Source organism: Bordetella sp. 02P26C-1, assembly GCF_009763255.1.
Taxonomy (GTDB): Bacteria; Pseudomonadota; Gammaproteobacteria; order Burkholderiales; family Burkholderiaceae_B; genus Bordetella_A.
The window spans coordinates 1-57,671 of the sequence record NZ_WSJB01000002.1; the positions used below are offsets into that span (position 1 = coordinate 1).

At 59.9% G+C, this 57,671-nt stretch carries 50 protein-coding genes (1 of these 50 running past the window's edge); 11 read left to right on the forward strand and 39 right to left on the reverse strand.

The window, feature by feature from the left end; all coding sequences use genetic code 11:
* The 4 genes from GOQ28_RS01035 to fliD all read right to left on the reverse strand — a co-directional run.
* The coding region (locus tag GOQ28_RS01035) for a hypothetical protein (RefSeq protein WP_160355078.1) at positions 1-234 on the reverse strand (234 nt) is incomplete at its 3' end.
* The gene (locus GOQ28_RS01040) at positions 231-596 is read right to left on the reverse strand and encodes a flagellar protein FliT (RefSeq protein ID WP_160355079.1); all 366 of its coding nucleotides are present in this window, start codon (positions 594-596) and stop codon (positions 231-233) included. The genes GOQ28_RS01035 and GOQ28_RS01040, both read right to left, overlap by 4 nt.
* Before the next feature lie 105 nt (positions 597-701).
* Positions 702-1,112, reverse strand: a complete 411-nt coding sequence (gene fliS, locus GOQ28_RS01045) for a flagellar export chaperone FliS (protein WP_160355080.1) — start codon at positions 1,110-1,112, stop codon at positions 702-704.
* Complete coding sequence (gene fliD / locus GOQ28_RS01050) at positions 1,109-2,473, reverse strand: flagellar filament capping protein FliD (RefSeq protein ID WP_160355081.1); 1,365 nt, start codon at positions 2,471-2,473, stop codon at positions 1,109-1,111. Before fliD ends, fliS begins: the two co-directional genes overlap by 4 nt.
* Before the next feature lie 269 nt (positions 2,474-2,742).
* On the opposite strand from fliD, the gene GOQ28_RS01055 reads away from it, so the two are divergent.
* From GOQ28_RS01055 to GOQ28_RS01075, 5 genes are all read left to right on the forward strand, one after another.
* Positions 2,743-3,498 (forward strand): RNA polymerase sigma factor FliA, encoded by a 756-nt coding sequence (locus GOQ28_RS01055; RefSeq protein ID WP_160355082.1) that lies wholly within the window; start codon positions 2,743-2,745, stop codon positions 3,496-3,498.
* A gap of 117 nt (positions 3,499-3,615) precedes the next feature.
* A complete protein-coding gene (locus tag GOQ28_RS01060; protein WP_160355083.1) occupies positions 3,616-4,731 on the forward strand; it encodes a FliC/FljB family flagellin in 1,116 nt (371 codons plus the stop codon).
* Between the two features lie 226 nt (positions 4,732-4,957).
* Positions 4,958-5,224 carry a helix-turn-helix domain-containing protein gene (locus GOQ28_RS01065; RefSeq protein WP_160355084.1) on the forward strand — a complete coding sequence of 89 codons (267 nt, stop codon included), beginning with the start codon at positions 4,958-4,960 and terminating at the stop codon, positions 5,222-5,224.
* Positions 5,221-6,528: a HipA domain-containing protein gene (locus tag GOQ28_RS01070; RefSeq protein WP_336603714.1), complete on the forward strand. Its 1,308-nt coding sequence runs from the start codon at positions 5,221-5,223 to the stop codon at positions 6,526-6,528. The genes GOQ28_RS01065 and GOQ28_RS01070 overlap by 4 nt, the downstream gene beginning before the upstream one ends.
* Before the next feature lie 64 nt (positions 6,529-6,592).
* Positions 6,593-7,087, forward strand: a complete 495-nt coding sequence (locus GOQ28_RS01075) for a MarR family winged helix-turn-helix transcriptional regulator (RefSeq protein ID WP_160355086.1) — start codon at positions 6,593-6,595, stop codon at positions 7,085-7,087.
* Between the two features lie 26 nt (positions 7,088-7,113).
* Here the strand turns inward: GOQ28_RS01075 and GOQ28_RS01080 are convergent, their stop codons facing one another.
* The 19 genes from GOQ28_RS01080 to GOQ28_RS01170 form a co-directional block, all read right to left on the reverse strand.
* Positions 7,114-8,715, reverse strand: coding sequence for a gamma-glutamyltransferase family protein (locus GOQ28_RS01080; RefSeq protein WP_160355087.1), 1,602 nt, complete (start codon positions 8,713-8,715; stop codon positions 7,114-7,116).
* Positions 8,716-8,740: 25 nt separating this feature from the next.
* Positions 8,741-9,751 (reverse strand): Bug family tripartite tricarboxylate transporter substrate binding protein, encoded by a 1,011-nt coding sequence (locus tag GOQ28_RS01085; RefSeq protein WP_236844176.1) that lies wholly within the window; start codon positions 9,749-9,751, stop codon positions 8,741-8,743.
* 230 nt (positions 9,752-9,981) lie between these two features.
* Positions 9,982-12,204 carry a hypothetical protein gene (locus tag GOQ28_RS01090; RefSeq protein WP_160355088.1) on the reverse strand — a complete coding sequence of 741 codons (2,223 nt, stop codon included), beginning with the start codon at positions 12,202-12,204 and terminating at the stop codon, positions 9,982-9,984.
* A gap of 133 nt (positions 12,205-12,337) precedes the next feature.
* Positions 12,338-14,365 (reverse strand): hypothetical protein, encoded by a 2,028-nt coding sequence (locus tag GOQ28_RS01095; RefSeq protein ID WP_160355089.1) that lies wholly within the window; start codon positions 14,363-14,365, stop codon positions 12,338-12,340.
* A gap of 349 nt (positions 14,366-14,714) precedes the next feature.
* Entirely contained in the window at positions 14,715-16,955 is a 2,241-nt protein-coding gene (locus GOQ28_RS01100) for a hypothetical protein (RefSeq protein ID WP_160355090.1), read from the reverse strand.
* Between the two features lie 208 nt (positions 16,956-17,163).
* Positions 17,164-18,060 carry a lipid A hydroxylase LpxO gene (lpxO, locus tag GOQ28_RS01105; protein WP_160355091.1) on the reverse strand — a complete coding sequence of 299 codons (897 nt, stop codon included), beginning with the start codon at positions 18,058-18,060 and terminating at the stop codon, positions 17,164-17,166.
* Between the two features lie 200 nt (positions 18,061-18,260).
* Entirely contained in the window at positions 18,261-18,512 is a 252-nt protein-coding gene (locus GOQ28_RS01110) for a hypothetical protein (RefSeq protein ID WP_160355092.1), read from the reverse strand.
* 150 nt (positions 18,513-18,662) lie between these two features.
* The gene (locus tag GOQ28_RS01115) at positions 18,663-19,883 is read right to left on the reverse strand and encodes an MFS transporter (RefSeq protein WP_160355093.1); all 1,221 of its coding nucleotides are present in this window, start codon (positions 19,881-19,883) and stop codon (positions 18,663-18,665) included.
* Complete coding sequence (locus GOQ28_RS01120) at positions 19,880-20,638, reverse strand: GntR family transcriptional regulator (RefSeq protein ID WP_160355094.1); 759 nt, start codon at positions 20,636-20,638, stop codon at positions 19,880-19,882. The genes GOQ28_RS01115 and GOQ28_RS01120 overlap by 4 nt, the downstream gene beginning before the upstream one ends.
* Positions 20,635-21,825: a CaiB/BaiF CoA transferase family protein gene (locus GOQ28_RS01125; protein WP_160355095.1), complete on the reverse strand. Its 1,191-nt coding sequence runs from the start codon at positions 21,823-21,825 to the stop codon at positions 20,635-20,637. The genes GOQ28_RS01120 and GOQ28_RS01125 overlap by 4 nt, the downstream gene beginning before the upstream one ends.
* The gene (locus tag GOQ28_RS01130; RefSeq protein ID WP_160348410.1) at positions 21,822-22,976 is read right to left on the reverse strand and encodes an acyl-CoA dehydrogenase family protein; all 1,155 of its coding nucleotides are present in this window, start codon (positions 22,974-22,976) and stop codon (positions 21,822-21,824) included. Before GOQ28_RS01130 ends, GOQ28_RS01125 begins: the two co-directional genes overlap by 4 nt.
* A gap of 27 nt (positions 22,977-23,003) precedes the next feature.
* The gene (locus GOQ28_RS01135) at positions 23,004-24,401 is read right to left on the reverse strand and encodes an MmgE/PrpD family protein (RefSeq protein ID WP_160355096.1); all 1,398 of its coding nucleotides are present in this window, start codon (positions 24,399-24,401) and stop codon (positions 23,004-23,006) included.
* Between the two features lie 17 nt (positions 24,402-24,418).
* Positions 24,419-25,690: a TRAP transporter large permease gene (locus tag GOQ28_RS01140; RefSeq protein ID WP_160348408.1), complete on the reverse strand. Its 1,272-nt coding sequence runs from the start codon at positions 25,688-25,690 to the stop codon at positions 24,419-24,421.
* Complete coding sequence (locus GOQ28_RS01145) at positions 25,687-26,319, reverse strand: TRAP transporter small permease (RefSeq protein WP_160355097.1); 633 nt, start codon at positions 26,317-26,319, stop codon at positions 25,687-25,689. Before GOQ28_RS01145 ends, GOQ28_RS01140 begins: the two co-directional genes overlap by 4 nt.
* Positions 26,306-27,310 (reverse strand): TRAP transporter substrate-binding protein DctP, encoded by a 1,005-nt coding sequence (gene dctP, locus GOQ28_RS01150; protein ID WP_160355098.1) that lies wholly within the window; start codon positions 27,308-27,310, stop codon positions 26,306-26,308. The genes GOQ28_RS01145 and dctP (GOQ28_RS01150) overlap by 14 nt, the downstream gene beginning before the upstream one ends.
* Positions 27,311-27,327: 17 nt before the next feature.
* The gene (locus GOQ28_RS01155; RefSeq protein WP_160355099.1) at positions 27,328-28,920 is read right to left on the reverse strand and encodes an amidase; all 1,593 of its coding nucleotides are present in this window, start codon (positions 28,918-28,920) and stop codon (positions 27,328-27,330) included.
* Positions 28,917-29,912, reverse strand: a complete 996-nt coding sequence (gene dctP / locus GOQ28_RS01160; protein WP_160355100.1) for a TRAP transporter substrate-binding protein DctP — start codon at positions 29,910-29,912, stop codon at positions 28,917-28,919. The genes GOQ28_RS01155 and dctP (GOQ28_RS01160) overlap by 4 nt, the downstream gene beginning before the upstream one ends.
* 67 nt (positions 29,913-29,979) lie before the next feature.
* Complete coding sequence (locus tag GOQ28_RS01165; RefSeq protein ID WP_160348403.1) at positions 29,980-30,483, reverse strand: MaoC family dehydratase; 504 nt, start codon at positions 30,481-30,483, stop codon at positions 29,980-29,982.
* Between the two features lie 239 nt (positions 30,484-30,722).
* Entirely contained in the window at positions 30,723-31,559 is an 837-nt protein-coding gene (locus GOQ28_RS01170) for an IclR family transcriptional regulator (protein WP_160348402.1), read from the reverse strand.
* Positions 31,560-31,667: 108 nt separating this feature from the next.
* Here GOQ28_RS01170 and GOQ28_RS01175 point away from each other — a divergent pair, with 108 nt between their 5' ends.
* Positions 31,668-32,633 (forward strand): Bug family tripartite tricarboxylate transporter substrate binding protein, encoded by a 966-nt coding sequence (locus GOQ28_RS01175; RefSeq protein ID WP_160355101.1) that lies wholly within the window; start codon positions 31,668-31,670, stop codon positions 32,631-32,633.
* A gap of 204 nt (positions 32,634-32,837) precedes the next feature.
* On the opposite strand, the gene GOQ28_RS01180 is transcribed toward GOQ28_RS01175, so the two are convergent.
* The gene (locus GOQ28_RS01180; RefSeq protein ID WP_160355102.1) at positions 32,838-33,641 is read right to left on the reverse strand and encodes a tyrosine-protein phosphatase; all 804 of its coding nucleotides are present in this window, start codon (positions 33,639-33,641) and stop codon (positions 32,838-32,840) included.
* Between the two features lie 107 nt (positions 33,642-33,748).
* Between GOQ28_RS01180 and GOQ28_RS01185 the strand changes: the two genes are divergently transcribed.
* A complete protein-coding gene (locus GOQ28_RS01185) occupies positions 33,749-34,132 on the forward strand; it encodes a copper resistance protein NlpE (protein ID WP_202109586.1) in 384 nt (127 codons plus the stop codon).
* A gap of 54 nt (positions 34,133-34,186) precedes the next feature.
* Here GOQ28_RS01185 and GOQ28_RS01190 read toward each other — a convergent pair whose 3' ends face one another.
* Together GOQ28_RS01190 and GOQ28_RS01195 are read right to left on the reverse strand one after the other, a co-directional pair.
* On the reverse strand, positions 34,187-34,954 hold the full coding sequence (locus GOQ28_RS01190) for a class II aldolase/adducin family protein (RefSeq protein WP_160355104.1): 768 nt from the start codon (positions 34,952-34,954) through the stop codon (positions 34,187-34,189).
* 21 nt (positions 34,955-34,975) lie between these two features.
* Positions 34,976-35,956, reverse strand: a complete 981-nt coding sequence (locus GOQ28_RS01195; RefSeq protein ID WP_336603715.1) for a Bug family tripartite tricarboxylate transporter substrate binding protein — start codon at positions 35,954-35,956, stop codon at positions 34,976-34,978.
* A 227-nt stretch (positions 35,957-36,183) separates the two neighbouring features.
* Here GOQ28_RS01195 and GOQ28_RS01200 point away from each other — a divergent pair, with 227 nt between their 5' ends.
* Entirely contained in the window at positions 36,184-37,182 is a 999-nt protein-coding gene (locus GOQ28_RS01200; RefSeq protein ID WP_160355105.1) for a Bug family tripartite tricarboxylate transporter substrate binding protein, read from the forward strand.
* Positions 37,183-37,188: 6 nt separating this feature from the next.
* Here GOQ28_RS01200 and GOQ28_RS01205 read toward each other — a convergent pair whose 3' ends face one another.
* From GOQ28_RS01205 to GOQ28_RS01260, 12 genes are all read right to left on the reverse strand, one after another.
* A complete protein-coding gene (locus tag GOQ28_RS01205; protein ID WP_160355106.1) occupies positions 37,189-38,619 on the reverse strand; it encodes an aldehyde dehydrogenase family protein in 1,431 nt (476 codons plus the stop codon).
* Between the two features lie 111 nt (positions 38,620-38,730).
* Positions 38,731-40,323: an acetolactate synthase large subunit gene (locus tag GOQ28_RS01210; RefSeq protein ID WP_160355107.1), complete on the reverse strand. Its 1,593-nt coding sequence runs from the start codon at positions 40,321-40,323 to the stop codon at positions 38,731-38,733.
* A complete protein-coding gene (locus GOQ28_RS01215; protein ID WP_160355108.1) occupies positions 40,320-41,318 on the reverse strand; it encodes a Bug family tripartite tricarboxylate transporter substrate binding protein in 999 nt (332 codons plus the stop codon). The genes GOQ28_RS01210 and GOQ28_RS01215 overlap by 4 nt, the downstream gene beginning before the upstream one ends.
* Positions 41,319-41,385: 67 nt before the next feature.
* Positions 41,386-42,726, reverse strand: a complete 1,341-nt coding sequence (locus GOQ28_RS01220; protein WP_160355109.1) for an aromatic ring-hydroxylating oxygenase subunit alpha — start codon at positions 42,724-42,726, stop codon at positions 41,386-41,388.
* Between the two features lie 188 nt (positions 42,727-42,914).
* The gene (locus GOQ28_RS01225) at positions 42,915-43,913 is read right to left on the reverse strand and encodes a 2-hydroxyacid dehydrogenase (protein WP_160355110.1); all 999 of its coding nucleotides are present in this window, start codon (positions 43,911-43,913) and stop codon (positions 42,915-42,917) included.
* A gap of 40 nt (positions 43,914-43,953) precedes the next feature.
* Positions 43,954-44,163: a hypothetical protein gene (locus GOQ28_RS01230; protein WP_160348392.1), complete on the reverse strand. Its 210-nt coding sequence runs from the start codon at positions 44,161-44,163 to the stop codon at positions 43,954-43,956.
* 37 nt (positions 44,164-44,200) lie between these two features.
* Positions 44,201-44,527, reverse strand: a complete 327-nt coding sequence (locus GOQ28_RS01235; protein WP_160348391.1) for a 2Fe-2S iron-sulfur cluster-binding protein — start codon at positions 44,525-44,527, stop codon at positions 44,201-44,203.
* A 45-nt stretch (positions 44,528-44,572) separates the two neighbouring features.
* Positions 44,573-45,748: an NAD(P)/FAD-dependent oxidoreductase gene (locus GOQ28_RS01240; RefSeq protein ID WP_160355111.1), complete on the reverse strand. Its 1,176-nt coding sequence runs from the start codon at positions 45,746-45,748 to the stop codon at positions 44,573-44,575.
* A gap of 27 nt (positions 45,749-45,775) precedes the next feature.
* Positions 45,776-46,354 carry a 3-phenylpropionate/cinnamic acid dioxygenase subunit beta gene (locus GOQ28_RS01245; protein ID WP_160355112.1) on the reverse strand — a complete coding sequence of 193 codons (579 nt, stop codon included), beginning with the start codon at positions 46,352-46,354 and terminating at the stop codon, positions 45,776-45,778.
* Positions 46,355-46,456: 102 nt separating this feature from the next.
* Complete coding sequence (locus GOQ28_RS01250; protein WP_202109587.1) at positions 46,457-47,200, reverse strand: FadR/GntR family transcriptional regulator; 744 nt, start codon at positions 47,198-47,200, stop codon at positions 46,457-46,459.
* 460 nt (positions 47,201-47,660) lie between these two features.
* Positions 47,661-48,236, reverse strand: a complete 576-nt coding sequence (locus tag GOQ28_RS01255) for a YceI family protein (RefSeq protein WP_202109588.1) — start codon at positions 48,234-48,236, stop codon at positions 47,661-47,663.
* A 2-nt stretch (positions 48,237-48,238) separates the two neighbouring features.
* Complete coding sequence (locus GOQ28_RS01260; RefSeq protein WP_160355114.1) at positions 48,239-49,129, reverse strand: spermidine synthase; 891 nt, start codon at positions 49,127-49,129, stop codon at positions 48,239-48,241.
* A gap of 220 nt (positions 49,130-49,349) precedes the next feature.
* Here GOQ28_RS01260 and GOQ28_RS01265 point away from each other — a divergent pair, with 220 nt between their 5' ends.
* Positions 49,350-51,977, forward strand: a complete 2,628-nt coding sequence (locus tag GOQ28_RS01265; protein ID WP_160355115.1) for an ankyrin repeat domain-containing protein — start codon at positions 49,350-49,352, stop codon at positions 51,975-51,977.
* A gap of 286 nt (positions 51,978-52,263) precedes the next feature.
* On the forward strand, positions 52,264-54,843 hold the full coding sequence (locus tag GOQ28_RS01270) for an ankyrin repeat domain-containing protein (protein ID WP_160355116.1): 2,580 nt from the start codon (positions 52,264-52,266) through the stop codon (positions 54,841-54,843).
* Positions 54,844-54,905: 62 nt separating this feature from the next.
* Here the strand turns inward: GOQ28_RS01270 and GOQ28_RS01275 are convergent, their stop codons facing one another.
* Positions 54,906-56,912: a hypothetical protein gene (locus tag GOQ28_RS01275; RefSeq protein ID WP_160355117.1), complete on the reverse strand. Its 2,007-nt coding sequence runs from the start codon at positions 56,910-56,912 to the stop codon at positions 54,906-54,908.
* A gap of 323 nt (positions 56,913-57,235) precedes the next feature.
* On the opposite strand from GOQ28_RS01275, the gene GOQ28_RS01280 reads away from it, so the two are divergent.
* On the forward strand, positions 57,236-57,671 hold the 5' portion of the coding sequence (locus GOQ28_RS01280; RefSeq protein ID WP_160355118.1) for an ankyrin repeat domain-containing protein. The gene runs 2,084 nt beyond the window's last position; only the first 436 of its 2,520 coding nucleotides appear in the window; it begins with the start codon at positions 57,236-57,238; its stop codon lies off the right edge, out of view.

Here is a 57,671-nt window from a genome sequence, read left to right on the forward strand (position 1 = left end):
GGCCAGATGGCGCGCGGGGGCGTTGGCTTGCCCCGGCTGCTTGGCCGCGATTGTTTGCGCAAAGCCGAGCTTCGCGGTGCTGGATTCGGTGGCAGGTACCGTAGACGCGGCCGCCGCGGGCGATACCGCGCGCCCGCGCCCGGCCTTCGCCAGCTGCGTATGTGCGGCTAGGGGAATGCCGAGCGCGGACTCAATACGCTGCACGAGCAAGGTATTGAGGCCGGATAGCTTCACTGCAACATGCTTCCGGAGGGCGTGCCGTAAGCGCGCAGCATGCACTTTTGCTTATTCAGTTGCACCAGCATTTGGCCCAGTCGAGCCAGCCCGGGCATAGCCAGGTCGCGCACCGCGGCATCATTGTTCAGTATCTGCCGCAATAATTGCGCGCGGTCCTCCCGGTTTTGCAGACTTGCGAGCTGTGCGGCCGGGATGCCGCGCAACGTTTCCACGGTGCTGCAATAGGCTTGACCCAGTTCTATCAGATGGTCCCAATCCTGGTCTTGCGCTGCGATGCGCATCGCACCCGTGATGGTGACGATCTGTTGATAGATCGCGATGACGGAGCTTTCAGATAGGGAAGCGGAAGTGGTTGGCATAGGGGTCTGGGTGGGAGTCTCGTGGGCCTGACTTGGTTGTTGCTTGTTAATAGTCGGCCTTCGTATTGATTATGTCGACGCTTTGATGCGTGCCCGATGCTGGGATTATGCCTGCAGTTGGCCCGTCGCCGCGTTCCAGGCGCTAGACAGATCATCCAGCATCGCGAGCACGGTATTGAGATGCTCCGCGTTGGCTTGGACATTCGCCAACAACAGGTGATGGGCCATGAGGTCATAGCTGAGGATAAGGCTCTTGGCGACTTCGCCTTGCGACTCATCCACGCTTGCCTTCAAGCCGTGCAGAATGATGTCCAGCGCTTTTGAGATGGCTGCGCCGCGCTCGGGCACTTGGCCCGCTTCGAGGTGAAACTGAGCCTTGGTGACGGAGGAGCGAGCAGCATCGAACAGCATGCTGATCAATTTCACGGGCGAGGCGCTACGTACAGATGTTTCCAACCCTACCGTGGCATACGAGTGGGCTAGCCGGCGAGAGCCGCGTAGCGGTGTCGTCATCATGATTTTTGTGATCCCAGTAGAGATAGTTGTTGGGTAAGATACGAGCTTGTCGTGTTCATCTGAGCCACCATGGCGTCCATGGCGGCGAATTGCTTGCGATAGATCTCGACTTGCGCGTCAATGCGTGCTTGCGCGCTCGTGTATTGACGATCCAGATCTTTGCGCTGTTTGGATGCCCCCTCCGATGCCGTCACCAGCAGGCCCACCTTGGCGTCGGTGAACGCTTCGGTGATCGCCATCGCCTTAGCTGCCACCCCTGAGTCACCACGGAACAAGGCTTGAACGTCAACGGGCTTTTCAGTGAGCGCTTTGCTGAGTACGGCATCATCGATCTTCAGCTGCCCGGATATCGGATCGGTACGAATCCCGATCTGTGACAGCATGCTAAAGGCGCCGGAACCGGATGTGGTGTTCAGGATGTCGCCCATGCGAGTTTGGATCTTGCGGGCAAGCGAGTCGCCGGTGAGCGCGCTCATGGTCTGGTTCTCGACGTCGAACGCGGTGACTTGTTTGACCTTCTTCAGCACTTCGTTATAGCGGTCAACGAAGGTTTTGATCGCGTCTTTCACGCCCTGAGAGTCGCCGGATACGCTCAATGAATTGCCAGCTTCGCTGGTTCCTTTTAGCGTGAGCGTTACTCCGTCGAGGACGTTGGTTACGGTATTGCTTTGCGAAGAAATCGAAACGCCGTTGATTTCCAGCAAGGCGTTGCTAGCTGCGGATTCCGTGACGGTGGAGTCTTCCGAACCGAACTTCATCAACGTGTCGAGTTCGGTGTTGCCGCTGACCGAGATACTTGTCACGGCGGCGTCAGTGCCCGTCTTAGTGGTGGAAAGAATCAGCTGATAGGGCGCGTCGGAGCCGTTATTCAGGATCGTAGCGCGTACACCTAAATCTTCCTGCCCATTGATGGCCCCGACAATGTCGTTCAACGACGTGCCCGTAGTGGCAAGGTCGATTTCCTTGGTCTGCCCATTGATGGTGAAGCTGATCTTGCCGCCGGAGCCTATGCCTTCCGTACGGCTGGCCTGACCCGTCATCGCCAGCGATTGCGTCGTGGCCAGCGTGTTGACCTTGATGCGGTAGTCGCCGGCCAAGGCACCGGTCGTGGCCGTGGCCGTGAAGTCCGAACCGACGACGGTCGCCTTCATGCTGTCAAAGGCGTCCTCGAGCAATGCCTTGGCTGCGGTGCTCACGTTAGTGAGTTCGTTCTTGAGCTGGCCATAGGCGGAGATCCGGGCGTCGACGTTCTTTTGCCGCGTGGTGATCGCGGTCAGTTTTGACTCCTCGCTGGTACGCAAATTGTCCAGCAGCTCCGCCAGAGGCAGATTCGAGCCCACGCCGATCGATGAAATAGCCATGAAGTTCTCCTAACAGTTGGAATTTTCTCGCGGGCGTATCAAGCATGATCGACGCGAAAGCAGTCAATTACCCTGCCAATTCAAAGATTCATATCGCGCCAGGCGCCACCTCCTATTTACGGCACCGGCTCAAGATTATTTAGCCCCGGTTTTTCGACTGGACGCCAGTAAACGCGCGAATTGCCGACTAAACAGGCCTTATCTCTGCCAGAAGCCGATCCGACGCCCGCCGGATAATGCTCGTCGGTATACACGAGCCTCATCCACGCATGACATCGCCCACCGAAGCTCTTATCCAAGAGCACGCGCCTCTTGTTCGTCGGCTGGCCCTGAAGTTGGCGGCGAAATTGCCCGCCAATGTCGAGCTCGACGATCTGATCCAGTCTGGCATGATCGGGCTACTCGATGCCGCGAAGAAATATCAGAAAGGGCGGGGCGCACAGTTCACCAGCTACGCGATTACCCGCATCAACGGGGCGATGCTCGATGAGCTGCGCCGGCAGGACTGGCTGCCACGCAGCGCGCGCGCGCGTTCGCGCCAGATCGAATCGGCTATGCAGTCACTCGAACAGGAACTGGGGCGCAGCGCGACCGATCAGGAGATAGCCGAACACTTGGGTATCAGCACCGAGGACTTTCATAGTCTGCTTGATGACGCCCAAGGTATCCAGCTTGTGCATTACGAGGACCTGACAGGGGATCGCGGCGAATCCAGCGCGGCGAATGGCGGCATGCTCGATAGCCTGGTCAGCGAAGACGCCACGCCGTTGGATGCGTTGCTAAGCGGTGAGTTCAAGCATTGCCTGGTTCAAGCCATTGCGAGCCTGCCGGAAAAAGAAAAGCTGGTGCTGCATCTTGCCTATGAGCAAGATCTCAACTTTGCCGAGATCAGCGAGGTCTTGAACCTGAGCCGAGGACGCATCTCTCAAATAAAGACGCAAGCCGTTTTGCGCCTGCGGGCCGCGTTGAACGAGATGCATTGGACGGCGATGCCAGAAGAGACAGCACTTTCGTTGGTTTGCTGAACGCATAAAAAAGTTTAACTGCCGACCTAAACATTTCCAGGCTCCCGACGATAACCTCCTTGAAGCCTGATTATTGAGGCTTTCGGATGTAGTCCAAAATTTTTTCTGGAGCCCACCATGGCCGTTATCAATACCAACATTCTGGCGCTGAACTCGCAGACCAACCTGAACCGCTCGGCTTCGGCCTTGGGCAGCGCCATCGAGCGCCTGTCGTCGGGCCTGCGCATCAACAGCGCCAAGGACGACGCTGCTGGTCAAGCGATTGCAAACCGCTTCACCGCCAACATCAAGGGTCTGACGCAAGCTGCTCGTAACGCAAACGACGGCGTGTCGATTGCTCAGACGACCGAAGGCTCGCTGAACGAAATCAACAGCAACTTGCAACGCATCCGTGAACTGACGGTGCAAGCTCAAAACGGTTCGAACTCGGCCGAAGATCAGGCTTCGATCCAGAACGAAATCCAAGAGCGTATGGACGAAATTGATCGCGTTTCGAAGGAAACGCAGTTCAACGGCAAGTACGTTCTGGGTGACGATGCTACCTCCCTGACGATCCAAGTCGGCGCGCACGACAATCAGAAGATTGATATCGAGCTCAAGCGTATCGACACGACGACATTGGAGTTGAAGGGCTTCAACGTCAGCGGCGTGAGCGGCGCGATTACTCAGCTCAAGGAAACGTCGGGCACGAGCGGTGGCGTGGTCACCAAAGATGTTGAGATTGACACGAGCGCCGGTAGCGATGTGCCCGAAGGTCTGACGCTGCACAGCTACAACAACGGTGCAAACTATGCGCTGCGCGACGCCAACGGCAACATGTACAAAATCGACGCTGCCGATATCGAACTCGATGCGGACGCAGCCGAATATGGCAAAGTTACCATCGACTTCGACGCTGACGGGTGGGCCGCCGCCAAAGCTGACTACGCCACCGATGTCGAGGCTGGCTTGGCTGGTACCGCTAATCCTCTCGCCGCGCTGGACAAGGCTTTGCAAACCGTCGACGATCTGCGCAGCCACCTGGGCGCGATCCAGAACCGTTTCGAATCGACGATCGCTAACCTGAACAACACCGTCAACAACTTGTCCGCAGCTCGTTCGCGTATCGAAGACGCCGACTACGCAGTCGAAGTCTCCAACATGACGCGCGCTCAGATCCTGCAACAAGCTGGTACCTCGGTTCTGGCTCAAGCCAACCAAGTGCCGCAAGGCGTTCTGTCGCTGCTGCGTTAATCCCACGCGGTATGGAGGGCGCTTGGCGTCCTTCGATGGAATGATGAGAACCGCCATTTCCTTCGGGGATGGCGGTTTTCTTTTGCTTTTCTGTATTGGAAAATCCTTATGATTCTGCGGATTATATGCACATAGATCCAGCGGATTCCGTAATCCTCACGGTCACGAGGATTCTGTTGCCATATTCCTCCCAATCAAGCAAAATCCTCACAAACGTGAGGACGCCATGCAAATTACCATCCACAACGCCGCCGCCATCGGCGCCGTCGTCCGCGCCACCCGCAAGGCGCAAAAAATCCGCCAGGACGACGCCGCCGGCAGTATAGGCGTCAGCGAAAACTTTCTCGGCAAAGTCGAGCGCGGCAGCGACTCGGTCCAATGGGGCAAGCTTTTCCAGGTCCTCGAAGGCCTGGGCGTGCGTGTCATCGTGGACGTGCCCGACTCCGTGGCCACCGACCTGGCCCGCGCGATCAGCACCGGGAAACAACCGTGACGGCGCGATCGCTGATCGCCTCGATCGACCAGAACGAGGTCGGTACCCTGGAGGAAGTCAACGGCCTCTGGTCTTTTCGTTATGCCCGCGCATGGCTCGATGATCCGCGTCACTTCCCCTTAAGCCCGCACCTGCCTCTGTCGCTCGACCCCCTCATCGATGGCGCCTCCGTGCGCCCGGTGCAGTGGTACTTCGATAACCTGCTACCCGAGGAAGGCCAGCGCATCCTCCTCGCGCAGGACGCGCGGCTGCAGGCGGCCGATGCATTTGGACTGCTGGCCTGGTACGGGGCGGAATCCGCGGGATCGCTGACCTTGTTGCCGCCCGGGCGCACGCTGGATGCACCCGTACCCTTGCGCCCGCTACCGGATGATGCCCTGCACATCCGCATCCGCCATCTTCCGAAAGTCCCCTTGACCCAAGGCGCCGTCAAACGCATGTCACTCGCGGGTGCACAACACAAGCTGGCGGTGGTCCTGCGTGACGACGCGTTATACGAACCAGCGGGTGCCACGCCATCGACGCATATCCTCAAGCCCGACCACCCCGACGAAGACTATGCGCATTCGGTCATTAACGAATGGTTCGTCATGCGCCTGGCCCGTCGCCTCGGCCTCATCGTGCCCGATGTGCACCGGCGCTACGTGCCGTCGCCGGTGTATCTGATAGATCGATTCGATCGAGTCGCCGACGCACACGGCTGGCACCGGCGACATGCGATCGACGCGTGCCAACTGCTGGGCTTGGATCGCAGCTTCAAGTATTCCGAAGGGCGCATGGAGAACCTCGCCGCTTTGGCCGCCGCATGCAGAAGCCCCGCCGTCGCGCGCGCCCGGCTCTATGGATGGCTGGTGTTCAATGTGCTGGTCGGCAATGCCGACGCCCATCTCAAGAACCTGAGCTTTCTCGTCTCGCACGATGGGGTGCAGCTGGCGCCGTTTTACGATCTGCTCAGCGTCGCGGCCTACGATACGCCGGCATTCGACAAGACCGGCTGGCCCAACACGACGCAGCTGGCATGGCCCCTGCTGGATGTCCGGCAGTTTGCACAAGTAGACCGAAAATTATTGTTGGAAGCCGGAGCGGCTTTGCATCTGAATCGAGGCACCGCGCAACGCATCATGGATAGCCTGCTGCGCAAGGTGCTGCCCGAGAGCGAGGCCCTCTACGCGGAAACGCAAGCCGAGAATACCCGCCTCATCGCGGCGCAGCCCGACCTCGCGGCGACGATGGCAGGCGAGTCTCGTTGCTTGAGGGCAATCATTCACTCCGTCATTAAAACCATGGTGCAGCGCTTGGCGTGATCGCATCGCGAGGCCACAAGCCATTCCCTGTATCATTTCCCCGTCAATCAATGTTGGAGACACCATGGCGGCATCTCGCACCAAGAAACCGGAAGACCCCGAGATCGATCCGACCCAGTTGCTGGCCTATCGTGTGCTGACGCTGAGTCAGCTGCTGAATCGTGGCATCGAAGTGATTCTGGAATCGGACCTGGGCCTATCCGTGCGTCAGTGGCGCGTGGTGCTGTGCATCGCCACACGCGGGCCGCAATCGGTACAAGACATCGCCGATTTTTGCCGATATGACAAAAGCCAAGTCAGCCGCGCGGTGGCCGAGCTGCTCGAAAAGAAGCTCGTGGCCACCGGCGTCAGCCCTACCGACGGGCGCCGCGTTCTGGTACGCCTGACCGCGGCAGGCCGGGAGAAGTTCAAGCGCGGCATGCCGCTTAGTCTGGCGCGGCAAGAGCGCCTTGCCAGTTGCCTGAGCCGAAATCAGTTGCAGACCTTCGACAAAGCCCTGCAAACGCTGATTCAGCAGGCCGAGGTGATGCTGCAAGAAGCGCACGATCAGCGGGGCTGAGCCCGCTCATCGTACGCCGGCGTCAATCACCAGCCACCGGCGTGACCGTCCTTGCGGTGGTCCGACGCGCCCAGGTAGCCATCCACCAAACGGGCAATCGCCTGCGATCCGCCGAACTCGTCAGAGAAGCGGGGCGCCACTTCGATTTTGTGGCCCTTTTCGCGCAGGGCGGCAACCACATCGCTCGGGAAGTTCCATTCCACCAGCACAGTGACGTTGTCTTCCAGAATGCGCCAGCGCGGCGCATCGATCACGGCTTGTGGGTTTTGGCCGTGCGCGATGCGCGCCGTCACCTGCATGTGACCTTGCGCCTGCAAGGATCCGCCCATCACGCCAAAACTCATCAGCGGCTTGCCATCGCGCATCAAGAAGCCGGGGATGATGGTGTGGAACGGACGCTTGCGCGGGCCGACCTGGTTAGGATGACCAGGCAGCAGATTAAAGCCCCAGCCCCGATTATGCAGCGCGATACCCGTGTCGGGCACGACCAGTCCCGAGCCGAAGCCTTTGAAGTTGGACTGAATGAAGGACACCATCATGCCGCTGGCATCGGCCGTGGTCAGATAGGTGGTACCGCCTTTTAATGGCAGCCCGGGACCGGGATAGCGGGCTTGCGCCGGGTCGATTTCTTGCGCCCGCGAGGCCAGATACGCCGGATTCAACAGCGCCTGGGCATCGACTTCATTCATATAGCGGGGATCGGCGACATAACGATGCATGTCCGCCAACGCCAGCTTCATGGCTTCGATCTGCGCATGGAAGTACTCCGTGGAATCGACCGGCAGACCCGGTGCGCCGAAGGCGTCGAGCATGCCCAGCGCCATCAGCGCGCCAATGCCTTGGCCGTTGGGGCCGATTTCGTGTAGCTCGATGTCCTGATAACGCTGCGAGATCGGCTGTACCCAATCGACCTCATGCGCTTCCAGATCGGCACGGGTGAGGGCGCCGCCTGTTGCCTGGGCATAGGCCGCTATGCGGTCCGCCAAAGCGCCACGGTAGAACGACTCGCCTTCGCTGCGGGCGATTTCCTCCAGGGTAGCGGCCTGGCCGGGGCAAATGAAACGCTGGCCCGGGGCGGGCGCATGGCCGCCGGGCGCAAAGGCCTCGACGAATCCGGGGATGTGTTTGATATCGGCGATCTGGGTTTCCCATTGCCGGCTGGCGATCGGTGTCACGATATAGCCATCCCGCGCATAGCGGATCGCGGCTTTGAACAGATCCGCGAATGGCAGCTTGCCAAATCGCTTGGATAGCGCCACCCAGCCCGAGACAGCGCCAGGCACCGTCACCGAATCCCAGCCGCGCGACGGCATCTGTTCGTATTTCGAAAAATACTCCGGCGTCCAAGCCTGCGGCGAGCGCCCGGAAGCATTCAGGCCGTGCAGTTGTTCGCCATCCCAAATAATGGCGAACAAATCCCCACCGATACCGTTCATGCACGGAGCGACCACTGTCATCGCGATGCCAGCGGCCACGGCCGCATCGACCGCGTTGCCGCCGGCAGCCAGGGCCTGCAGCGCTGCCTGGGTGGCCAGGGGCTGTTCCGTGCACGCGACGTTTTCAGCCAGTACCGGCATGCGTTGCGAGGTATAGGGAAAGGCCCACTGCGAGCCGTCAAATGAAGCCATGCTGATTCCTGAAGTAAATATCGGCTTAGTTGGATGCGGTTCCCAGCTTTTTCGCGAGATTCGGCCACAGGGCGAATTCTTTCGCGAGTTGCGGGCGAAGTTCTTCGGGGGAGGTGAAGCGGGCCACTATGCCGCTGTTCTGCAAGGTGGCGATCACCTCGTCGTTGGCGACAGCTTGACGCACGGCGTCGGTCAACACATTGAGGTTCGCGGGCGGGGTATTGGCCGGCGCCAGCAGCACGAAAGCGTTGTCGGCCTTCAGGTCATAGCCGAGCTCAGCCATGGTGGGGACGTCGGGCAACTGCGGCACGCGGTTGCTGGCCGCGGTGGCCAGGGGCACCAGCTTGCCGGCGCGAACATGGGGTAGCACCGACGAAACGCTGTCGAACATCATGCTGGTTTCACCGGTGATCAATCCGGGTATCGCTTCGGAACTGCCTTTGTAGGGGACATGCGATGCCGACACGCCAGCGCCGTCCAGAAACACTGCTGACTCGATATGGGACAACGATCCGGCTCCCTGCGACGCGTAGTGATAGTGGCCGGGACGGCTTTTCAGCAGTTCCACCAGTTCTTTGACGGACTTCACGCCCAGCGACGCCGGGACGACCAGCATATGCGGTGCGTCGGCCATGCCGGCCACGGCCGAGAAATCGCGTTCGATATCCGGCAGGTCCTTATAGGTCACGCTGGCAATCGCCACGCCCGCCAGCGGGACCAGGCCGATGGTGTAGCCATCGGGCGCGGCATTCGCCAGATTCTTGTAGCCGATGGTCGTCGCCGCGCCGGGCTTGTTCTCGACGATGACTTGCTGATTCAGCGTCTGCGACATGTGTCGCGCAATCGCACGCGCCGAGGTGTCCCCCGCACCGCCGGGCGGGGCGGGGACGATCAGTTTTACGGGCTTGGCCGGAAAATCGGCCTGGGCGCCTAGCGCCTGGGCCATAGCCGGCGCCATACCGGCCGCCAGTCCAAAGCCCACCACACATTGAAGCAGTTTACGCAAAACAGGGGTAACGCCGGTCAGACTCGTCATCGATCGCTCCTGGGCAAAGGGCCCGGCGGCTGCAGGACTCGCGCCGCTTCTATGGTGGTCCGTGGAGCGGATCATATCGATGAGATAGTTGCTACGTCAACTAGATTGACGGCGCGGTGGCACGTTCTTTTTCAGCACGTCGTCGTGTGGTGGCGCCGACCGGCAGGCGGCATTTCTGCTGCCACAGACGCACAATCAGCACCGATCCGTGCGGGGACGGGCGACGCCCGTCAGGGTTTGAGTATGTTTCCTTGCAGCGCGTCACGCGCGGCCGTGAGCCCGAGTGCGGCAAGATTGTTTAGCCTTGTCAAATTGGTGGCGTTAAAGGGGTTGGTTGCTAGTTCGAATACCACCGGATACGGATCCAGGCCCGCTTTCAACAGGAATTGCAACTTCGCGCTGACGTCGTGGCGAGGCGGGTTACCACTCAATTCCATTAAGGCATTCTTGCCCGCCTCCGGATGCTGACTCAGTAGCCGTCTTGTTGCTTCCTCCAGCCCCAAGTGGGCGGTCAGCAGCAGCGTCGCGGTGATGTTGGCACCGCGTAACATCAGGCAATCTTGAGCCAGTGCACGGACATAGGGCTCGGTGAGTGCCTTGTACGCCCGCAGCTGTGCATCATAAACTTTGTAGGGCATCCATGACATCAGCCGCGCGGCGGCTTCGTATCGTTTGGTTTGTAGCGCGATGAAAAACGCACGACAGATATCCGCGCCGATTTCATGCAACCGTTTCGCGCGCTCGGCGTCGTGCCTGAGGGCGGACTCCAGCAGCGCCCATGATCCGCAGGTCAGGTTGGGTATGAATTTCGCGGCCAGATCCCATTGGTCCTTCAGCGTCAACGCGAACAACACTTGGTTCTGAAGCGAGTGTCTTTCAGGATCGTAGGTAAGTAGATCGGTTTCAGACTCGTCTGGGTATCTGATGGCTTCACTTGCCTGAATCAAACCCTTGGCCTGCCCCCAGTCCGGTTCCGCTACACTCACTGTCGCTATGAGTGCGTCGGCGGCGTCCAGGCCGCATGTAATAAGCATCGCGGCCACACGTGGCCGCTCTAAGTCGACCAGAGTCTTGAGAGCCCTCACCGCCATACCCGTATTTTTCGGATCGTGAATGAGCATGCTTAGTTCATCGGCAGCGCTTTCATTCGCAGCGTTAATCATCCGTCTGACGATGTCGTCGCCGCTCGACTGACTGACCCTCTGGATTAGCTTCCGAAAGCCTTGGCGCTGGTCATCGTCAAGCAAGTTGGGATCGGCTCCAGCGAGAACCAGGAGTCGCACCGCTTTGGCGTTGCTCAATCTGCGTGCGGGATCGGAGTCGTTCTGCAGCCGTTCCAGTAGTGCGGCGGTAGGTACGCCGGCTGCCACGAGTTTTTGTGCCAGTGCCAGATTGCCGTGATGGACCACGGTTTCCAGCGCATGTTCGGGCACTACGCCAAGTTTCTGGAGTTCTTTTATCGTGTGAACAGAGCACTGCGCGATATCGCGCAGGCTCAGCGGGGTACTAGGATTCCATTGACGCAATTTCCGTACAGCCGTAGACATACCGCGCTGGTCGAACCAAAACAGCGCTTCTCTTTCCCACCTTGGGGGCAATTTGGAATCTTCTCGACCTTTGCTAAGTGAAGCGAGGGCATAAGTCCTAGCCGAATCAGGTCCGTACCACCCGGGTTGGTTCGTGATCAGCTTCGTCAGTACGCTTGCGTAGTCCACGCCACTTTGCAGCAAGAACTGCACGGTGCTTGAATCCAGCCTCTCGGCTGCTAGCATCAGCTGTTCGGACCAGTTGTGGCCCACGAGCGCCATCAACTCTACCGCCCGGTGCATACGCTGAGCGATCGCATATTGAAACATCAATGCATTGTCAATTCCCCGACTGCCTAGAAAGGTAACCGCTTCGTGCACATGCGCGCGGGACTGCATGGGTAGGTTGTATAGCCGGGCCATGGCATAGGATGGTTTTGCATCGGCCGCGATCAGTCGTTCACTGATCCGCTCATGGCTTGCTTGCATGACGCAATGCGCGAGCATTTCAGACAGGTCATCCTTGGCCCCGCCGCTTAACAAATTATCGATCAAGTCGACACTGATTCGCGAGGGCGCCTCCACGGCATATCGAAGCGGAGTTCTCCCATAAATATCTCTGTGATTGACTAAGCTCGTTGCCCAGCCATTAGTGGGATCGAGCAAAAAACACGCGATGGCCATGTGTCCGCCGGCGATCGCCTTATGCAGGCAGTTTTCTTTGTGATCGAAGCGAAGTGCGGGAATACTGGACGATGCTCCTGCCGCGAAGTGCTGGAATCGTTCTGTCGCCCCTTTGGCAATCAAGTCGGCTGCCTGGTTTTCCTGGGCTTTCTGAGTGGTCAGGTTGTTAGGGGGCGAAGCCTGCTGGTCTTTCAGTGCCGGCCGAAAATTAGCAGGTTTCTTTACAAAGCGGCGGGGGATCATTGCGAGTTTCCAAAGAAGCGGGCGTAAAGCCTTGCGGGGCTCCAATACAACACGCCCACCACGCGACGTTTGGGGCCTTCGAAAGAATAGGACGAATGCCATTCGCCCGGTCAGCGAAATATCGGCGCCAGTATCAGGGCTTGAATATTTTTTGCTTTAACGCGTTACGCGCGGCCATCAGCCCGAGCGCATCCAAGTTGCGCAACCGGGTCATGTTCGCGATGTCCTCCCGGTCCCGAGCCAGTTCCTCGACCAGAGGGCTCGGGTCTAAGCCGGCGTCCAGCAGGAACTGCAGCGTCGCGCTCTCGGCGGGGCTGGATGCTCCACGGCTCAGCACCTCCAGGATGGTTATCCCGGCTTCTGGATGTTGTTGCAACAAATGTTTTGCGGTTTTTTCATCTTTCAGTCGGACTGCGTCCTGCAGCCTCAAGGTGAGATCGATGCCGCGCAGCATCAGGACGTCTTCAGCCAGTGCGATGTCATTAGGAAGCGTCAGCGCATGCAATGCTCGCAGTCTTGCGTTATCCAGGCTAAAGGGCGCATATGCCATGACTCTGGCGGCGGCTTCGTATCGCTTGGTTTTGATCGCGATGATGAACGCGCCAATGATATCTGCCCCGGCATAGTGCAACCGTTTCATGCGCTCAGCGTCCTGCCTCAGCACGCACTCCAAGATTGCCCACGATCCGTCTGTCAGTCGCGGTATGAATTTTCTGACCACGTCCCATTTGTCCTGCAGCGTTAACTCCAACAAGACCTTGTTTTGAAAAGCGTGTCGGCCGAACTCGTCATATCGGTCAAAGCCGTCGCCTTGGCCCCGGTTGTTGACCTCATCGGGATAGGTATTGGCGTTAGCCGCCCGAACCAGGCTGTCAGCCAACGTCCAGTCTGGTTCCGTGACGCTGACGGTCTCTTTAAGCGCTTCGGCGGCGTTCAGTCCGCAGTTGATAATTGTCGCGGCCGCCCGCGGTCTTCCCAGCTCGACCAAAGCTTTGAGCATCGCTAATGCCTCGGGCACATTCTCCGGCTTGTCCAGTATCATGGCGAGTTCGTCGAATATGGCCGCACCGGCCCGTTTCTCCCAGGGGAACAAGGCCAGCGATATACCTACGTCTGATGGCTTCATCCGACGCACACGCTCCCTGATCTGCCGATATTCCTGGTAAGCCCCCGGATCCGCGACGCGGCGCGTAAGTAGCTGAGGATCGGCGCCAGCGAGAACCAGTAAGCGTGCTGCCGCGACGTTGTACCGCCTCGCTTTCGGGTTAACGTCGGCCGGCAGCTTGTCCATTGTAGGTGCGGTGGGTACCCCGGCTGCCACAAGTCTTCTCGCCTGGACTAGATGCCCGGTACGAATCAACTCCTCCAGAGAGTCCTTAGGTACCACATGCTGTTCTAGGAGCTCATCAATCGTGGCGACAGAACACCGCGCGATTTCGCGCAGGCTCAGTGAGAGATATGGCGCCCACTGTCCCAATTTACTCACCGCCGTGGACATGCCGCGCCGGTCGAACCAGAACAGTGCTTCTTTTTCCCACGTGGGGGGAAGCTTCAGGTTGCGTCGCTCGACGTGAATGAACGCCAGCGTTATGAAGGTCTTTGAGCCGGAATTATTTGGCACAGAACCGTCTGTTATCAGTTTGGTTATTACCCCTGAGTAGTCCATCCCACTCCGGAGCATGAACTGCACGGTACCTTCGTCACGTTCCCAGGCTGCTCGCGTAAACTGTCCGGACCAGTCATGGCCGAGAAGCGTCATTAGCGCTACTGCGCGATGCAGCCGGTGCTCTATTGCGTATTTAAATATCGGTGCGTTGTCGAATCCCTGGCTTCTGAGAAAGGACATCGCCTCGTGCGCATGCTCGCGGCAATGTATGGGTTGGTTGTAGAGCCAGGCCATGGCGTAGGATGGGTGCGCGTTGGCCGCGATCAATCGTTTGCTGATCGGTTCGTGATCCTTGCGCATGACGCAATGCGCCAGCATTTCAGAAAGATTATCTTCGGCCCCGGCATTGAGCAGGGCATCGACCAACTCAGGACCGAGTGCCCACGGCGTCTCTACCGCACACCGCAGCGGCGTTCTGCCCGCAATATCTCGATGATTGACCAAACGCTGCGCCCAGCCATTTACGGGATCGAGCAGAAAGGACACGATGTCCATGCTTCGGCATGCGATGGCCTTATGCAGGCAATTGTCTTGCCGATTGAAACGAAGGGCCGGGAGATCGGCCGATATCCCGGCCGCGAAACTCCGAAATTGTTTCGCCGCCCGTCGGCCAATCAAGTCGGCTGCCTGAGTTGCCAGGGGGTTCGTTGTCGCATCATTGCGTAGCGCCAGTAAAAGCTGGCAATCAGCAGAATTCTTTGTTGTAGATCGGGCGGGTATCATTCGCAGTCTCCGAAAAAGCCGGCGTAAAGCCTTGCGGGACTCCAATACAACATACCCACCACGCGGCGCTTGCAGCGTTCGGTGGAATAGGACGAATGCACTTCGCCTGGGCAGAGACTGATCAGTGCTTGGCGATTTTTCGTTTCAAGCCGTCAAGCGCGTGCGGGAGTCCGAGCGCGGCCAGGGTCTGCAATCTGCTGATGTTGGGCGGGTTTTTCCGGTCCCGAGATAATTCAGTGACGATAGGTTTATAGTCCAGGCCCACTTTCAGCAGGAATTGCAACGTTGCTCGCTTGCCATCGTTTGGTAAGCCCCGGGTGAGCTCCTCTAAGATGTATGTCCCTGCCTCCGGACGCTGTCGCAGAAGTTGTGCCGCGGTCATCTCGTCTCCGCGACTGATGACGTCCTTCAGTATCGAGGTAATTTGAATGCCGCTGACCATAAAGGCGTCTTGAACCAGTGCTTTGAGATCGCTATCGAGTGTGGACCTCAATATCCGCTGTTGCATTTCGTTGGCCTTGTGCGAGGCCCATGACATGAGTGTCGCTGCGGCTTCGTAGCGCGCCGTCATTAGCGCGAGGACGAATGCGCTACAGCTGTCTGCCCCGGCATTGTCCAGCTGCTTCGCGCGCACAGCGTCGCCCCTGAGGACGCAGTCCAAGACAGCCCACGATCCGTCGGTGAGTCGAGGCACCATCTTCTGGACCAGGTCCCATTGGTCCGCGAGTGTTAACTCTAACAGCACCTGGTTTTGAAGCGTGTTTCGACCCAAGGCGTCGTCTCGGCCGAGGTTGGCGTGTCGGTAGGCGACTGTGAACTCGTCTGTATAGCAAATGGCGGCAGCAGCCTCGATCAAGCTCTCTGCCATCGACCAGTCGGGTGGCGTTGCGCTCACTGCTGCCTTGAGCGCTTGGCCGGCATTCAAGCCGCATTTAAGAAGTGCAGCGGCCTCCAAGGGCCGATTCAATTCGATCAGAGTCCTCAGGCGCGCTAAGGCGTGGCTTGTATTTGTCGGCTCGTTAAGAAGCGCGGCTAGTACGTCGAGTTTTTTTACCGGAGCATTGAAGTTTGAGGGGAATTCGGCAATCCATGCTTGCCCTCTGGTGAGATCCGACTTACCCACGGACTGCGCCAGCCTCTGATATTCGAAGAGATAATCTTTGTTGAGGCGTTCGGGATCGACTCCGGCGAGAATCAGCAAACGGGCTGCGATGACATTGGGCCAATTCAAATGCGCATAGGGATGCACGGCTTGCAGTTTTTCTAATAGCGCCGCCGTGGGCGCGCCGGCTGCAACCAGTTTTCTGGCCTGGACAACATTCCCGTCACGAATCAGCGTTTCCAGGGCGTCATCGGGAAGCGCGTTTACTGATATGAGCGCTTTAATCGTCTCAACCGAGCACTGCGCGATATCGCGCAGGCGCAGCATTGGAGCAAGAGGCTCGCGTTTTGCCAATTCCTGCAGCGCCCCAGGCATGCTGCACTTGGCGAACCACAACAGCGCCTGTTTTTCCCCCGTCGGCGGCTTAGCCATTTCTTTTCGCGCGTTGATAAGACAATCGACAGCCCGGTTACTGGGCGTGTCAGGATGGGGTTGGCCATGGCAGGCTGGGATCAGCCTCGTCAATACTTGTGTGTAGTCGATGTCAGTACTGATCAACAACCGCAGGGCGTTCATGTCCCCTTTCGTGGCGGCTTGGGTGAGTCGTTCTGACCAGTTATGGCCTAGAAGCGTCATTAGCTTTATTGTTCGGGACAAACGGTTAGCTACTGCATACTTAAACATCAGCGCGTGGTCAATGTTGTAGCGACTGAGAAAGCACACCGCGCCGAGCCCGTTCATCGTTGGCAGTACGGGTTTGTTGTACAGCCGGGCCAACGCGTAGGAGGGATTTGCCTTGGCCGCGATTAATCGATCGCTAAATAATTCGTGCTTTTCGTGCACGACGCACATTGCCAGTATTTTGGAAAGGTCGTCCTTGGTCGCGTGCAGCAGTGCATCGATCAACTCGGACCCGGTGTGTTCGGGGCGCGTCACTGCATAGTGCAGCGGTGTCATTTCCCAGTCATCTTTGTGGTCGACTAGACTCTGCGCCCAACCATTGGCGGGATCGAGTAGAAACAGTGCAATGTCTGTCCGTTCGTATATCAGCGCCTCATGTAGGCAGTTTCGCCTATTGAAGCGCAGGCCTGGAATATCGGGCGATGTCTGTGCAACAAAATCCCTGAATTCGTCGATCGTCCCGTTAATGATTAAGCCTAGCGCCCGACCTTCCAGGGGGCGAGTTGGCGCATGGTTCTGCTGCGGCAGTAAAGGCTGGCGACTAGCGGAATTCGTCGTCGTTGAACGGGTGGGCTCCATTGAAAGTCTCCGAAAAAGCGGGCGTAAAGCCGTGCGGGACTCCAATACAACATACCCACCGTGCCGCTTTTTGAAGCCTTCCGTGAAATAGGACGAAGGTACTTCGCCCAGGGCTACGGCGCCGTGCGTATGCGCCGTATCGTTGCTGGCGGACGGGCTTTCTTACAGGCTTACCTGTTTAGTTTATTGTCGCCGTCCGCTGCGCACATCAGAGAAATATCAGTGCCAATATTCCCAACACCAATGCCCACTTCATTGCGTAGTACAAGGGTTTGCTGCGCTTTTTCACGCGTTTGCCAAACCGTCGCACCGCGTAAACGGTACCGAAAATCCGGTTAATGCCGCCGGTACGATCGCCTTCCTGGTTTGGCGAGGCCGCGGCACGCAGCAGCAAGGTGCCAAGGAAATGATTGACCGCTTGCGCCCAGCGGTAACGCATGGGCCGCTCGATGTCCGCGAACAGGATGATCCGGTTGGTATCGGTACGGTTCTCGGCGTAGTGGATGAACGTCTCATCGAACATCACGGCTTCGCCATCGCGCCAGTAGTAAGTCTGCCCGTCGACGTCGATGTAGCAGTCCGGGCTATTCGGCGTGATCAGCCCCAGGTGAAAGCGCAACGATCCGGCATAGGGGTCGCGATGGCGGGGCAGACGGCTACCGGGAGGTAAGGCCGCGAACATGGCGGCCTTGACGCTGGGCAGATCCGCCACCAAGCGCGTGGTGAGCGGGCACAGCGCGACGGCCGAGGCGGGATCGCTGCCATACCATTTCAAATAAAACCTTTTCCAGCCGCTTTTGAAGAACGAGTTAAAGCCCGCGTCGTTATATTTGTCGGAGGCGCGGATATGACCCTCGCTGAACAACTGCTCGGCCTCGGCGCGGATTTCCTGCCAACGGTCGATCAGCACCTTCAGTTCGGGAAAGTCCGCGAGATCCAGATAGGGCTTATTCGGTACGCGCGAAAACGCGTACATAAAGCAATTGATCGGCGCGGTGAAGGTGGAATGATCCAGCGCTTGCCGCGAAAACCGGTGTCGAACGCGACCGCGGAAATGGACCGCCAGCGCACAGACGACAAACACCGCCAATATCCACCATTTCATATTGCACCCAAATTCCCATCGCGGTCGCGATGGGTCAGTTTACCAATCGCCGGGAATGTACGACGATGAGAAACTATCTGCAACTTGGTGCGCGTATTTTTTACCGATGCAGCCAAAATCCCGTTGCTTAGCCTCGGCGTAGCGCAGCAGGGTGGTTAGTGAGGGCGCCCTGGGTGCGAGACGGCGCCCTACGAAGCTACTCATCCGTAAACCGGCTCACCGTTCTGCCCGACGGCCTTTACCTGGCGCAGAATCCGATAGGCCGCCTTTTCAGCCTCGTCGAGTTCGAAATAGGACGAGGCGTGGGGCGGATGCCAGACGCGTTCGGTTCCCACTGGCCCGGCGTCTTCGGGACGAGTCGCTACCCGTATAGCGAAACTTCCCTCAGTGGCCATAACCACGTCGCAGAAAACCCGGTAGCCGTTACGGCGAACTCCTGTAGCGATGTTCATTATGTTTCTTCCTCGAACTTTATGAAGCACGATTGCTGGAAACGCTACAGCAAGTACCGTGCCCACGACTGTTCAAGGAGGAGTTTCCCGTTGAAGCGGACCGTTTCCATCGCCCGCTGCGGGTGGGAAAGCCTGGCTTTGCCTGGACTACTACGCCGTCGATACCTTGGCGGCAGGCTTTTCGGCGACAAAATGCCGGCGCTGAGTCGCCAAGGCCAGCCCGACGAACAGGGCTGGCAAGACGATCAATATAAATGCAACCCTGTAGCTCCCCATTAGCGTAGCCATCGCGCCAAATATAGGAGGGCCGAGCACCACGCCTAGAAAGGTACATGTCAGCGCGCCGCCCGTGGCAAGACTGGCCCGGCCAACCGGTGCCTGTCGCGCGATTTCCGCCAGGTACACGCCATTCCACCCGACCGCCGCCGCGCCCAGTACCATCAGCGATAGTGCAACTAGCACGGTGGGAGCGTTGCCGGGCAGCAATGCCAGCACCAACATGCCCAGCGTCATCAAGAGGGCCAGCACGGTGAGCGTCTTGACCGGGCCAAGGTAACGGTCGGAGCACCATCCCCAAAACAAACGTCCTGCCACGCCGGCGACCTGGCCCAGCGACAACATCATCCCGGCGGCCACGAGCGTGTAGGCCAGATCTTCATGCAGATAGGTCACGACATACGCGCTATACGACCATTGCACGGCGGAAAAGCACAAGGACACAATCGCCAGCAGGGCCAACGGCCGCCGCGAAAAAATCAGCGCAAGCGGCGCGCGCAGGTCACCCAGCAATGCGCTGCGCCCCGGCCGGCGGTCGGCATCCAGCTCCGCGCGCACCAGTTGAGCCAGCGCCGCACAGGCCAAGCAGGCGATAGCTGTGACCAGTAAGGCGCCACGCCAACCCACGGCGATCTCCAGCTTGGGCGCGAGCATACCCGCCAGCACGCCTCCCAGCGGCACACCGGTTTGCTTGACGGAAAATACGAACGACATGCGGTGGGGCGGCGTCGTTCGAATCAACAGGTGTGAGCTGGCCGGCGTGATGGGCCCGTACCCCAAACCCAACAACAGCGCGCCCACGGCCAGCAGCGCCACCTGACCGGACAGGCTGCACAATAGGCCCGCCGCACACAAGGCCAGTCCGCACTGGCTGGCCCGGATTGCGCCCAGCCGTACTACCCAGTTGCCCGCCGTTAAACTACCCGCCATCGCGCCGACATAGACCAGCGCAACATACAAACCCACCATCTCGGCGCCAACCCCGGTCGATGCGCTCAGCACTGGCGCCAGCACGGGGACGACCAGCGCAGCGGCCGACACCAGCGCCTGGACCGCCAGCGTAATGCCAAGGACCGCGGAGGCGGGGGCCTTCACGTGGACACCCGCCAGTCGCGTCGGAATGACTCCCGATAGCTGAAGCGATCCGCCGGATGCAAGCTGATTGCCAATTCCACCAGCGCGTCGCGCGCGTCGACGTAGCGGCGCTCCAGGCGCAAGCCGGCCGATCCTGGCTTGGCATCCAGCCGCCGCGCGGTTGCCTTGTCCAGTACCACGGCGCGGATATCCTGATGCACGGTTTTAATCTGCACATCGAACTGCTCTTCCAACACTGCATAAAGTGCACGCGTCATACGGCCACGCAGTCCGGAGACCGCGCGAAACGCGGGCGCGATATAGGCGTCGGTCATGCAGATCGGAGCATCGTGGGCCTCGGTATAGCGCAGACCCCAGACATGCAACCAGGTTTCGCCGGCCGAGGCATCCAGCGTATCCGCGAGTTCGCCATCGACTTCGAGAAGCTCCTGCCCCTCGATTTCCAGGGTCGTCTCATAAGCGTACTGCCGCAGGTCCGTGATGCCGGACATGGTCTGTGTATATTGCGTGACCGGCGTGCTGGCCAGCACCCGGCTGCCCACCCCCGGTTGGCGCGTCACCATGCCCAGCTGTACCAGCTGCTTGACGGCTTCACGCACGGTAAATCGTGACACGCCGAACTGATCGCACAGCTCGAACTCGGTGGGCAGCAGGCTGCCCACCGGATAGCGGCCCGTGCGGATTTCATGGACCAGCGTCGTCGCTAACTGCAGATAGCGCGGTCGGCCGCCGGGCGCTTCGATTTTCAAGGTCATAGAACTGCGGTTTTCCTCAAACTGGCGATCTGGTCGGGGCTGTACCCCGCCTGCGCCAGCAGCTCGTCGGTATCGGCCCCCATGGCGGGTGCCGCCCGCGCCAGCGGTGACGCTCCGGAACAGCGGATGGGCGAGGCCACACCTTTAACGGCGCGGCCTGCGGCATCGTGGGCATCGAGCAGACAACCATGCGCTTGGACGAACGGATTTTCCAATGCCTGGGCCACATCATAAACCGGCGCGGCAGGCACTTTCCCGGCAAAGCGTTCCATCCAGCGCGCGGTGCTATCGGTCATAAAGACGGCTTCCAGTTCTTGATTGAGCTTTTCCCGGTTGCGCAGACGATCGGCAAAGCGGTGGTAGTCGGGGTCCTCGGCCCATTCCGGATGGCCCATCGCCTGGGCCAGCAGGGGCCAGAATTTTTCTTTATTGCACATCACGAAGATCCAGCTGTCGGCGGTGCGGTACAGCTGGCTGGGCACGAGCGACGGATGACCCGACCGGGGCGCGCGCCCGGTTTGATGCCCGCCATTCAGATACCAGGTCGCCACATAGCAGAGGTTATGCAACGCAACGTCAAACAGGCTCACGTCGACATCGCGGCCCACGCCGCTCTGACGCGCGCCGAGCACGGCCGACACCAGCCCCAACGCGGCGGTGGTGCCGGTCATCAAGTCAATGATCGACAGGCCAAAGCGCGCGGGCGGACCGTCGGGCTCACCAGTCAGTGACAGATAGCCGGCTTCGGCCTGCATCAGGTAATCGTAGCCCGGCCAACTTGCCCGTTCACCGTCCCGGCCATAGGCCGACAGGTGCACGCACACGATGTCAGGCCGGACTTCGCGCAGGGCTTCGTAGGTCAACCCCAGGCGCCCGGGCAGATCGCCGCGCAGATTGTTAAACACGGCATCGGCGTGTTCGCACAAGCTGTGCAGGACCTGCTGACCTTCGGGCTGCTTCAGATCCAGCGTGACGCTTTTCTTATTGCGGTTAAAGGCTTGATAAAAGTGGCTGTCGCCGGGCCCGAAATAGTGCGGCCCGACCGCCCGGCCTACGTCTCCGCCTTCGCGCGGATTCTCTATTTTGATGACCTCCGCGCCCAGGTCGGCCAAATGCTGTGTCCCAAAGGGGCCCGCACCATACTGTTCGACGGAAATAATGCGCAAGCCAGTCAGCGGCAAGGTCATATGGGGTTCCTTTGCACCAGTTGCTTGGCGATGATGATGCGTTGCATCTCGTTCGTGCCTTCCCCAATCACCAACAGGGGGGCGTCGCGATAGAAGCGCTCGACGAGATATTCTTTTGAATACCCATAGCCGCCATGGATGCGCATGGCCTCCAGGCTGTTTTCCACGGCGGTTTCGGTGGCGAACAGCTTGGCCATGCCGGCTTCCATATCGCAGCGGTCGCCACGGTCGTAGGCTTCGGCCGCCCGTAGCGTGAGCAGGCGCGAGGCCTCCGTGCGGGTGGCCATGTCACCGAGTTTGGTCTGGATGGCCTGATGTTCGCAGATGGGCTTGCCAAAGGTCTTGCGTTGCTGCGCGTATTTGACCGCCTCGCGCAACGATGCCTGGGCCACGCCCACGCCGCGCGCCGCGACATTGATGCGGCCCAGCTCCAGGCCATTCAAGATCATCTGCAGGCCGCGACCCTCGACGCCGCCGATGAGCCGATCCGCCGGCACGCGGTAGTCCTCGAAAACCAGTTCCGTGGAATCGATGCCTTTGTAGCCGAGCTTCTCCAGCTGCCGGCTCACGGTGAATCCCGGACCTTTCTCGGCGATGAACAGGCTCATCCCTTTATGGCGCGGCTCGGCCTGCGGATCGGTCTTGACCAATAACGCGAAGCAGTTGCCATGGTAGCCATTGGTGATCCACATCTTGCTGCCGTTGATCACGTACTCGTCGCCTTCGCGTCTGGCGACCGTGCGTATCGCCTGCAGGTCCGTCCCACAATCGGGTTCGGTCAGGCCAATGCCCCCGCGCAGTTCCCCGGTGGCAAAGCGGGGCAGATAGGCGCGTTTCTGGGCCTCGGTGCCGTTACGTTGGACGGCGGCGGCCATGATGATGTGCGAATTCAAGATGCCCGACAGCGACATCCATTCTTCGGAAATGCGCTCGATGATCTTGGCATAGGTCACGGTCGATAGCCCGAGCCCACCATATTCGGGCGCGATGAGGCAGCCAAAGAGCCCCATCTCCTTCATCTTTTCGACGATTTCGGTGGGATAGATGTCGTCGTGTTCGAATTGCCAAACATGCGGGCGCACCTCTTGTTCGAGGAAACGGCCCACCATATCCAGGATCAATCGTTCCTGGCTGTCATCATGTGCGGTCATGCGGGTTCTCCGTGAGAGCAGGGTGCGTCAGTGTTGGGTCAACTGGTCGGCAAGGGCGCGCGCGGTCCCTTGTTCCAGGCCCAGCACGGCTTGTTCGATCGCCGCTGCGCGCTCGGCCGAGATCTGCCGCAGCGCGTTATCGCGAAACTTGGCCTGAATGTCGGCAGCAGTCAGGGGGCGGTCTTCCGCGCCACGATTGATGGCTTCGCGCTCGCGCAGCTTGCGGCCGTCTGTCAGTTCCACGATGACTTCGCCGCCATAGTGCAGGGGGAAGTCGCTATCGGGATCGTGTTCATAATCAGTGATCGCGGCCAGCGCCAGTACGGCCGGGTCGCTTAGCGCGGCCTCTTCGAGGTCGTCCAGCGTGAGCTTGCCCTTGCACAAGGCGGTGCTGACGAGATAGGGGATGCTGAATTGCGCCTCATAACTGTTAGCGGGTTTGCGCTTGGACGCCTCCGGTTCGCATACGGTTTTTACGACCTCGGCGGGCACCAGCACGGTAATTCGCCGGATCTGATCGGCGCGCACACCCTGCGCATGCAAACGCGCGGCCGCGTCGATTGCGGCGTGGGTAAAGTGGCACGCGGGCAGCGGTTTGACCGACACGCGCTCGACCTCCCATAACGTGCCCAGTTGCGCGGTGGCGAGTTGCAGGTCATAGTCACGCTCGCCAAGATGGCTGGCGTACAGGCCGAATCGTCCCTCGTAAGCCAGCCGTGTTCCGGTATAGCCATGTTTGCCGAACGTGGCGGCCGTGATCCCGGCGTTCGCGGCCCAACCGGGATGCAGCCGTTTGTTCCACGCGCCATCATTCAAGAATTCCAGACTGCCGGCGGCCAGCGATAGGGCGATCCCTTGCGCGTCGACCATCTGTCGCGCATTCAACCCTAGCAGCCAGCCCGCTGCGAGCGTGCATCCAAATGTGCCGATCAATCCCGTCGGGTGAAAGCCCACTTGGTGAAAGCCACCTTTGGCCACCGCGCCCAGCCGCGTGGCCGCCTCCATGCCCAGGACATAGGCCGCCACCATATCGGAGCCGCTGCGATCGTCGCGCGCGGCCAGCGCCAGCACGGTCGGCAGAATCGACGCCGTGGCGTGAATCACGCCCCGGGCATGGGTATCGTCATAGTCCAGGCCGTGTATCAGCACGCCATTAGCAATCGCCGCATTGCGCGGGTCCATGCGTTTGCCGGATCCAATGACGATGCTGTCGCCGCCGCTGTCGAGCTCGCCGATGGCCGCCAACGCGCGCCGCGAAAACTCGTAACCGTGCGAGGCCAGTGCGATGCCGATCGAATCCAACATCAATAGCCGGCCGCGTTCACGCGCCGTCACCGGAATGCTTGCTGCATCGAAGTTCGCGGCGAATTGGGCCAGCGTTTCGGATAAAGCCAACGTGGCGGGGGTGTCTGCATGATCTTTCATTCCGTCTCTCCTCGTTTTCAGTTCAGCAGCGCCAGCGATATCGCCGGTACAAACGTGATGAGCGCCAGCGAGAGCAAACGCGTCATATAGAAAGGCAGCACGCCGCGCGCGACCTGCTCGACGGGGATACGCGCGATCCCACTCATCACAAACAGGTTCAGCCCGATAGGCGGGGTCAGGGTGGCGATCTCGACGTTGGCCACCATGATCACGGCGAAGTGCACCGGATCGATGCCCAGATGCGTGGCCATCGGGAACAGCAGCGGGGCGGTCAGCACAATCATCGCAACGCCATCGAGGAACATGCCCAGCGCCAACAGCACCACGTTAGCCAACAGCAGAAACTGCCAGGCCGACATGTCCATGCGTTCCATGAATCCGATCAGCGACGCGGACACCCCCATGCGGGCCAGGATGAAGCCGATCAAACTGCCGCCCATTACCACCATGAAAATCATGGTGGACTGCAGTACGGATTCCTGGGAAACCTTCCATACCGCGCTCCAGTTCATGGTGCGATACACCACCACGCATAGCAGCGCCGCGTAGCCCGCAGCGACCGCCGAGACTTCCGTCGGCGTGAAGATACCCAGGTAAATACTGCCCAAGACGAGCACCGGCATCGATAGCGCGCCGGCGGCTTTAGGTAGCCGACGCGTGAATCCCGCGATATCCGGCTTACCTGTCGTGGCGCCGTAGCCATGTCGTCGGGTCAGCCACACGGTGGTGATGAGCAACAAGGCCGCTTCCATTAAGCCGGGCAGGATGCCTGCAATGAACAGCTTGTCCACGGGAAGGCCCACGATGGACCCGATCAGAATGAATCCCAGCGACGGCGGTATCATCAAGCCCAGCGTTCCGCCCACGGCCACCAGGGCAGCCGAGAATCGCGGCGGATAGTTTTCGCGTTTGAGGCCATCGACCGTGGCCGCGCCGATGGCTGCGGCCGACCCCACGCTGGAGCCCGACACGGCCGCGAAGAACACGCAGGCCAGCATCACGGTCAATGCCAATCCGCCGCGCACGCAACGCACGAGACTGCCGATCAGCTCGATCATCACAGCCACGATATTGCCGCGCATCATCAGATTGCCCATCAGCACGAACATCGGGATGGCCATGAGCGGATAGCTGTTGATCGACTTGAATGCCGTTTGCGCGATCACCGTGAGCGGCACGCCATTGACGGACATCACCATGGCGCTGGACATCAGGCCCATGGCTGTTCCGACATGCGCACCCAGGGCCAGCAGGACCAGCAAACCAATAACAGAGAGTCCCAGGGTCATAGCAGTGGCTCCTGTCGGGCGATGGCCTCGGCCACACTGGGATCGGGGTTCTCGTCCACGGCCTGCGGCGCGAACGGATCGCCCCACCGCCACGCGTACCAGGCTGCGCAGGCGTAATACGCGAACAGCGCCAATCCACCTACCGGCATGGCCAAAAACAGCAGCCACATGGGCAGCTCGAGCGACGACTCAGACACCATGCCCATGGTGTAGAAGCGATGCACCTGAGGGATCGAAGAATAGGCGAGGATAAAGGCGAACAACATGCCCGCCACGCATGACACCAGCCACACCACGCGCTGCACCGGGCGTGGCAGACGCTGTACGAGCAATTCGGTTCGGATGTGATAGTTGCGAAACCCCGCGATGCCCAGCGTCAGGAAAAACGCCCACACCATCAGGAACCGCACCGATTCCTCGGCCCAGAAGTAACTGACATCCAATGCGTAGCGGCTAAAGCCCTCCAGAATCATGATGAAGGTCGCGGCCAATGCCATGATGGTGGCCAGACCCAGCACAAGCCGTGATATCCAACCCAGTTTGCCGAATTCGGGCGCGACGGCTGCCACGGGACGCTCCCTTGCTGAGCTGCGGGGCAAGCGCGCTGATTCCAGTTCACTTGCCATCATGGATGCACTCCTTGCGGACTTTTTCCAGTTGCGCGAGGGTAGCCGCCTGTTTGTTGCGAAAGCCTTCGCCCGCCGCGACGAAACGCGCCTTCAGTTTTTCGACCTCCTCCGGCGCCATTACGCGGTAGTGCCCACCCTTGGCGACCATTTGATCGATCAGCTCGCGATCTTTAGCGACGGTCTCTTGCCATTGGCGGGCCGAAATATCCGCCACGGTATCCACGATCGCTTTGCGCTGTGCCTCGGGCAAGCTGTCCAACCAAAGTTTGTCTACGGTGATGGCCGAGGTCGCCAGGCCCATCCCTGGAGGCAGCGTGGCGTACTTGGCGGTGCTGCCTAGCACGTCGGCCCAGCCGGCCGGCGAGGTCATGGCGCCGTCGATGGCTCCCTGTGACAGGGCCGCCGACATTTCGGATGCCGACATGGAAACCGGGCTGGCCTGGACTGATTTCATCGCATCCAACATGATCTGCCCGCCGATCACGCGCACTTTCTGGCCCTTCAAATCCTCGACCTTCTGGATGTCGCGATTCTTCATCAGGAAAATCAGATCGGCGGTGCGCAGAAAGCCCAGCACCTGCATGCCGCGCGGTTCGAGGTAGCCCGAGATCATCTCCGTGAAGCCCTTGGCAAAGCACGGATTAGTCATTTCCTCGGTGGTCAGTGCAAAGGGCAGGCTGGCCACCCCCACGCGCGGATCGAACTGCTCCAGCCGCGAGGAAACCGGCCACACCATATGCACCGCGCCCGTCCCCAATGCCGCCAAGCCATCGCGGTCGTTATAGAGCTGCGAGGCGGGGAAATACTTGCCCTGTATGGCCCCGTCGGTGCGTTTGCCTACCTCCTCGATGAATTGCTGGATGTAGGGGCTGGGATTGGTCGCCAGCGGAATTTCGCTGGTGATGATCATCTCGGCAGCGCCTGCGGCGCCGCTGCAACCGATCACTATGGCGCTGAGCCATGGTGCGGCTTTGTTCCAAACCGTTTTCATTTTGTCTCCTCCTCGGCTCAGCGGCCGGATAGTGCGTAGCTAGCGGGGCGGCGCGTGTGCCACGTCGTGGTTTGCTGATAAAGACGCCCTAGCGCCAGTACGCGGTCTTCGCCCAAAGGTAGGCCGACCAACTGCATCCCCAGCGGTAAGCCGCCAGCGCCCTCACCCACGGGAACCGTCAGTACAGGCAGACCGAGGTAATTGATGCCTCGTGTCCAGGTCGACAACTGCGAGAACTCGCGTTCCAGACGGGCCTGATCGCCGTCCACCGTGGTTTCGACGAGCGGGGCCACATCCGGCGTGCAAGGCAGCAGCAGCGCGTCGGCATCACCCTGTATCTCGCGCAGGTAACGTTGCAGGAACGGCGCGCGCAGACGCTGTGCGTCGCAATAGTCCACGCCGGATAGCAACAGACCTCGGCTGATACGCCGGCGCACTTGGTGGCCGTAGTCCTCAGCGCGTTCGCGCAACCAACGCTGGTGCATGGCCGCCGCCTCGACCGCGAGGAGGATCGACGCAAGCTGACCCGCGCGCTGCAAAAAGGGGTAGGGTGATGCAATCGTTCGACATTCCACGCCTGCGTCTTTCAACGCCCGCACGGCTTCGTCCAGGGCCTGGCGCATCTGCGCCGACATGGGGTCGTCGTCGCGCCAGCTTGGAACGACGACTCGGAGCTGGCCTGTCGGCTCGCCCAGCGTGGACGGTACATTGAGGCATGAAGGGTCTGACGGATCGGCTCCCGCCAGTGCCTGATAGGCATGCCCGCAGAGTTCCGCCGACCACGCCAGTGGCCCGATGCAATCCAGGCTGGGAGACAGCGGCATGGCGCCCGCCACGCTCACGCGGTGTTGCGTGGGCTTTAATCCCGTCAGTCCGCACAACGCCGCAGGCAGACGGATCGAACCGCCGGTATCTGAACCGATGGCCAACGGTACGTGACCGGCGGCGACCGACATGGCCGCGCCACTGGAACTGCCGCCCGACACACGCGTGGTGTCCCAGGGATTGCGGCCCGGGCCATAGGTCGCATTCCAGCCCGTTGGCGACATGGCGAGTTCCGCCATATGCTGAGTGCCCAGCACGATAGCGCCCGCCGCGCGCAGGCGCGCCACGATGGTGGCGTCCGTGCTGGCCGGCGAGCTGCCCCGACGCAGCGGCGATCCCCAGCCCGCTGTGTGGCCCTGGCGGTCGAACATGTCCTTGATGCCTACCGGCATGCCGTGCAGGGGGCCGCGTATCCTGCCTTGTCGCCGCTCATCGTCGCGTTGCCTCGCCTCGGTCAAGGCCGTGTCCGCATCGATATCGACCCACGCCAGCTTGCCGGGTGCTACTCGCTCGATAGCCGCCAGACTGGCGCGGACCAAGGCCTCGCTATCGATGCTGGTATCCGGCTCGGGCGCTGCCGCGTGGGCGAACGGCAAGGGAGCGAGTCGGCGCAATGCTTCGCCAAACGGCACAGCGACCTGCGACATGTCCATCGTCGCCGTCTCTTGCGCCAATGCGGCGCTGAGGCTTGCCGTTGCCTCGACCAGATCCGGCAGGTCCTGCTCGTCCAGCGGCAACTCACGAGCATCGACCCAGTCACGGGCGGATTGAATCAAGGCGCTCATTTGACACCACACCGCTGGGAAATCGACTCGACCTGCTTAACCACGTCGCCGTACTTATCGGTATAGGATTTCTTCGCGGCGTCTGCGCGGGCTTTCCATTCCGCGGCGCCTGCATCATCGGCCACGCGATAGACGGAGCCTTGCTGCTCCATCTTCTTGACGGCCTCGGCATCGGCCGCGCGCGCTTCCTCCCATTGGCGCTTGATGATGGCGTTCATGCTGTCGACTATCGCCTGGCGTTGCTGATCCGTCAGCGCATCCATCCAGTTGCGGTCAGCCACCACGGCGTAGGTGGCGAGCGACATACCCGGCACGTGAAAGGCATACTTGCCGGTCTTGCCTATCATCTCGGACCAACCGGCCGGAGAGCTGAGCACCCCGTCGATCGCGCCCTGCGCCAGGGCGGTACTCATCTCCGATGCCGCCAGAGAGACCGGGCTGGCATCAAAACTGCGCACCATGTCCAGGAAAATGCGCCCGCCCGTCACGCGCAGCTTCGCACCGCGCATATCCGCCAGCGACTTCACGTCCCGGTCGCGGAAGATAAAGAACAAGTCAGCCGTGCGCAGCAGTCCCAGTACCTGCAATTGCCGGGACTTCAAGCGTTCCGACATCATCTCAGTAAGCCCCTGGGCAAAACATTCGTTGGCCATCATCTCGTCGGATAGGCCAAACGGCAGGTTGATATAGCCCAGCGCCGGATCCAGTGTTTCCAATCGCACCGACACTGGCCAGACCATGTGCACGGCGCCTGTGCCAATGGCGGCGAGGCCGTCCTGATCGTTGTACAACTGCGAGGCCGGGAACACCTTGACCTGCACTTCGCCGTTGGTGCGCTTGGCGACGTCGGCGGCGAATTCGTTCATATATCGCGTTTTCCAATGCGACGCCGCTACCTCGGACGTCAACACCAGTTCGGTGGCGGCCCCTGCCTGACAAGAAATCGCAAGTGCGAGCAACGCCGCTCCACGCCGGATCAACTGGTTAAACATGGCAATACCCTCCTTGGGCTAGTACTGCGATGTCGCGCGGGCCGCGCCCGCACGGAGAGACCTGCGACTATTGATCGCCTACGCCGTGTCCACGCTTGGGCACGAGGCACGAGCGGACGAAGTTCATTACCTCGACGCCGTCCTGGTTGAACGCGCGCGTGCGCGTGGTGACGATGCCTTGATTTGGGCGGCTGCGGGATTCGCGCAGCTCCAGGACTTCCGATTCAGCGTACAAGGTATCGCCGGCGAAGACGGGGGCGGTCAGGTTGATCTCTTTCCAACCAAGGTTGGCGATGGCTTTACCGCTGACGTCATTCACGGTCATGCCGAGCACGATGGCGACAGTCAGTCCGCTATTGACGAGTAACTTGCCGAATTCACTTTGACTGGCATACGCCGCATCGCAGTGCATGGGATGAAAGTTCATCGTCAGCAGTGAGAACTGAATGTTGTCGGCATCCGTCAGCGTGCGGCCCGGGCGATGCTCGTAAACGGCACCGACTTCGAACTCTTCCAGATACCGCCCGAAACTGAAGCGATAGCGCTTGGGACTCACGTTGGTAACCTCCATGTCTCCTCCTTTGTCATGTTTGATAGTTTGTCTGGACAAAGTGATGGTCGTCCTGGAGCGTGGGGCTTGTCAACGAATTTTCGTTGCGCGCTGCAGCAGGGCTGGCGATGGCAGCCCTTTTCAGTGGTTAATGAGTGCCGGCGTGCATAACGGTTGCCGTGCGCGCTCGGCAGTGGCGTCTGGGTCCGGCGGTCGCCGGTCGACAGTGGGCTTCAGCGGGCGCTGCGGTGCAATGGGAGTTACGGCCGATACCCCGAAAGCTGCTGCGCGACTTTTCGCAGCGCTGGCACGACGCGGTCGCGCAGCACATCGGGGGGCAGCAGCGACGCCGGCCCGCCGCAGCTCACGACGAATGTGCCTTCCCCGGTCACCGACTCGAACGGGACGGCTACGGCGTTAATGTCGCTGCGCCAGCTGCCCAGCGCGAAACAGCATCCCGTGCTCGCGAAATCCGCGCAGGCCTGTTGAATCACTGACTCGGCGGGCGCGGCTTGGCCCAGGCGATTGAGCAGCTCTGCGCGCTTCGAAGCGGGTAGCCGCGCCAGGTAGGCCCGCCCCATGGCGCTATTGAAACTCGCGCGGTAACCCACCGGCAGGCGTAAGTACAAGTCAGACGACCCATGTATCGCTTCGACATAGACCATCGCGTCACCATCGAAGGTGCCCAGCGCGATCGCGCCTCCGGTGTCCTTCGCCAGCTGCTGCATGCAGTCGCGGGCCATGGCACGCACTTCCAGCCCGGCCAGCACGCCGAACCCCAACGCCAGCACGGCAAAGCCTGGCGAATACTTACCGCTTTCCGGGTGATAGCGCAGGTAGCCCAGCTCCGTCAACGTATAGGTGATCCGGCTGATCGTGGGCTTGGGCAGCCCGGTGAGACCGGCCAGATCCTGGTTCCCGAGCGTGCTGGTGTCCTTGCCAAAACAGCGCAGCACGTCAAGACCGCGAGCCAACGCCTCGATGAATTCGGGCGCAGCGCGCCCTTGCCCCGCGCCGCGCCGACGGCGCGCGGGTCCGCTCAGCGCCGGGGACGTGTTCGACGGATCAGCAGGGGGGAGTTCAGAGGGGACTTGCATCGAGGGCCATTCGTTTTTATAGTAGATTTCGCAAAGCAAAATTAAATTTCGTACCTTGAAATTTACTTCAAGCAAAACGCTTCGTCTAGGACCGACACAGGGGAAATTATGTTGAAACGAGCCTATACCTTCGCCGCCGCGCTAACCTTGTCCGTATGCGCCGGTCTGGCCCATGCGGCCTATCCCGAGCGGCCTATCACCGTCATCTCGCCATTTCCGGCTGGTGGCGCCACCGATGTGTTGACGCGCATCCTTGCTGAACGCATGGGCCGCGCGCTCGATCAGACCATGATCGTCGAGAACAAGGCTGGCGCCGGCACGACCATTGGCGCGGGCTACGTCAGCCGCGCGAAACCCGATGGCTACACCTTGCTGATGGCGACCAACTCGACGCTGGTGACCAATCGCTATCTCTACAAATCGCTGCCTTACGACCCCGATGGCTTCGCGCCCATCGGCATGGTCGGGATCGGTCCACTGATCCTGCTGGCAAGCAACAAGAACGATTACAAGAGCACCGCTGACGTGGTGCAAGACGCCAAGGCGCGTCCCGGCAAATTGACGTTCGCGACGTTCGGTCCGGGAACCTCGTCGCATTTGGCCGGCGAGCTGTTCAAGCAGGAAGCGGGCATCGACGTGCTGCACGTGCCTTACAAAGGCGCCACTATGGCGCTACCCGCCGTGATTAATGGCGACGTCGATTTGTTCTTTGACATGGTGGCGACCGGGATGCCGCAGGTCGAGGCGGGCAAGCTCAAAGTGTTTGGCATCACCAGCAAATCGCGCCTGTCCACGCTGCCCGATCTGCCAACCATGGCCGAGCAGGGCTATCCGGCATTCGATCTGAGCGCGTGGTTTAGCTTTGTGGCGCCTCCGGGGACGTCTCCCGAGGTGTTAGAGACGCTGCAAAAGGCGCTGGTCACGACCCTCGAAGACCCGCAAGTACGCGAAAAATTGCTGTCCCTGGGGATTGAGCCGCGCTCCGGCACCGCGCAGGAATTGACCCAGCAAATCAAGAACGAACAACCCGTGATCGAGAAGCTGGTCGATCAAGCCGGGCTCGAACGCCAGTAAGCCATCTCTACCGTGTTGCCATCCCAGGGAGGATGGCCGAACGACCGCAATATGCCGTGTGAATACCACGCATATTGCGGTTTTTTTTGGAGGGGATGTTAGGCGGCGCATGCCGGCCGGCATACGGCTCGCCGTGATCGCTGCAAATGCTCCGCCATTGTGGGCCGCACACAAGCCGGCCCTCGGCGGCCGCTACGCCCACACTTACCCGCTCGTATACGCCGAAATTAGAGCCGCCTGCTCCGCCTTGCCAATACCAAGCGCCTGAGAAAAGTAGTTCCCGACCGTGCCGTGATTGCGCGTAAGCGCATCAAAGGCGATATCGAGATATTCGCGACGAACCCGCAGCAGGTTCTCCACGACAGCTCCGTCCCCACCTCCAGCCACGAATGCCTGCATCATCGGTTGAGAACCAGATATCAGCTGATCATTGCTCGTCAGGTAATCCGCCACGATGTCGTCAAAACCCACACCCAACAAGGACAAGAACAGCGCGGCCGCCCAGCCGGTCCTGTCCTTACCGGCAGTGCAATGAAACAGTTTGGGCGAGCCCGGATCCCGCAGCAGCAAAGAAAAGAATGCAGCGTAAGCCTTGCACGCACTGGGTAGGGTGACCAGATCCTCGTAGATGCTCCGATAGAGCGTTTGAATTCTGGTGGGCGTGAGCTCTTGCGCCGCTTTGCGAGGATCCTGCAGCATCAGTTGCAGGGTGGCCGCCAGCGAATCGGAGGCGTCACCCAAAACGTTCAGCCATACATTGCGTGCGCCGTCTATTTGGGCGTCTGGGGATTGTTCTCTCTCTTGCCAAGTACGGAAGTCGTATACGATGCGAACACCCACGTCTTGCAGCGTTCGTAACGCCTCTGTCGGCAGGTTCGATAATTGGCTCGAGCGGAATAGGCGACCCGGTGTGACCGTTGCGCCACTAGCCGTTGCATGGCCGCCCAGGTCCCTGAAATTGCAGATGGTTTGGCTTATTTTTGGGGTTTTTTCTTCCAAGATATTCATAAATCCATCAACCAAGAGACTCCGCCCTATGCGCCTCACGCGGGCGCAAGATCGCCATAGATGGAACAAATCTGACCATGAAAAATCGCGCTAGTTCAGTCGTTCTCATGACCGCTATATTGTCCGCATGCGCACCTGTCCCGCAGACCGGCGCCGCCTTTGACGCCGAGCATAATGCACGCACCGCCCTGGACTGGGCCGGAACCTATCGGGGCGTTCTGCCTTGCGCCGACTGCGAAGGCATAGACACCGTCGTCACGCTCGAGGACGACGGATCGTACCAGACGGCTACCCGGTATCTTGGCAAACGCAATTCCGTGACAGAAGAACAGGGCCGATTCAGTTGGAACACATCGGGCAACACCGTCACGCTCGGCCAGCGCGAGCCCGTACAGTATTTCGTCGCCGAGAATCGGCTGATTCGCTTGGCGACAGACGGCTCCCGGATCACTGGGCCGTTAGCGGACAGCTATGTGTTGACGAAAGAATAGGCGCACCAATCGAATAGGCACATCAATAGGCCCCGGAGCGCGCACCGGGGTAGCTCACTCGCGATACGAGCGATCGCGTCGATCGAGTAAGCGCAGCATCGCGGGCCATTCCATGACGCCGTATGGCCGCCTGGTTTCCGGGTGATAGAGGTAAGCCGTTTTTTTGATCACTTCTTCCTTAGGGAAGTGCAGATCGGTATTGCAAGCCATCGCATCGACCTGGGCGCGGCAGGCCATTTCCAACCAATACATGGTGTTGAAAGCCTGCGGAATATCCGAGCATGCCACCAACAAGCCGTGATTGCGCAAGATCATCGCATCGCTGTCGCCGAGATCGTGGATCAAGCGGCCGCGTTCCTCGGTGTCGATGGCGGGGCCCTCGTACTCGTGGTAAGCAATCGAGCCAAAGCGCATCGCTGTCTGCGTCAAGGGTAGCAATCCGCACTTCAATGCGGAGACCGCCATGCCCGCGCGCGAATGGGTGTGGATCACACATTCCACATCCGCGCGCGCGGCATGCACGGCGCTGTGTATGACATAGCCAGCCAAGTTCATCGTATATTGCTCGTGGGGATTGAGCAGTACGTCTCCCGCGAGATTGATCGTGATCAGGCTGGAAGCCGTAATCTCCTCGTACATGTATCCGTAGGGGTTGATTAACAGCCGATCCTCGCCACCCGGCACGCGGGCGGTGATGTGGTTGTAGACCAAGTCGCTCATGCCGAACATCGGCATGAGGCGATAACACGCCGCGAGATTCACGCGCGCGTCCCACTCTGCCTCGGATACGACACTACGCACGTTCATTGTCAGAGCATTCATCAGTAACGACTCCCAGGAGGCCTACTTTTTTGCCACGCCTACGGCCTTGGCCGTATCGCCCCACAGTTGGTAGTTGTCTTCCACCATTTTCTGAAACGCCGCGCGCGAAGGACTGGTGACGACTTCGGAGCCTAATGCCTGGAGCTTCGCGCGGACTGCGGGGTCGTCCAGCGTGAGGTTCAGGTCCGCGTGAATCTGGTCCAGCACCGCGGCCGGCGTGCCTTTGGGCGCGAAAAATCCCAGCCACGCACCGGCATTAAAGTCCGGGACACCCGACTCTTGGATGGTGGGTATCTCAGGCGCGAGTTTGGCGCGCTGATCGGTACTCACCGCGATGGCATTTAAACGCCCCTCTTTGACATGCGGCGCCGTGGACACGAGGGTGTCGAACGTCAGATCCACATTGCCGCCGATGACGTCTGTCTGGGCCTGACTGCTGCCCTTATAGGGAACGTGAACCATGGACGTGCCGGTCTTTTTCATCAGCATTTCCATGAGCAGATGACTTGTCGTGCCCAAACCGATACTGGCAAAGGTGAGACTGCCCGGATGGTTTTTCGCGTAACTGACGAGCTTATCAAAGGAGTCGAGACCTTTTTGCTTGTTGGTCACCAATAGATATGGCAACCAGGTTGTTTGGCCTATGTACTCGAAGTCCGTCAATGGGTCGTAATTGAGGTCGGCATACACAAAAGGATTGATGTTCATCGGCGCGGTGGCCGTCAACACCAAGGTGTGTCCGTCGGGTTTAGCACGCTTGACTTGGGCGGGCGCCAGACTGCCGCCTACGCCGGGTTTGTTCTCGACGATGACGGGCTGTTTCCACTTTGCGCTGAGCTTTTCTCCAATAATTCGAGCAACGGAATCCGTGGAGGTGCCAGGCGGAAAACCCACGACGATGGTGACGAGGCCAGAGGGGAACTGTGCCGCCGCGGCGTGACCAACCAGTGATAGTGTGCAAGCGAGCAGAGCCGCCCGCACTTGAGAGGTCCAAGTGCGCACTGTTGTCTCCTAGTTGTTTTGTGTAGGGCATTCTCGCACCAGCCGACACGCGCGCCGTATTTACCAATTGCGAAGACCAGCTTTCGTCTCGCGAAAGACCAAGCCACGGATCAGCCCGTCCCCCTCAGGGTTTCCCACAGTGTTGGCGTCGAATTTGTGGGCATATCTTATTCGTAGGTTAATCATACAAACGAGATACACCTACAACGTGAAACAGGGGAACAACAATGAAACGACGCAGTGCACTAAAGCTCTTTGGATCCACGGCGGCGCTGGCCGTAGCACGGCCGGCATGGAGCCAGTCCGCCGCTCCCTATCCCAATCGTGCGATAAAGATCATCGTGTCTTCCACGCCGGGTAGCGCGACCGACGTCGCCGGGCGGCTGGTCGGAGACTTGCTCGCTGCGCGCTATGGGCAAAGCATCGTCATTGAAAACAAGCCGGGTGCGGGCGGCGTCATCGGTATGACGGCCGCCGCCGCAGCAACCCCGGACGGCTACACGATTACGACGGGCGGCTTGGGACATAACGTGCTGCCGCCGGTCACGTTGCGTGGTCTGCCAATCGACATCCCAAAGGCCTTGCTGCCTGTCGCGCAAGTGGCGGAGTTTGTCAATGTACTCGTCGTGCGTCCCGATCATCCCGCCAATAACGTGCAGGAGCTCATCGCCTACTTGAAAAACCGCCCCAATAAGGCCTTGTACGGCAGTAATGGTGTCGGCAGCTCATCGCAAATGACCTCGGAGCTCTTCGCTATTCAGGCGAAATTGCCGCTCGATCATGTGCCGTATAAAGGCGCAAGCGAGGCCTTGGTGGGTACTTCCATGGGCGACCTCGATCTCTGCTTCATGAACCTGCCGCCCACGTTGGCGATGGTACGCGCGGGCAAACTCAAGGCCCTGGCGGTGACGAGTTCCTATCGCGTGCGTCAGCTGCCCGATGTGCCGACGATGCAGGAACAAGGCATGTCCGACTTCGATGTGACGAGCTGGCTCGGCATGTACGTGCCGTCCAAAGTCGATCCCGCTATCGTCGCGCAGCTATCGCGCGATATCGTGGAAGGGATGTCGACCCCGGAGCAACAAAACAAGCTCATTGCCGCGGGGCTGGAGCCCAAGCTGCGCGATGCCCAGGCGTTCCAGGCCTTTACCGCCAGCGAGTTGCAGCGCTGGGCGACGGTCGCCCAGGCCGCAAACATCGTCGTGGAGTACGGCGGTAAGAGCTAAAGCCGATCAGGCGGCGGTATACGTCGTCTTGACCGTGGTGTAGAACTCCAGCGCATACTGGCCTTGCTCGCGCGGGCCATAGCTGGAGCCCTTGCGACCGCCAAACGGCGCGTGATAGTCAACGCCCGCGGTCGGGCAATTGATCATCACCATGCCTGCTTGCGATTCACGCTTGAAGTGCGCGGCGTGCTTGAGCGAGGTCGTGCAGATGCCTGAGGACAGGCCGAACTCGGTATCGTTGGCGACTTCCAGGGCTTCTTCGTACGTGGCCACGGGAATGACGGCGGCGACCGGGCCAAAGATTTCCTCGCGGCAGATGCGTTGAGCATTGTCGCAATCGACGAACAAGGCGGGGCGCATGAAGAAGCCTTCCGTGTCGGCCTTCACGCGATCGCCGCCATAGGCCAGTACCGCGCCTTCTTCTTTACCGATTTGGACATAGCGTTCGTTTTGCGCGAGCTGTTCTGCGTCCACGACAGGGCCGATATCGGTGCCGGCTTGCAAGGCATGGCCGATCTTGAGGCCTTCCAGGCGCTTTTTGACGGCTTCGACGAAACGCGGATAGATGCCGCGCTGAACGATCAGACGGCTCGACGCGGTGCAGCGCTGCCCGGTTTGGAAGTAGGCGCCGTTGACCGCGCATTCCACGGCCACGTCCAGGTCGGCGTCGTCCAGAATCACCAGCGGGTTCTTGCCGCCCATTTCCATCTGCACTTTCGCCAGGCGGCCGATTGCGGCTTCGGCGACGCGACGGCCGGTGCCGACAGACCCGGTAAAGCTGATCGCATCGACGCGGCGGTCTTGCAGCATCGCCTGACCGACGACAGAGCCACGGCCCATCACGAGGTTGAACGTACCTTCCGGCAGGCCGGCGCGGCTGATGATCTCAGCCAGCGCCCAGGCACTGCCTGGTACGAGATCGGCGGGCTTGAACACCACGGCATTGCCATAGGCCAGCGCGGGCGCGATTTTCCACGCCGGGATGGCGATGGGGAAGTTCCACGGTGCGATGATGCCGACCACGCCGACCGGTTCACGGGTGATCTCGGGAACAATGCCCGCACGGTTGGCGGGAAGTAGTTGACCCGGCACGCGCACGGCTTCGCCAGCGAAGAACTTGAAAATCCCGGCCGCGCGATCCACCTCGCCGCGAGCATCAGCCAGGGTTTTACCTTCTTCACGCGCCAGCAGCGTCGCGAGCTCTTCTTTACGCGCGAGGATCTCGCTGCCAATCGCATCGAGCGCGTCGAATTTGCGTTGGCCGGTGGTATGCGCCCAAGTGTGGGCGGCGTCGCGCGCGGCGGCGATGGCTTCGGCCGTTTGCGTGGCGTCGGCTTGCGCGTATTGACCGACCACGTCAGACAAGTCGGAAGGGTTGATGTTGTCGCGATGCGTGGCGCCGCCTACCCAGCGGCCGCCAATAAAATTCTCATGCATGATGTCGTAACCAAGAAAACAGGGAAAGTTTGACGAAAACGGCAGCTCAGAAACGAGGCTGCCGGACAGGGGCTAACCTGCCGGCAGCATGGCCTCGGATCGCGCTGGTATTCAGGGAAGTACAGCCTCGATCAAAAAAGGCGCTTGCTGAGCCAGTGCTGCCAGGTAAAGGCGACGCAGCTCGCTGGTTGTCGTTGCCTGCGCTGCAGGCACACCCAGTGAGCGTGACAATGATACCCAGTCCACGGCCGGATTAGACAGGTCCAACAGCGATTGCACATCCGAGCGCTGCAGATGATGGCCGGTTCGCTTCATCTCGTTTTGCAGGATCTGATAGCGCCGGTTCGCCGCGATCACGACCACTACATTGGACCCTTCGCGCGCCATCGACCATAGTGCCTGAGCCGTATATAGAGCGCTGCCATCCGATTGCAGCGCCACCACTTTGCGCTCTGGGGCGGCGACGGAGGCACCGAAAGCCGCAGGCAAGCCTTGCCCGATCGCGCCGCCCGTCATGACGATCGTGCTGTGACGCGCGGCGCGACTAGCCAAGGCGTTGAAGGGAAAGCCCAGCGTGCCACCTTCGACGGATACGATGGCGTGTTCGGGCAAGTGGGCCGCGATAATCTGCGCCGCAGTTTCTGCGGTCAGCGACTCCCCCAGATTTGCATCGATCACCGGCTCGGGTGTGGGTAAGCGAGCCGGTGCGAGCCCCAGGCTGTCGGCTAACTGCTCCAAGGCTTGCGCGCCGCCTTGGTTGGGTTCCGACACGGCGATCATGCGCGCGGGATCGCCCAATCGGCTGGGGTATCCCTCCGCGCCAAAGAACGCCACGGGCTGCAAGGCATCCACCAGCGCTACGCGATCGAACTGCAGCAGGTACGGGTGCCCCTGTTCCGCGAGGTAGGAAAACCGCCTGATGGCAGGCAACCCGCCGCCATGTTCACTGCGCGCCGGGAAAGTCTCACCAATCAGCTCGACGTTGGACAGCGTCGTGAATCGCGCGGCCTGGGTCAGCGCGGTTTCCGTCATGGCGCTGGCGCCCAGGAACATCAGGACTCGCTTGCCCTCGCGGATCGCGAAGGCCAGGGTGTCCAGGGCGGCGGCGTCATACCCCGCATCGCGTGGCTCGGCGAGTACGCGCAACGGCTCGAACGGCGCATCGCCTTGCTGCATATCCATGGGCAGCACCAGGCTAGCGATGCCGCCACCCGGCGTCAGGACTTCACGCAGTGATGCTTGTGTCGCGTCCTGCAGACCGGCCATGCTGTTGCCACGCCAGACGCCGGCGGACACGGGCCGCGCCAGCGATTCGATGTCCGAGTTCAACGGCGGGTCCGCCTGCACGTGCCAGGACATATGCTCGCCGATCACGTTCAGGATGCGCGAGCGCGCGCGTCTGGCGTTGTGCAGGTTGGCAATGGCATTGGCAAACCCGGGACCGAGGTGAGTCAAGGTCATTGCCGGCGTGCCGGAGATACGGAAATAGCCGTCAGCGGCACCTGAACATACGCCTTCGAACACGCTCAGAATGGGCCGGACTTCGGGCACGGCATCCAAGGCGGCCACGAAGGGGAGCTCCGTGGTGCCGGGGTTGGCGAAGCACACGCGCAACCCGGAAGCCGCTGCCGAACGCAGCAACCATTGCGCCCCGTTTTGCGCGGCGGCGCTCCCGGCTTGCGAGCTTGTCGGGGTACCGGTCATGATCCGAAGTTCAGCGAGACGCCGGCATCGCGCGCAACCTTGCTCCAGCGTTCGAGCTCGGCGCGGTTAAGCTTGGCGAAATCCGCCATGGATGCCGGCTTGGGTTCGAAGCCCGCGCTCACGAGCGTATTCATCGGTCCGGCTTCGCTGACACCTTGCACAATGGCTTGCGACAGACGCTGCACGATCTCGGGGTTCATGCCAGCGGGGCCATAAACGCCCAGCCAGCTGGTGACCGCGAAATCTTGCAGGCCGAGCTCTTGCAACGTCGGGACATCGGGCAGCTCGCGGCTACGATAGGGGCTCGTCACGGCGATGGGCCGAACGACGCCTTTCTTGATCAGGGGCACCACAGGCGGCAGGTTGCTGAATGAAAAGTCCAGGTTGCCGTTGGCCACGTCGATCAACAGCTCTCCACTGCCTTTATAGGCGGCATGCAGGCACTTGATATCGGTGCGCATGCAGAAGAACTCAGTCGTCATGTGAGCCGATGCACCGGTTCCGTTCGAGCCATAGCTCAAACCCTTGTCACCATTGGCGCGTGCGCGGGCGAGCAGGTCGTCGACGCTGCGGATGTCCGAATTCGCGCCGACGACTAATACGTTAACGAACTCCGCCATCTGCGCGATGGGCGTGAGCGCGGTCGTATAGTCGATGGGGTAGCCTTTCAGCGTCGCCGGCGGCAGGACAATACCCCCCAGACCGTTGAGTAGCAGGGTATAGCCATCGGCAGGCGCACGCGCGACGGCCTGGCTGCCGATCAGGCCATTGGCGCCGGGACGGTTTTCGACCACGACCGGCTGGCCAAACTTCTTGGTAATGATTTCGCCGACCAGACGCCCAGCCAGATCGGTCACGCCGCCCGGTGGGTACGGCACGATGAGACGGATAGGCTTATCCGGCCAAGCGGCATCGGCTGCGAAGGCGGCGGGGGAATGAACGGCGAGCGCGCACAGGCCCGCGCCGACTGCCCCGAGAAAGGCACGACGTTTCATGAGTGGACTCCAGGTATAACGGGGGCGCAATGCGCCCCGTTTCAAACGGATCTATCCGGTAGTGGTATTAGCGTCCCTGCGGCATCAGCGCATCCCAGCTCAAGCCATTCATGAACTGAGCCCAGCGCCGGTAATAGGCGCGCGCGTTCTCTTCGGTGTACTCACCGTTTTCCACGCCACCTTGCAATTCTGGTACGGGGCGGGCATGACCCACACCCATTTGATAGTTGAAATACAGTTTGCGCGATTCGGTGCCCATGCAGGCTTCGGTGGCCCCGGTCCAGTTTTCCATATCGTCGGACTCGGTCATGCCGCCAGGGCCGGAATAGCGCAGGAAATAATGGCGCGCGGCGTCCTTGACGGCCTCGGGCGCGTCTTCGTCCACCAGATACATGCGCCACATTTCCATCTCAGTGGGGCTGATCGGATGGAACACCGCCAGCGTGCGAGGCTGACGTCCATGGAACGACATATTGGGGAAAATCGTGCCCACGCTCAGTTGCACGCGCATTTGCGAGCCCAGGGTACGGACGCGCTTTTCGTGCACTTCCCGGTAATAGGCTTCGACCTCGGGGTAACGCGCGTACGTGGCCACATACGGAGGCTCTTCGTAATAGGGCAAGCGTCCTAGCAGACCATGGCCGAGTTCGGGAAAGCAGATGGCCGAACGCGTCACCGACGGGTCACGGCGCCCTTTACCGCCGCTAGGCCCAATGCCCACGAGATCGACCGACCGATGGCTGATATCGTGATAGAGATCGCCGATGAAGTTCTCGGGAGCGAACTTCCAGTTGCAGTTCACGCGCCATTTCTGCACGCCGCCGATGACGACGGAGCCGCCGGGGCTGCCATCGCGATGATCCAAGGCGGCATCGAGGTACAGACGCATACCGCCGAGGTATTCCTCGAACGGTGGCGCGTTCGGGTCCCACGTGGCAAAGATCGCACCCTTGTAATTGCATACCTGCGCCACCGTTTTCAGGCCCCAGGCTTTCTTGTCCAGTTCGCCTTTGTAATGCGTCGCATGGCCTGGCACACCCACCAGTTCGCCAGGACGTTCGACCAGCTTTCCGTCGGTCGAAAAGCTCCAGCCGTGGTAGGGGCAGGTGAACGTGCGATTGTTGCCATGGTCATAGCGGCACAGCTTCATGCCACGATGCGCGCAGCTATTGAGCATCACCTGAATGCGGCCCTGACGATCGCGCGTGAGGATCACCGATTCGCTGCCCATGCGCGAGACGAAATAATCGTCCGGCTTGGGCACCAGACTCTCGTGTCCTACAAAAAGCCAGGCACGCGAAAAGATCTGCTCCATTTCGCGCTTGAAGATGTCGTCGTCAACGAAGATGGAACGGCTAACCATTCCTTCATCGGCGCGGACCAGGGTATCGATGCTACAGACAGACATGGGGTTCCCGACACGATGCAATGGGGGCCTTGGAGGGCCATCCGTACTGCGGGCGCAACTCGATTCCGAGAGTGGCCCGAACATCAGTACGATAATAGTACAAAGTTTTGAGATACATTGGGGGAAGTACCGATGTCATCCAATGCACTGCGCGCTCCGTCCCCCGGCGGAGCGCGTTTGGCGCGGCGTTAAGCCGGCTGCGCTTCCCGCGCTAGCGGCCAAGCCTCGGCGTTGACCATGGCCTTGGGCTGATTGCCAGTCATGGCGTTGACCAGGTTGTGGACCGCGAGGTCGATCATCGCGCGGCGAGTTTCCACCGTGGCGCTGCCGATATGCGCCTGCAGTACGACGTTTGGCAACTGGGTGAGCGGGCTGTCGGCCGGCAGCGGTTCGGTCGTCATCACGTCCAATCCCGCGCCCGCGATGACGCCATTCTTGAGTGCGTCGATCAGCGCGTCTTCATCCACCACGGCGCCGCGTGCGGTGTTCAGGAAGATCGCGGTCTTCTTCATCATGCCGAACTCGCGCGCGCCGATGCTTTTGCGCGTTTCGGGGGCCAGGGGAATGTGCACGCTCAGCACGTCCGATTGCGCAAACAACTCATCGCGCGACACATAGCGGGCGATTCCTTCGGCTTCGGCCTCGGTGTCCTGGCGGCGGTTGTGATAAATCACGTCCATGTCGAACGCACGGGCGGTGCGCGCCACGACACGGCCAATGCGACCCATGCCCAGCAGACCCAGGGTTTTGCCGCGAATGTCCGTGGCCAGGGGGAAGGCACCCTTGGTCCAGGCACCCGAACGCACGAACGCGTCGCCGGCAACGAGGTTACGCGCCACGCACAGCATCAGACCAATGGTCAGATCGGCCACGGCGCCATCCAATACACCAGGGGTGTTGCAGACCAGCACCTTGCGCTCGTTGGCCGCATTCATGTCTACGTTGTCGAAACCGACCGCGAAGTTCGACACCACTTTCAACGCCGGCATGGCATCGAGCAGGGCGGCATCGACGCGCGTTTTCACCGTGCAGACCATGCCGTCGATCTGGCTCCATTGTTCTTGCGGCAGAACTTCCAGCGGGCTCTTGCCCATGGGTACATCCACCGTATCGCAGGAGGCTTCGAGCAACTGGCGCAGATCCGCGGGGACCGGTGCGCTGACAATGATGCAGGGTTTCTTGGTCATGAAAACAACTCCAGAGGAAAAGAAGGGGAGAGCAGTGCGATCAGCCCTGCACGCTCTCGATATCGGTGGCGAACACTTGGACTTCCTCGCCATTGACGGCGCTCGGGTCGCTGGGGTGCTCGAGATAGCGCACGATTACCCAGAAGCCATCCTGGGGGTTTTCGACGACCTCGGCGATGGCACCATCGGCCATGCGCACTTTGTCGCCGGTGTCGAGCTCGACAAGGTTTACGGTTTTCCAATCAGCCATGTGTGGACTCCCTATACGGACCCGTCAAGTCCGAGCCTTACATCGACAATTGTTCTGCGGGCACGCGTACCCGTATGCCATCCAGCGCGGGCGTCATGATGACCTGACAGGACAGACGGCTGGTCGGCGAGCGTTCGGGCACGACTTCCAGCAGGGCGTCTTCGGTCGGGCTGGCAGGCTCGATTTGATCGAACCATTGTTCGCCCACATGCACATGACAGGTCCCGCAGATGGCGCCGCCGCCGCATTCCGCGACGATGCCTTCGAGACCATCGCGACGCGCTGCCTCCATCAGGGACCAATCCTCCGGCACGTCGGCGGTGTGCTCGGTGCCATCCGGCAATTCAAATATCGCTACGGGCATGATGCTTCCTGCTCAAAAACGAGGGTAGAAAATTCACTAAGCCATTCAGGCCGCGACGGCTTGCGGCGCATTCAGTCGTTGGACGGCACGCACGAATTCGGCCGGGCTGTCCACCGCTTCAACGGCAACGAGGCGGCCATCTTGATGGCGTTCGACCACCCAGCCACGAGCTGTCTCGACGACGGTATCCTCGCAGGGCTTATCGGGATCGACGATGCCCGCCATTTGCAACCGGCGGCCTTGTTGCTCGGACCAGAAGGTCGGGGCGCGAGTCGGCGCCGCTGCTTTGCCTGCGATCGCACTCGCGGCGATACGCGCTTGCGACATGGCGTTTTGTACGCTCTCGATACGCATGGCGCGCTGCAGCTCGGGACGCACAGCAATCGCGCAGTCGCCAATGGCGTAAATATTGGGTGCGGAGCTGCGGCAATTTTCGTCGACCACAATGCCACCTTTACAGTGCAGACCGGCCTGCTCGGCAACGGCGATGTTGGCCGCGGCGCCAATCGCGATCAGCACGGTCGGAGCCGAGAACACACGGCCATCGGTCATCTTGGCGTGCCATTGGCCGTCACCATACCGCCATGATTTCACCGCGATGTCGTGAACCAGCTCGATGCCAGCGCCGCGGTGCATTTGCGTAAAGCGATCGGCGGTGGTCGCGGAAACCTTGCCCGGCATGATGCTGTCGGCCACTTCCAGCACGACGACTTCCACGCCCAGCTTGGCGGCGGTCGAGGCGGCTTCCAATCCCAGATAGCCGCCACCCACCACCAGCAGGCGGCTGCCGGGCACCAACGCGGCTTGCAGCGCGAGGCTGTCGCCGACATTGCGAATCGAAAATACGCCCGGACCCGAGAGACCCGGCAGGCCGCGCGCGACGGCACCCGTCGCGAGCACGGCATGTTCGAATTCGATCGCCTGACCAGAGGCCGTACGTAGGGTCTGGGTCGCAGGGTCGAGCTGCGTCACCGCATCGCCTTCGATACGCAACAAGTCGAGCTTTTCGAACACGGCGGGACTACGCAGCATAATGCGCGTGATGTCCGTGCCGCCGTGCAGCAGCGCCTTGGACAGGGGCGGACGCTCGTACGGCGGGTGAGACTCGTCGCTGATCAAGGCAATCGGCGCCGTGATACCCATGCTACGCAACGCACAGGCACATTCCACGCCCGCGTGGCCCGCGCCGATGATTGCGGTATGTACCTGGATGCTGGACATCGTGGTTCCCTTGTGGACTTATTCAGATCAGAAGAACGTGGTCAACGCTTTGGCCAGCAACACGTTCTGGTCGAGAAAGATTTCGCGAGACAGGATCTTCCAGCCGGCGCCGCTGCGGCGCAGCACATCCTGGCGTTTGCCCACGAACAACGACACTTCGCCTTGCAGACGGTTTTGATAAACCAGAAAGCGCGATCGCACCGACACCTGTTCGCCGCCCTCGGCCTCTGTGTCCACATTCATAATGCGAACATTGCTCACCAGATGCGAAATACGCGAGGCAGGTTCTTCCGCCCAGTGAATGCCGGTGTTGATTTGCGCCACGCGCTGACGCAGGGTCTCGATACCTTCGTCGAACCATGCGGTTTCGCCCGGCCGGGTGTACTCGGTGGCCACGGCGTCGCGGCGGACGTTACGCGCCAGCGGCATGCGGTAGACGATCTCCTCGTCCAGCAGCGTCAGCCATGTGTCGAACGACCGACTGTCCAGCAGATCCGCCTCGTAGTGCAGGAACTGCTGCACTTCCCACCATAACTTGGGATCTGCGTTCAAGTACTCGGGCACGGTATCGGGTTGGACGTCGAGTACGGCGGACGGGGTTTGCATGACGGTATCCTCGGAAGGAAAGGGCGATGATTGCAAAGGCTTAATACGCCGCAGCGCGGCACTAATATTCAGGAGAAACGCGCTGGCACGCTTCGGATGGCCTTAATTCCACTCGGCTGCCTGGGTCGAACGCAGGCGAGCCTCGGTATGTTCGACGTGGGTGCGCGCATGATCGCGAGCGGCCTCGGGGTCGCCCGCTTCGATGGCTTTGAACAGCGTCTCGTGCTCGCGCTGCGCTTGGCTCGCCCGGCCGGCTAATTTCGCCGATCGGGAGCGTGAAACTCGTAAATTCTCGGCCAGCAGTCCGGCCAGGAAATCGAAAAAATTCAGATAGTGCTCGTTCTTCGTGGCTAGTGCGACGGCACGGTGAAAGCCCAAATCGGCATCCACCCCGGCGGCCACATCGCCATCGGCGATCGCCTGCTCCATGGCGGTCAGGGCGGCTCGCATCGCGGCCAGATCCTCATCGGTGCGGCGTTGAGCCGCCAGCGTCGCCGCCTCGATTTCAAAACCCCGGCGCAATTCGACAATGCGCAGCACCTGTTCGGTGTCCCCCTCTTCGGCCGCGACCATCCGCAGCACCGAGGGACGCGTCGTCATCATGACGGTCAGACCCACCCCTTGCTTGCTCTGCACGAGGCCTTCGGCCTTCAGGCGCGAAACCGCCTCGCGCAGCACGGTGCGCGACACGTTGAGACGGTCAGCGATCACCTGCTCCGGCGGCAGCACTTCGCCCACCGCATACTGGCCGCCCGTGATCTCCGCGACGAGGAGATCGGTGATGCGATCGGTCAGGTTCGCGTCGGCGCGCAACGTGGGAATGGGTTCTTTTTTCAGAAAAGCCATGAGAATCTTTGCTTGTACAGCGTATAGAAAGGAAGTGTGAGGGAGTTTATCGTATTTTCGTACTAGTACTTTCCCGACCCTGCTTTGCATCGCGCTGCACGGCGCGAGATCCGCGTACACACTAACTTGCCGAGTGTTTACACCGAGACATAGCATAGCCCGCCGACTTTATAATATTTATGGGGCGTACTATGCGCAGCGGGCCTGACAACAGTGGCGCAGGTATGCAATTACAAGGCTGCGATCTTTGCCGCCTGGGACCCGAATCCGCCGCCGTTCCAGGAGTACCTCGGCGATATGCGTCTGTACCTTGACGCAGCCTTGGATCCCGCGACGGCATTCCGGCGCCAGCTTGCAACGATTGCTAGAAGCAGCGAAGAAATCCACTGATCGTCCTTTCAGCTACGGGAACGTGTAGCCCGTCTCACGGGGGTACGGTCAGGACGGCTGCGCCAGCCGGCTATGGCCGGCGCAGCGCCTCGACTTGAATTTCAAGCTCGACTTCGGGCTTGAAGCCCATGTCCAGCGCGAAATTCAGCCCATAATCACCGCGATTGAATGAGCCGGACACATCCGCCCCGCACGCTTCGCGCTTTTCCATCGGATGGTCGATGCATTTAAAGTCGTCGATCTCCAACTCCAGCGGGCGTGTGACGCCGCGCAGCGTGAAGTCGCCCTTCGCTGTTTTGGGACGGTCACCGTCGAACTCCGTGAAGCGTCCTTTAAATGTGGCCGTCGGATACTTCGCCGCATCGAAGATGTCGGGTGCTTTGGCGTGCGCGTTCATTTCGTCATGCCCAAAATCGATCGAATCGATGTCCACCGTGATGTCGATCGTGCCGCTACGAGCCTCGCGATCCAGCACGATGACACCTGAAGTCTTGTTGAATTTGCCACGCCAGGTCGACAGGCCGCCCATGTGATCTGCCTCGAAGCTCGGGTAGGTGTGCGAGGGGTCGATGTCGTAGGTGACCGGCGCCGACAGGGCAGGAAGGGATAGCGCCGCGGACAGCATGAGGGGTAATGCCAATTTCATCGTCATTCTCCAGGTTGAGCATCAGTGAACGTTGCGTCGCGCAGCACCTCTGCACCGGCCGGTGCCGGCATGGGCGGCGCAAAGCGATCCAGCGCCTCCGGCTCATAGACACCCGATGTTTTTAGCAGGGCCTGCAGCGAGCGCGCAACGGCGGCGACGTTGTCGAGGTCGGGCAGTGCATCCGTGCCCGCGATGATGACGCGATTGCTCTCCTTCAGGTTGAAAAAAGGGCCGAATACGGCTGCATACGTGGCGGACTCGTTGGCATAAAGTTGGCTATTGGTAAACGTATTCGCGACGACTATTCCGCGAGGGGCAAGTAGCCCGCGAACCGTCTGCAGAAATTCCAGCGTCATCAGGTGACGCGGAACGTAGTCCACGTCGAATGCATCAAGCATGATCATGTCGTACTGCTGACCGTCTCGTTGCGCCTTTTCAATATATGCTCGGCCGTCATCGATAAACAGCCGTTGCCGAGGTCCGAGCTGATAGCCGAAATACGTCTGCGCGACTTCTGCCACGGCCGGGTCGATTTCCACGGTGTCGATCACCGCGTCGGGCAGCAGTCGCGCCAGCGTTTTCTGTAGCGTCGCGCCGCCCAAGCCCACGATCAGAATTTTCTTCGGGCTCGGGTGGACATACAGCGCGCTGATCATCATGCGCGTGTAGCTGAACACCAGCGCGTCGGGGTCGTCGAGACTCATGCAGGTCTGCCGTCCGAAGTCGACCATGGTATTGAAATTCAGGCATCGTTCGCCGTTCTCTTCGAAGACGAGGACTTGGCCGAATTGGGACGGCTCGCTGTGTAATAAGCGGGGTTCGCCGTGAGCACCCGGTGTGAATATGGCCGCAAATCCCAGCAGGGCGGCAGCGCAGAAGGCAGTTGGTCGCATCGCGGGTCCCGATTGAGGTGACCTTCATATCATAAAGCGTGGAACAAAGCGGATCGATGGGTTACTTATTTTGGCTCTGCCTATTGACCAGGCTCCGCTGGAGCCCCTTCCGTTGTGATTCGATCATCGCGACATCCAATCGCAACGGGCCAGCCAGATATCAGGTCACGGTCAGCCGGCCGTGAGCTCTCACCCCGCTACCTAAAATATGGAACTCCCGATGCTGACTTTTGGCCCCAGTCTTACTCCGATCCACCCTCCAGCCTCGATAGCCACCATCCCCTCGATTGTGAAAGAGACCGGCTCCGCCCTGGAACGCTACTTGGTGGACGCGATCAAGTCTAATGATATTGAAGTCTTCAAAAAGCTCGTAGCGTTGTATGCCATCAACATCGAAGGTCATAAGTTCAAGACGGGAGAGAACTTCCTGCACTGTGCAGTTGCTGCGGGCAGCGAGAAGATCGCGATGTATCTCACCGGTTTCTCGCGTGACGAGGTCGGCTTACCTGCCTCCACCGTTCAGGCACTGGTCAATGGCAAGAATGATGCTGGCGAAACTCCGCTCTTGTACGCGGCTTCCTTTCGATCCCGTAATCCTGTGTGGGCAAGAGCTTTGATCATGCGAGGGGCGATCGACGCCGACGGAGCGGCCTTGTTGCACGCTGCCAAGAACGGGCTCACGGGTATCGTCCGGGCGCTGGTACGAAACCACCTGAATGACTATCTCGACGCGAAGCTGGGCCCTTGCGCGCCGAATGTGCGCGCGTATGTCCACGGCGCAGAATATAGCGCTGCCTTACCCAAGGCTTTAGCATATGCCGCAGAGGCGGGCCACCTGGACATCGTCCGGTTATTGCTCAAGGTCAATGCCCGTGACGAGCTCGCTACCGGCCTGAAGGCGGCGATCCGTAACGGGCATTTTGCGGTCGCGGAAACGTTGTTGGAAAGGCACCACCACACGCGCTGGGATCTGCGCGAAGCGTTAACCACCGCTGCGGGCGATGGTCATGCAGCAGCCGTCGAATGGTTGCTTAGAGCGGCGAATTACACGCCCATGGATTTACACGCGGCGCTGACAATCGCCGCCCGCAGGGGCCATGCGGATACCGTGAAGTGCCTACACGCGAAAGGTGCCGATGCTGCACTGGCGCTGGCGGTAGCCTTGCAGCCGCCCGGAACCAACGACGAAATAGACGGCTGCGTCATAAGCGGTTTGAAGGTACTCGGTGTACTGGGTCCCGCTGTGCTGACTTACGCAATAAAGTATCGGTCCGCGATTGATTTACCTATGCTGGCCTTGCTCGGCGCGAATCTTTCGGAAGCGACGCAAGCGGCGGCGATGCATAAAGACGCGTCCTCATTGCACGCATTGTTCCGCAAAAACGTATTGCCATTGAAAGCGATCACGGCGCTCGCGGAATCCGGCGAGGTGGAGGCTAGAGATTTTCTGCTGGACGAATGGCGCCGATATACTGGTCAAACCGACCAGGAGCATGCCCTGGGGATGCGACTCGCCGCCGTCGCCGACTCTTTCGTCAAAAGGGTACTGAGTCGGTCGGAAGATGAGCAACAATTCCAACTTGGTTGGGACAAACTGGCCAAGGAGGGGTATTGGCAAACGCTTGAAATATTGAGAGATGCGAGCCTCTTGAATACCGGAGCGCTGGATATTTTGGTTCGTGACCAAGATCTCAGAGCAGTAAGAACGTGTATTAAGGCGGGTTTCCCGATCACCGAGTTACTGCACGAGCTGCTGGCTGAGTACACCGAGGCGTTGGACGCAGGCCTTGATGAGAGTGGGCGCGGCTTAGCTTTGTTTACGTTATTAAAGCTCGCTGGTGCTGATCTATCGGCGCTACCCAAGGACCTCAATGACCGCATACTTGAGACCCTCAGCAGGGTTGAAAGCGCCATTGCCGGTCTGTCAAAGGACGATCGGGACGAGCACTTGCACATTGCGCTGCTGGGGGCGTCCGTGACGGAGGTCGCCCTATTGCTAGCGCGGGGTGCAGACCCTGTCGTTGCGCTGGATATGCTGGAGCCGCAAAGCCGCGAGAATGCCATCCAAAAATTGATCAAGGCTGGCATGGTCCCCTCTGCAGCCCTGATCAACTGCGTAAAACAGGGGCTTATGGAACTCGCTAACGGTTTGATCGAGGCAACCCGCCCAGGCAAGTCTGAGCATCACGCGCTTCAGGGGGCAGACTCACTGGCAACGGCCGCATTAAAGACGCTTATTGCGGAAAAGGATTTACGCACAGCCCAGGTCTTCATTGATGTCTTCACCGACGGTTCACAAGCTTTGGCTGACTTTGTCGAAGCAAACGATGAAAGTTCGGCCATAACGTTGATGCAGCTTGGTATTAATCCTGTACCTGTATTGCTTAATATACTATCCCGGCGCGATTTTGATTCGGCGGCTAGGTTGATTGCTTTGGGGGCCGACGTTCATATGGCGTTGATGTCGGCATTTTCTGGTCCAGAGCATGATAGTGTGCTCGGGCCGCGCAATTCTGAGGTCAAAAAGGCGTTGGCAATTGCCGGCGCGGAGCCTCCTATAGCGCTACTACGGGCGGTCGAGCATGGCGACGGCTCAGCAGCCCGGAACCTGATCCGCAAAGATATGGCGACTGGCGCCGAGGCATTATGGCGTCTCATCTGGGACGAGTCACTGAGCGATGACCTCAAACATCAAAAGCTGCAATTCCTCCGTAGCGCGGGTCTCGATATCAGCACCGTCTTGGAGATGTTTGCCGGAGGCCAAAGAGGCGCTTTCCTCAGCCAGTTTCTCAAAGTGGAATCCCCATCGGGTGCAGCGTTGACAACGCTGTTAAATCATTTGGCCTGAGGCTGTTCTGCGCAGCCAGTACTAACAGGGCCATGAGCGATAGCAGGCGTAATGCTGCAGCAATACGACGATGCTGCCGCGCGTCCGATTTTTTATGGCCCTACGCCAACGACAGTCGCATTCGTTTCTTATTAATGATGCCGCACATGGCCTGAGGATCGGCTCCGAATTCATGCGAGCCGATCTCCGTGACCTGAGGTGTCAGGGGCGAGCTTGAGGACGTACTTATTGGGCTCCGCAGGCCAACATCCATCCGTCTGGCGGCCTTCTGATAAGGAAAACTGTGATGTTCCCCATGCAATCCCCGTCCCGATCCCATCTCGCGTCTAACCAGGGAGTGACACAGCTAGGCGAAATAAACACCGCACGAGCGGATACTGACGAGGCGCTGTCCGCGGTTATCCAATCTAATGACATAGAAAAATTCAAAAGCTATGTGGATGAGCACTCGCTCGATATCCGCACATATCGGTCCAAAGAAGATCTCAGGAATGTTTTACATCTCGCGATTGAATCCGGAAGTGGCAGCATCGCAATGTTTCTTCTGGGCCTAGGTGGTGAGGCTAACGGCTTAACATTAAAGGACGTTCAGAGGCTGGTTAATGCCAGAGATTACCGCGCAGATACTCCGCTCATGCGCTCGATAGACCGGCATCCCGATAAGCCGAGTTGGGTAGAGGCGCTGATCCAGGCCGGGGCGATTGACGACGATGGCTCGGGATTATTCTGGGCGGCGAAATATGGGCATGCCTCTATAGTCAATGCGTTGATTCACAGCCATTTGGAGACTGTTCGTGACAGGGGTCTGGCCGACATCGCCAGGGACGTCAGGGAATATGCCAGCCCCTTCGATTATCGGGAAGCCGTATCCCATGCGCTGGTCTACGCAGCCGCTCAAGGTCATATGGAGATCTTCCGGAAATTGATCGAGGTGGACACACTCGGTCAGTTCGGCACGGCCTTGCAGGGCGCCGCGCTTAACGGCCATCTGCCGATCATCGATATCTTGCTCCAAAAGACCTCGTATGACCGTCAAACGCTGAGTGTCGCACTGATGTACGCCGCTGCAAATAATCACGTGGATCTCGCGAAACGACTGAGCGATGCGGGTGCCGATGCGTCGCAAGCCCTGGCGAGGGCCCTTCAGCTCCCGCCCTCGCTCACAGGCTTTCGCAATCGCGCGATGGGTCAGGTGCACATTGCCCAATATCTGCGCGCGGCAAACCCCATGTATCTCGATGGCTCCGGCACGACCGTGGGCCCCATGGGAGAATTGTCGTGGCAGAAGCAGGCTGCCGCAATCCAATGCCTGAGAGCGCTGGGAGCAGACGCTCAGGCCGCCCTTAGGTTCGCAGCGGGAACCCAGAAGCCGATCTCGGCACCTGTCCTTCACTTGCTCGGTGCCGACGGCGCAGAATGGGTGCCATTCGTGGCGTTGGCTAAGGATAAAACAGCATTGAATTGGCTGCTCGATAGCGATGCGTCATTCAATTCAGCCTTTCGGCGCCTCGCACGAAGTGATAACGCTACGGCAGTGGACTTTGTGATGGACCACTGTCATACGCGTAAGGGTTACCGCGAAGATGGCCTGTCTGGGCTGACTCGACAGGCGTTCAGGACTGCGGATTTCGTGTCCTGTCGGGCACTGGAGAGAATGCGGTACGGTCAGTACAAGGAAGAGTGGATTTGGCTAGCCGTAGACGGCCATCAGCAGGCATTGCGTCTGCTGAAGGATGCAAATTTGCTAAATCCGAAGCCGCTGAAAACACTCGTACGGCAACACCATCTTAGCGCGATCAAGACAGCAGTCCAGGCCGGTATTCCCACCGATGGTTTGCTTCTCGACCTGTATGAGGAGCATATGCTAACCCTGGTCATGAACGACGAGAGGGAAATTCCACAGGAACAGCGCACGGAAGATAAACGGGGTAGTGCGATAGCGCTATTGATCCTTGCAGGCGCTGACGTTTGGTGGATGGGCCAGCAGCCGTGCCTACAGCAGATCAACCAAGCCATCATCGAGCGACAACAACTCTTTGCCAGTTTATCCCCCGCCCAGAGGGATGAACGCCTCTTCGACGCATTAACGCGCGCAGACGTAACGGACATCGCCCTGTTGCTCGAGCATAATGCCAACCCGATCGTCACGCTCGCGATTGAGGACCGTCAGATCCGCAGAACCGGCCTCGCGAACATGATCAAGGCGGGCCTGGATGCCTCCGAAATCTTGATCGATTGGGTAACAGCGGGCCGGATGGAACTCGCTGAAGATTTGGTCGAGGCAAGCAAACTGGCCAGTCTTTGCAATGAGCAGTGGACGGAGCCAGGTGCTGTAGTGACCAGAGCGCTAAAGAGGCTGATTGCTCGAAACGATATGCCTGCAGCAGCGCGGTTAATTCCCGTTTTCACCGATGGGGCAGAGGCGCTTATTCACTTTGCGCAAGAATCTGACGAAAGCGCGGTGAAGTTGCTCATGCAGCTCGGTGCAGCTGATTCGGCCGCATTATTGGGCCTGTTAGAGCATAACGATTATGGTGCATCCGGCCGATTGATCGAATGCGGCGCCGACATACATACCACGCTCATGCTGACATTTTCCGAGCGGCAGCCGGTCACCCAAGCGGCAGTGTCGCGACGAAAGATACGTCGGGAGCTGCAAATCATCGGGGCGGAGGTCACGATCGCCCTGCAACGTGCTGCTGAGCGAAACGACATGTCGGCGGCAAGGGGCTTGATCGAGTATGACCCCGCAAGCGCGAAGAAAACGATAGACCGGCTCGTGGAGGAGAACGCGATCAGCGACGCAGTCAAGACCGAGATGCTGCAATGTTTGGGTAACGTCGAGGCGACAACGGTTTTTGCCTGATTCAATGGCACGCGGCCGGAGTGTGCATCCGGCCGCTGGATGAACTTATTCGTTGTTCGCCATCACTCTTGCACACCCAGCGAGCGGTGCATGCTCCTTAAGTACCTTTGAGCCCTGGTATCTCCAACCGCGATGGCTTGGTTCAACGCGCTGCGGAGATCGGCACCCATCATGATGAGGTCGTCTCCGGTCTCTTGCGCCCAAGTCGTATCCATCAAGCGACCAATGGCCCAGTAGGTTCGCATGAGGGTGAGATTGATATCCACCCCCGCCTCGTGCAACGTCGCGGCCGTTTCCACATCCTCATGCTCATGGGTCAGCAGATCCCGCATTGCATCGGGCCCTACGATGGGCAACTCGTCAAGAATTCTGCGGACCAGGCCCCGCTCATTTTCTCGGGCAACTTCCAGCAGTGCCTGTCGTGCGGCGACACCCAGCTCATTTCGGGCGCTCCAGCCCGCGCCATGAACGTCGTATAAGTTCCCCAGGTACTTTCGCATGTGTTCCCATGCGGGGGCATCCCCTTCCTTGGCCAACTGAATAACCGCTTGTGCCGCGCATTGGTGGGACACCCGGGCCAGGAAGGCCGCATCCCCCATACGGTTGGAGTTAAGTAATCGAACATAGCGTTGCGGCGTGATCACGCCCGCGCCGATCAACCGGTCCACGCTCTCTTTATCTCGGGTATTGCGTAGATGGGCCAACATGCGGTCAAAGTCTATCTCGTGGTGCATCGTCGCTACCTGCGCCACCTCGCCTTCCGCTAAAGCGACCAGGAACCACGTCAGCTTCTTATTTTGCGGTCGACGCAATATCTCCTGGCCAAGCTTGATTAGCCCGCGCTTTCTTTCCATCACAATTTCGAAACTTTCACTATCCTTCTCTAGGGGCTTGGCGCCAGCAATGAGCAACAGGTCTATTGCGCGGAAGCTTTCATCATCTCCCTCCCCGCAAAGCGCTTGCAGCACGCCAGAGGCATCCATGCCACTGCTGACCAAAGCTCTCGCCGCTACCAAATTGCCAGCGCCGGCAAACTCCCTCAGTATGTCGGGCAAAGGCGGCCACCCGGCCTGAACCAATGTTTGTATCGCCGCGACATGGCCCCGTGTCGCCAGCTGCTTATAAGCGTCTTGTACATGCGCCGACCCTGCTACCCGCGCCAGTATTCCTGCTGCCCGCGCATCGCACAATTTCGCCACCCTCATCAGGGCGGCAGTCGCGATCTTATTGAATCCGTACTGGCGATCGAGGTTCATCTGTTGGACTATCAAGTCCACAGCCTGCGCATTACCTTTTTTCGCCAGCGTCACGAGGGCGGGAATGATTTCCACATCGCCCCACACCAACGCAAAAGTCATGTGTTTATCCTCACGCTCGGCCACCGTGGCAAGCGTGGCGGATCCCGCCGCTCCCAATAACGAGAGCCTTCGCGCCGGAATCCTCTCTTCCCTCTGCGCTACCGCATAGTTCAGTGCGCCCGTGGCATCCACTCCCCGAGACCGCAGATAGTTCACGACATTGGCTCTGGTCTCCACGCTCAACGTCCGATCGGCAGCCACCAGCACGAAGGCCTCCAAGCAGTTTGCGCCGAGCCCTGTTAGCCACTGCGCTTTATCGAGATGACCTTTGGCGACCGCATGCACCAATGCCGCGGCGAGCGCTTCCTTAGCCTCTGCCGCCTCGGGCATGAGCTGGAGCAACTCCTGCACCATTTCCTGGTTCTGCATGTCAGCCGCGCGCCGTAATGGGGTATGCCCTTCTCTATCGGGAAATGCGAGCAGATCGTTGATCAGGTCCTCCGGCAACCTTCCGAGCACATATAAGGCCACGGCATGACGGCCCGACTCGATAGCCACATGGAGAAAATTCTGGTTGTCCGGGAAATTCCTGTGTGCGAAGCGCTCGAGGGCTTCATACGACACCAATTCGAAGGCTGTTAAATCGTCATCGGTGAGCGCTTGGACCAATATCGCTTCCTCTATGGCGACTTCCTGGCTGGGTTTGTCCGGCCAATACCTGCTGACCTCCGAGGGAAAGTAAGCCGGGAAGGGGGTGATTTGACCATGCATGAGAAAGCTCCATGAAAACAATCGATTGCGAGGATCCGGCCCACCTGCTTCTTGCCAGGGCGAGCACGCGCCAAGTGAGTGGAATACCGCGCCGTCGGTGGGCTCACATGGGAATAAGCATCCGAAAGCGCGGCATGGCCCGGCGCGCCATCGTTGCTGAGTCAGGGAACAGCGTCCTCGCTTGTGTTCGCTGGGGCGCGAAAATCAGACCAGAGGCCTCGATAGGCTATGGCTAGTTTGTTTAGTCATGGAACTTATTACGCGCGAGAGTTACAGACGCCGGAGTTAGCACAGATTTCAATCCGGTTACCTTGGAGCACACCATGTTCAATTCTGCCCCCCCGCCAAATTTCAACTCATCAGCGCTCGGATCGATTGGACAGCCTGGACTGGACGCGGAATCACATGACATCGAAACTGCGCTGCAATCGATCATCGGATCTAACGATGCCGAGGAGTTCAATATTCTAGTCAGCGGGTTGGGACTCAATCTTGGCGAATACAGATTCAGTAATGGGCAGAATTGTTTGCATCTGGCGATTGAACGGGATAGTTATGGCATCGCGCTGCAGCTCACCCAGCCAGACCAGGGTGGCGCCGGTTTGGATGAGAATTCCGTTCGGGACCTCCTGAACGGAAAAGACGCCGAGGGAAAAACTCCGCTGACGTACGCGCTCGAGCGGCCGACCGATACATTCAAATGGGTACGACTCTTAGTTTGGGCAGGTGCCGTGGACGAAGACTCGTCGGCATTGGCTT

Excerpts from the sequence above, each read along its gene's own strand:
- GOQ28_RS01110 (WP_160355092.1), bottom strand. The coding sequence starts at position 18,512 with ATGAACATCGCTACAGGAGTTCGCCGTAACGGCTACCGGGTTTTCTGC.
- GOQ28_RS01185 (WP_202109586.1), top strand. The coding sequence starts at position 33,749 with ATGACCGCTATATTGTCCGCATGCGCACCTGTCCCGCAGACCGGCGCC.
- GOQ28_RS01200 (WP_160355105.1), top strand. The coding sequence starts at position 36,184 with ATGAAACGACGCAGTGCACTAAAGCTCTTTGGATCCACGGCGGCGCTG.
- GOQ28_RS01230 (WP_160348392.1), bottom strand. The coding sequence starts at position 44,163 with ATGGCTGATTGGAAAACCGTAAACCTTGTCGAGCTCGACACCGGCGAC.
- GOQ28_RS01145 (WP_160355097.1), bottom strand. The coding sequence starts at position 26,319 with ATGATGGCAAGTGAACTGGAATCAGCGCGCTTGCCCCGCAGCTCAGCA.
- GOQ28_RS01210 (WP_160355107.1), bottom strand. The coding sequence starts at position 40,323 with ATGACCGGTACCCCGACAAGCTCGCAAGCCGGGAGCGCCGCCGCGCAA.
- GOQ28_RS01075 (WP_160355086.1), top strand. The coding sequence starts at position 6,593 with ATGGCGGCATCTCGCACCAAGAAACCGGAAGACCCCGAGATCGATCCG.
- GOQ28_RS01220 (WP_160355109.1), bottom strand. The coding sequence starts at position 42,726 with ATGTCTGTCTGTAGCATCGATACCCTGGTCCGCGCCGATGAAGGAATG.
- fliS (WP_160355080.1), bottom strand. The coding sequence starts at position 1,112 with ATGATGACGACACCGCTACGCGGCTCTCGCCGGCTAGCCCACTCGTAT.
- GOQ28_RS01235 (WP_160348391.1), bottom strand. The coding sequence starts at position 44,527 with ATGCCCGTAGCGATATTTGAATTGCCGGATGGCACCGAGCACACCGCC.
- GOQ28_RS01245 (WP_160355112.1), bottom strand. The coding sequence starts at position 46,354 with ATGCAAACCCCGTCCGCCGTACTCGACGTCCAACCCGATACCGTGCCC.
- GOQ28_RS01180 (WP_160355102.1), bottom strand. The coding sequence starts at position 33,641 with ATGAATATCTTGGAAGAAAAAACCCCAAAAATAAGCCAAACCATCTGC.
- lpxO (WP_160355091.1), bottom strand. The coding sequence starts at position 18,060 with ATGAAATGGTGGATATTGGCGGTGTTTGTCGTCTGTGCGCTGGCGGTC.
- GOQ28_RS01080 (WP_160355087.1), bottom strand. The coding sequence starts at position 8,715 with ATGGCTTCATTTGACGGCTCGCAGTGGGCCTTTCCCTATACCTCGCAA.
- GOQ28_RS01260 (WP_160355114.1), bottom strand. The coding sequence starts at position 49,129 with ATGCGACCAACTGCCTTCTGCGCTGCCGCCCTGCTGGGATTTGCGGCC.
- GOQ28_RS01040 (WP_160355079.1), bottom strand. The coding sequence starts at position 596 with ATGCCAACCACTTCCGCTTCCCTATCTGAAAGCTCCGTCATCGCGATC.
- GOQ28_RS01205 (WP_160355106.1), bottom strand. The coding sequence starts at position 38,619 with ATGCATGAGAATTTTATTGGCGGCCGCTGGGTAGGCGGCGCCACGCAT.
- GOQ28_RS01125 (WP_160355095.1), bottom strand. The coding sequence starts at position 21,825 with ATGACCTTGCCGCTGACTGGCTTGCGCATTATTTCCGTCGAACAGTAT.
- GOQ28_RS01275 (WP_160355117.1), bottom strand. The coding sequence starts at position 56,912 with ATGCATGGTCAAATCACCCCCTTCCCGGCTTACTTTCCCTCGGAGGTC.
- GOQ28_RS01175 (WP_160355101.1), top strand. The coding sequence starts at position 31,668 with ATGTTGAAACGAGCCTATACCTTCGCCGCCGCGCTAACCTTGTCCGTA.
- dctP (WP_160355098.1), bottom strand. The coding sequence starts at position 27,310 with ATGAAAACGGTTTGGAACAAAGCCGCACCATGGCTCAGCGCCATAGTG.
- GOQ28_RS01095 (WP_160355089.1), bottom strand. The coding sequence starts at position 14,365 with ATGGACATCGTGTCCTTTCTGCTCGATCCCGTAAATGGCTGGGCGCAG.
- GOQ28_RS01170 (WP_160348402.1), bottom strand. The coding sequence starts at position 31,559 with ATGCAAGTCCCCTCTGAACTCCCCCCTGCTGATCCGTCGAACACGTCC.
- GOQ28_RS01190 (WP_160355104.1), bottom strand. The coding sequence starts at position 34,954 with ATGAATGCTCTGACAATGAACGTGCGTAGTGTCGTATCCGAGGCAGAG.
- GOQ28_RS01055 (WP_160355082.1), top strand. The coding sequence starts at position 2,743 with ATGACATCGCCCACCGAAGCTCTTATCCAAGAGCACGCGCCTCTTGTT.
- GOQ28_RS01135 (WP_160355096.1), bottom strand. The coding sequence starts at position 24,401 with ATGAAAGATCATGCAGACACCCCCGCCACGTTGGCTTTATCCGAAACG.
- GOQ28_RS01065 (WP_160355084.1), top strand. The coding sequence starts at position 4,958 with ATGCAAATTACCATCCACAACGCCGCCGCCATCGGCGCCGTCGTCCGC.
- GOQ28_RS01090 (WP_160355088.1), bottom strand. The coding sequence starts at position 12,204 with ATGATCCCCCGCCGCTTTGTAAAGAAACCTGCTAATTTTCGGCCGGCA.
- GOQ28_RS01120 (WP_160355094.1), bottom strand. The coding sequence starts at position 20,638 with ATGACCTTGAAAATCGAAGCGCCCGGCGGCCGACCGCGCTATCTGCAG.
- GOQ28_RS01255 (WP_202109588.1), bottom strand. The coding sequence starts at position 48,236 with ATGAAATTGGCATTACCCCTCATGCTGTCCGCGGCGCTATCCCTTCCT.
- GOQ28_RS01100 (WP_160355090.1), bottom strand. The coding sequence starts at position 16,955 with ATGGAGCCCACCCGTTCAACGACGACGAATTCCGCTAGTCGCCAGCCT.
- GOQ28_RS01155 (WP_160355099.1), bottom strand. The coding sequence starts at position 28,920 with ATGAGCGCCTTGATTCAATCCGCCCGTGACTGGGTCGATGCTCGTGAG.
- GOQ28_RS01085 (WP_236844176.1), bottom strand. The coding sequence starts at position 9,751 with ATGACGAGTCTGACCGGCGTTACCCCTGTTTTGCGTAAACTGCTTCAA.
- GOQ28_RS01240 (WP_160355111.1), bottom strand. The coding sequence starts at position 45,748 with ATGTCCAGCATCCAGGTACATACCGCAATCATCGGCGCGGGCCACGCG.
- GOQ28_RS01225 (WP_160355110.1), bottom strand. The coding sequence starts at position 43,913 with ATGACCAAGAAACCCTGCATCATTGTCAGCGCACCGGTCCCCGCGGAT.
- GOQ28_RS01265 (WP_160355115.1), top strand. The coding sequence starts at position 49,350 with ATGCTGACTTTTGGCCCCAGTCTTACTCCGATCCACCCTCCAGCCTCG.
- GOQ28_RS01250 (WP_202109587.1), bottom strand. The coding sequence starts at position 47,200 with ATGGCTTTTCTGAAAAAAGAACCCATTCCCACGTTGCGCGCCGACGCG.
- GOQ28_RS01130 (WP_160348410.1), bottom strand. The coding sequence starts at position 22,976 with ATGACCGCACATGATGACAGCCAGGAACGATTGATCCTGGATATGGTG.
- fliD (WP_160355081.1), bottom strand. The coding sequence starts at position 2,473 with ATGGCTATTTCATCGATCGGCGTGGGCTCGAATCTGCCTCTGGCGGAG.
- GOQ28_RS01270 (WP_160355116.1), top strand. The coding sequence starts at position 52,264 with ATGTTCCCCATGCAATCCCCGTCCCGATCCCATCTCGCGTCTAACCAG.
- dctP (WP_160355100.1), bottom strand. The coding sequence starts at position 29,912 with ATGTTTAACCAGTTGATCCGGCGTGGAGCGGCGTTGCTCGCACTTGCG.
- GOQ28_RS01140 (WP_160348408.1), bottom strand. The coding sequence starts at position 25,690 with ATGACCCTGGGACTCTCTGTTATTGGTTTGCTGGTCCTGCTGGCCCTG.
- GOQ28_RS01165 (WP_160348403.1), bottom strand. The coding sequence starts at position 30,483 with ATGGAGGTTACCAACGTGAGTCCCAAGCGCTATCGCTTCAGTTTCGGG.
- GOQ28_RS01060 (WP_160355083.1), top strand. The coding sequence starts at position 3,616 with ATGGCCGTTATCAATACCAACATTCTGGCGCTGAACTCGCAGACCAAC.
- GOQ28_RS01215 (WP_160355108.1), bottom strand. The coding sequence starts at position 41,318 with ATGAAACGTCGTGCCTTTCTCGGGGCAGTCGGCGCGGGCCTGTGCGCG.